Source organism: Streptomyces sp. NPDC007907, assembly GCF_042959365.1.
GTDB classification, from domain to species: domain Bacteria; phylum Actinomycetota; class Actinomycetes; order Streptomycetales; family Streptomycetaceae; genus Streptomyces; species Streptomyces indiaensis.
In genome coordinates, this window is sequence record NZ_JBIBKR010000005.1 from 396,428 (window position 1) to 453,265 (window position 56,838).

Genomic DNA, 56,838 nt, shown 5'->3' on the forward strand with positions numbered 1-56,838 from the left:
GCGCTCTCGCCGGTGGGCGACGCCGAGGCGTTCCGGGAGTACGCCGAGGCGTGCCGGCACTCCGGGGTGGTGCCGGGAGCCTGGTACGCGGAGGTGCGCGTCGCGGCGAACCCGGCGCGCAGCAGGCAGCGTTCACTGTCCGGGTCGGTCAGGAACGCGATCAGCTCGGCGGCCTTCGCGGCGCGCTGCTCGGAGGTGGAGGAGGTGACGGCCAGGTTCTGGCCGCCGAGCACGGCCTTGCCGGGCAGCCGGGTCACCCCGAGGTTCCCCTTGAACGTTTCGTACAGGGCCGGGTAGACGTACGGCCAGTGCCGCAGGAACGTCGTGCGGCCCTCCGCGAAGGCGCTGAGCGACTCGGCCTCGCGCGAGGCCGAGGCCTCCCCGAGCAGGTACGCCGACGCCGTGCGCTCCCGCAGTTCGGTCACGCCGGCCGTCAACTGCTCCTCGTCGGCGGCGTACCGGCCGTCCTCGTCGGTCAGCGCGAAGTCCGGGACGGCCGAGGCGAACGCCTCGATCGCGTTGACCGTGCGGCCCTCGTAGGCGGCGAGCTGCGTGGTCCAGCCGTCCTTGTACCCCGCGGGCTTCGGCCGGTCGTTGACGGTGTCGATGAGGTCCCGGAGGTCGTCCCAGGTCACGCCGCCGCTCAGGTCGGTGCGGGAGGTGCCGATGCTGCGCAGATGGTCCTTGCGGTAGTACAGCAGGCCCACGTCGCTGTTGAAGGGCACCGCGTACCGCTCGCCGTCCCAGAACGCCGTGCGGTCGACGGACGGGATGATGTCGCGGGGCGACTTCACCGCGCTGCCGGTCAGCGGGCGGATCAGCCCGGCGGCGGCGAACTCCGGGATCCAGGTCACGTCCAGGTTCACCACGTCGTACTCGGCGCCGCCCGACTGGAGCGCCCCGAGCAGCTGGCTGCGCTGCTGGTCCGCGGAGCCGGGCAGCTCCACCAGGCGGGCCCGGTAGCCGCGTTCGCCCTCCTTGGCGTTCCAGGCGTCGATGAGCTGCTGGCGGATGCCGTTCTTGCCGGTGACGTCCTGGCCGCTGGCCACCACGATCCGCGGCGGCTCGGCGCCCGGCGGCTGCTGCTCCCGCGCGTCCCCCGGAGTGCAGGAGGCGAGCGCGAGCAGGGCGAGAAGGGACACCAGCGAAACGACGGCGGCCGTCAGGCGGCGGACCATCACTCCACCCCCGATCCGGTGCGGGCGACCTCGTCGTACAGGGCGGGCACCAGGTCGTCCCCGACGTCCAGGCAGCGGCCCCGGCCGGCCGCGGCGATGCGGGTGGCGGGACGGCCCCGGTCGCAGCCCGAGTTGCGCAGGGACACCATGACGACCGGGACCCCCGCGTCGCCGCCGGCCCGGTCGAGGACCTCGTCCAGGGCCTTGCCGGTCAGGCGGCCGTCGTCCTCGCCGTCGGTGAGGTACACGATCAGCTGTGGCTGCTCGTCATCGGTGCCGCGCTCCCGCATGAACGCCAGCGCGTCCAGCAGCGCCCCGTGCGGATCGGCCTCGGCGTCCCGCACCCCGGCTCGGCCCAGGGCGCGTTCGGCGTCGGGGCGCTCGTGCGTGCCGAAGCCCAGCAGCTCGGTGTGGGTGCGGCCGCCCGTGCCGTGCACCGCCCACACCCCGTACTCGTCCTCCCCGCCGAGCCCGGGCAGGGTCTGCTTCAGGATGCCCGGGCCGCCGCTGGAACCGTCCCAGCGCCCGGCCATCGAGCCGGAGCTGTCGAGGAGGAACAGGACCCGGCCGGGGCCGTGCGCGCTGCCGAAGCGCTCCAGGGTCAGGTCCATCTCCGAGGGGTCGGCGGCCTTGGCCGGACGGACCGACCCGGCGAGACCCGCGGGTGGCTCCTGGGCGGCGAGAAGGCCGCGCTCACCGGTCGCCGACCGGAAACCGTGCTCGCCGAGCACCGCACGGCCGCCGTCGCCCGTCAGCCAGGCGCGGAAACGGTCCACGGCGTCGTCCCGCGCGTCTGCGTCCCGGTCGCCGTCCTCCCAGCGCACCCTCACGAACGCCGGCTCCAGACCGGGCACGTCGTCGGGGTAGGCGGCGACGCGCGGGACGCGAGTGACCGAGTGGCAGCCGATGCCGCTCTTCAGCAGGAACTCCGGTACCAGCGCCGCGGCGTGGCGGTCCACGGCGTCCTCGGCGGGCAGCGCGCACAGCAGCCGCGCGGCCGAGGGCTCGGGCCGTCCGGCCCGGGCGAGGCGCCGCTCGGCGGCGCGCGCGTCGGCGTCCTCGCCGTACAGGCCCATGGTGGCCAGGAGCGCCGCGTCGGTCAGTTCCGGCGCGGGGCGGTGCAGTTCGGCCTTGCCGTCGACCCGTTCGAGGTCGGTGCGCAGCTGGGACAGCGACCGCCCGGTGGGTTCGAGGCCCGCGCCGAGTGCCTTCGGTACGGCCAGCACGACCGGCGAGTAGGCGATCGGCTCGGCCTCCGCCTCCAGCCGGGCGAAGAGGCGGTCCTCCCGCGCCGCCGCCATGTTGACCCGGTCGAGGTCGGCGCGGGTGGCGGGGATCCATACGTCAGGCTGCGGGCCGATGTCCCGCTGCGGGTTGTCGTCCTCGCGCGGCTGCTGCCAGGAGTCGGTCCGCTTGCCGAGCGCGGTCACGACGGCCGCGGCACCCGCGCTGTTGACGGTGACGCCGCTGCGCCGGCAGCCGTCGCCCGTGGTGTTGGCGTCCGAGGTGACGTAGGCGTCCGCCGCCGCCCGCACCGGCGGTTCCAGGTCGGGGTCGGTGAGGACGCGCAGTTCCAGGGGCGGTGCGCAGGGACCGGGGTCGCCGGTCAGGGCCAGGATGCCGTAGCCGCCGGCGCCGGTGGCGAGCAGGGCTAGCAGCGCTGCCAGCGTCGTACGGCCGGACCCGGTGACGGCCTTCCGGGCGCGGGTGAGCAGCTCCCACAGCCGGCGCGGCCAGGAGACGCCCGGGGGAGGAGGCGGGAGCACCGCGGGGCCCGCGGCCAGCAGCACGTCGGCCTCCGGGTCCCAAGGGGGAGCCAGGGCCTGCGGCCGCTGCGGATCGTCGTCCTCCGCCTTGTACTTCGCCGCGGCCATCCGCTCCTTCACCGCCGCGTACAGCCGGGACAGCCACACGTCGCCGCCCTCGTCGAGGACGCGGGTGAGTTCGCGGGTGAACGGTGTCGCCGCGTCGGCGTCCCCGCCCAGGATGCAGCGGTTGGGCTGGACGCTCATCAGCAGCTGGATCTTGTGTTTCCTGCGCTTCGGATCGTCGAGGTGGTGCCAGATTCCGGCGGCGTTGCCCGCGTAGCAGCAGTCGAGGATCACCACCACCCGCTCGGCGTGGCTCTCGGCGAGCTCGCCCAGCACCTCGCTGAAACGCACCGAGCCGGGCAGCCCGTGGCCCAGGAGCACCCGCGCGGTGCGCATCTGCAGGTGCAGTTCGCTGCCGGAGGTGGAGGTGACGGCGTGCCCGGCGAAGTAGAGCAGCAGCAGCCCCCTGGCCTCGCGGCAGGCGCGGCGCAGCGCCCCCGTGAAGTCGTCCGGGGTCGGTGAGGCGAGGGCCCTCACCTCACCCGCGCCGAACACGCCGCCCCGGTGCAGCGCGTCCTCCAGGGACGTCCGGTTGTGCCGCACGGCCGGGAGCTGACCGTTCACTCCCTGGGGATCCGGTGCGACGTGGTCGTACTCGGACACACCGGCCAGCAGCGCCCGGTTCGCCTTGCCGCGCGGGTCGAAGCGGCTCACCGCCTACTCCCCGTCGGAATCCAGCGGGCGGATCTGCGGCTCGGGGTCGCCGCCCTGCAGCCGGCGGCGGTTGTTCGTCCAGGTCTTCACCGCGCGGGCGGTGTACTCGGTGAGCGCCGCGACGGTCACGACGTCACCCAGGATCTCCAGCACCAGGTCGAGGTCGGGCCCGAGCCGTCCCGGGGGTCCGTCCGTGCCGGGCTTCGCGTCGATGCGCAGGTGCCGCCGGGAGACCAGGTCCTCCAGCGGTTCGTCGCGCTCCAGCCACGTCTTCAGAGCTCTGACATCGTCCATGGTCGCGCCGGCGCCCAGCCGTACGCGCACGCCTAAGACAGCCACTTCGTCCCCCTCTGTCATGTCCGACATCATGACACCGGGTCAGGCTCCGGCGGCAGTCCCGTGACGTGACCTGCGCGGGCGATTGCACGCCCCCCTCACGCCACGCGCACACGGCACACGCGGCTGAGGGGCCCGTGCACGGTGGGTGCCCGGGTCCCTCGTGGAGCCAGCCGGCCTCTTTGCCGGTGGCGAACACGGGGCGGACTGCTCGAAGCGAGTGCCCGACTGTAGGGGCGTATCCCACGGGCCGGATGCCGGTCGCTCGGGGCGGGAATCAGCCAACCGAGCGATCGCCCCACCACAGTTGTCTCCCTCGTGCTTCACATGCGTCACACAGGTCTCAACTGCCCGGCTGCACAGGAGACATGTCAGCTGAGCGGCTTCCACCCCGATGAAACGTTCAGGCCATTCCTCGAACTGAACGATCTACATGTCGGCACTTCGGCTACGTTCGATGCCTATTGCGCTACTTGCACGGGGCAGCACGACCGAACTGCCCCACCAGGCGACCGCCCGACCAGCGGGAGCTTCACCAGGGGGAAACATCGCTCATGCCTTGTCGCTGCCTTTCGTGCACACCGATGTGACCTGTGGTGGTCCCTCGCCGGTTGCACCTGCGCCCCATCCCCGGCGGAGCGTCTGCGAGATGACGCATATGGTCCTGAATCAGCTCTCCCTCGAACAGGAGCACCTGACTTATGCGCACGCTGATACGTTTCACTGCTCCGGCGGCCGCACTCGTCTCCGTTCTCGCCGTCACCCCGCAGGCCATGGCCGATGACCACGGCCCTTCGGGCAGCAGCATGCGCGTCCCCGGGACCAGTGTCGAGTTCTCCGAGAGCGGAGCCCGTGACGCCCGGACGCGTGCGATCGCGGCGGAGAACCCTGCCGCTGTCAGCGCCACCGCGACACTGTGCGGATCCGAGTACGAACTCGAGGCCGCCGAGCAACTCCCGGACGCGCGCCGATTCGGCACCCTGTTCACCTACACGCGATCCACGACCAGCGTGTCGGGAGCTTGCGCGGTGTTCGACAACAACCTCGGCACGGCGAAACACATGAAGCTGAAGCTGTGCCCGAACAAAGCCGGCGTGGCCTGCAAGGTGGACGAGGGCACCTACTCACAGTACGCAGGGCCGGTCAAAGGCGAGGGCAACCGCGACGCCGGCTGGAACAATTGTTCCCGAGTGACCGCCATCATGTGGTCGAGCGGCGTCGCGATCATCGACCGAGCCAAGTACGTAGCCCCCTGCGACTGACCATTCCGGGCGCCCGCGTACCAGCGTGCGTCTTTCGCGCGGCACCCCCAACTGCGGGCGGGGCCGGGCACGCACGGCCACGGCCCCGGAAGATCACCGACAGTGGCGGTAAGCGCACCCCCTGCTGGTTCACCCTTCGAGTCACGGGGCCAAGGGGTTTGACGTAACAGCAGGCACAACGCAGGAACGCCTGAGCTCGCCCCGTCGGCCTTCGCATCGGCGCCCACCTCGCGACTTGCCGCCCGGCCAGTAGCCGGGCCGGCCAGTGGCCGCAACGCACCCGTCGACGCCCTTCGATCATGACAACGACAGCCCAGGACGCCGCGGGCAGGACGTCTCGTGCCATGGGCCGGCGTCGTCTGCATCCGCGCTCCAACCCGTCAAGCAGTCCAGGAGATCCGGCATGGCCGACGAGAAAGTCCTCGAAGCGCAGAAGTGGGTCAACTCGACCTATGCCAGCGTGCCCGGTTACCAGAAGTGCCCAGAAGACGGCAAGGTCGGCTGGCCCACGATGTACTCCTTCATCATGGGGCTGCAGAAGGAACTGGGCATCAGTCCCGTCGTGGCGAACTTCGGCGACGGCACCGTTTCCAAACTCGCAGCGCTCGGCGAACTCGGAAGCGGCTGGGCAAAGAACAAAAACGTCGTGAAGATCATCCGATACGGATTGTTCTGCAAGGGTTACACCGGCGGGTACTCCGACACCGGCTTCTACGACCCGGACATCGAGCTTGCCGTCAAGAAGATGCAGAGCAACATGGGCCTCTCGCAGAGCGGCAGCCTCCAGGCGAAGGTGTTCAAGGCGCTGCTCAACATGGATGCCTACGTACTCACTGCCGGTGGGTCGGAAGAGGTCCGCTCCATTCAGCAGTGGCTGAACGGCCGCTACTGGAAGAAGAAGACGGTCGACATCGGCCCGGCCGACGGCCACTACTCCCGCAATGTCCAGCAGAACCTGATGAAGGCACTCCAGCTGGAAATCGGCATCGCCGAAGCGGACGCCACCGGCAACTTCGGGGCCGGAACGCAAGCCGGCATCAAGGCCAAGGCCGGCGTGTCGGAAGGCTCGTCCGGAATCTTCGTCCAGCTGTTCTCCGCCGCGTGTGTCTTCAACCAGCCGATCGTCACCGTGAACGCAAACGGCGATACCGTTCAGACGAAGACGGTGTTCAAGACATCGTTCGACAGCAATCTGACCAGCTTCGTCACCACCTTCCAGCGGTTCTCCGAGATATCCGCCAACGGCCGTGGCGACTATGCGACATGGGCTCAACTCCTCGTATCGATGGGAGACCCGGACCGACCGGTCACCGCCTCCGACACCGCCTACACGATCACGGCGTCACGCGCCAAGAGAATGTACAGCGATGGGTACCGCTATGTCGGCAGGTACCTCAACGAAGCGTCTTCCGGCGGCGGTTCGAAGATGCTCGAAGAAGGTGAAATCGCCAACATCTTCAGTGGTGGACTTCGGATATTCCCGATCTTCCAGGACAACGGCAGGTCCCTGTCCGAGTACTACTGGGGGAACGGTTACACCCACGCGAAGAAGGCCCACGACCAGGCCGTGCACTTCGGTTTCAACCGAGGGACGATCATCTACTTCGCCGTCGACTACGACGCCACCGACGCCGATATGCCGGCCATCCTCGAGTACTTCCGAGGCGTCGCGGCCGGACTCGGGAGCAAGGGCAAGCGGTACGTGCACGGTGTGTACGGCTCTCGACACGTATGCGCCGAGGTCACCAAAGAGACCTACGCCCGCTACTCGTTCGTGTCCGGCATGTCCTGGGGATTCTCAGGCAACCTCGGCTATCCCCTGCCGGCGAACTGGTCCTTCAATCAGATCAAGGAATACCAGGTCACCAACGGAACAGACACCTTCTGGCTCGACCGGGACGCTCACCGCATCGGCAGCGACCCCGGCCAGAGCAGCGTCAACAGACCGTCGTCACCCGCGGATGAGTTCGTCAACTACATCAAGTCCCTCTATGACTTGGCCAAGGCATACGGCAAGGGCAACCCGAACCAGCTCGTCATGGAATACCTGCGCAGCGACGCGTACGACGACAACCAGTGGCGGGCTCTGATCGGGAAAGTGGACGGCGGCTTCGTCTCCTATGTGAACAGCCGCAACCTGAGTATCTGGCCGGAGTTCAAGGATCCGTTCACCGGTCAGCACCTCGGAATCGAGCACTTGATGGCCACGGCGAACGGCCAGTTCGTCAAACCCAACCCGGCGGGGGACATCAGTCTCGGTGACGTCGCCGGCTGGGGCGGTGACCTGATGACCCTGTACGGCGAATGGCGGCGGGACCACGACACCTACGCCTCAGGCGCCACCTACATCAACGACAAGATGGGCAAGATCGGCGTCGCGTCCAGCTTCGGCTTCACCGACCTCGTCGAGGACGCCGACGGATACCTGATCGCCCAGGCCGTGCGTGGCGGTAAGAACATCGTCGAGGCGGTCCGTGATCACTACCAGGGCAGCGGCGGTCTCACCCGGTTCAGGGACTACCTGAAGCAACGGTTCGGCGGCACCATCAGCGAGGCAGCCGCTCAGGCGAAGAAGATCCTCACGGACGAGCCCGCCAGCGGGGACGGGGTCATCCTGGTGGGCGGCCGCGCGAGCCTGATCCAGAAGTTCGGCGGCATACCCACCCTGATGCCGCACCTCCTTCCTTCCGACCAGCTCAACGCGTGGTGCAACGCGTTCGGCAACAACCTCGCCCAGCACGCCTCCACGGAAACGCTCCGGCGAGCGCAGTACCAGGCAAACCAGCGGCGTCTCCTCGGAGCGAAGTAGCGTCGGGACGCATGACCCTCTTCGCGCTCTTCGGCCCGCCCGCGATCACGCTCCTCCTCTTCGTCATCGGAGTGTTTCCGTACGCGCTGTGGGTGACCAGGAAGAAGCCCTCGCGGGCGGCCCGTCTGGCCGCGGTCGGGAGCGCGGCGGCTCTCGCCGCCTACGGTGCCGGAACCTTCTACGGTCTCGCCTACACGAACCCACTCGACCTCTGTGCGACGAAGACCGCCAGTGGCGACTACGTGGACTCGGGGCGGGACTACGGCCTGACGTCAGCGACCGTCCACCATTTCCCCCCGTCCGTCACCTGCCACTGGAGCAGCGGATACAGCACCAACGATGTGTCGTTCTGGGTCACGCCTCTGCTTTTCGCGGGGCTGGCCTGCGCCACCGTCTGTTTCACCCTGATACTCATCAACCGCTCTCAGCGCAGAAGGGCCCCCCATGACAACGAGCTTGACGCGTAGACGGGTTCTCGGCCTCGGGGCCGGGGCAGCGATAGCCGTCGCGGCCGCCGGCCCGGCACAGGCCGCCCCTACCGCCGGCGAGCGTGCCTGGACCGAGCGCGAATCGGCAAACGGCTGGCCCGTCCTCGATCACGCCGGAAAGTTCCGGGTCGAAGGCACCGACGTCGACGTTTCCCTGGCGGAGGGGGACGTCGCAACAGTTCTTCTCCACGTGGCCCGCCGGTTCGCCTATGAAGTCGACATGCTTCTGCCCGGTGACCTCCAAGGGCACACGACGGAGCGTGAGATCAGCTCGGCATTCGAGTCGAATCACCTGTCGGGCACGGCCATCGCGATCCGGCCCATGCACTACCCGCTCGGAGCCGATGTCAAGAACACCGGCATGAGCGAAGCCGAGCAGATCATCGTCGCGGACATCCTCGCGGACTGCGAAGGCGTCATTGCCTGGGGCGGGCATCTGCAGCCGGTGAAACAGTCCCACTTCCAGATCGCCGTCGAGCCCGGAAATCCTCGGCTCAAGAAGCTTGCCGACCGCATCCAGGGCTGGAACAGCGCACCGGGCAGGGGCGCGGGAACGATCGATGCCTTCGCGCCGGCGAGGCGTCGCCGGGCAGCTCGTTTCCAGTAAATCCGGTGAACGACGCCCCGCCTGAGATTTCGTGTTCCGGTTCCGGCGGGGCTCGGCGAGCTGCTCACGTGGCTTCGTTCACTTCTTGCGGTTCTGGCTCGCTTTCCGTGAGCTTGCACGCTGGGTGACAGCTGGGGCGGGAACCGTGCTCCGGGAAGGTACCCCAAACCGCGACAGGGGTCTCAGCCCTGGGTCTGCAACTGCCGCATCTGGCGCTGCACATGGTCCAGCGCCCCCTCGCGGCGTCCGGGCACCCGCTCGCGCAACGCGGCGAGGGCGGCGCCCAGTTCGCGGGCGGGGGCGGGGTCGCGGACCTGCCCCCACTGGTGGTGCGCCCGGTCCACTGCCGCCTCGACAGCAGGGGCGTCCGGCGCCTGCCCGGCGTTCAGGCGGGCGCCGGCGATGGTCAGCCAGGTGCGGCAGCTGCGGGCCGCGTCCCCGGCGAACATCGCCAGGTCGGCCCGTACCTCGGCCCAGTGCAGGGCCTCTTCGGACGCGGGTCCGTGCGCGGCGACGGCGGACTGCTCGTGCCGGGCGGCGAGCGCGTCGGCGTCGGTGTGCCGGCCGGACTGGACGGCGGCGGTGATGGCGGCGTGCGGATCCCCGCCCGTGGGACCGGGCGTGCTCAGCACCAGGTCGGTGCCCGCGCTGTCCGGCGCGATCCGGGTGAGGGCCTGCTGGTGCAACTGCTCGGCCGGCGGCCGGAATCCGCTGCGCAGGATCGTCGCGAGGGCCTTCATGTACGTCGGCTGCGCGATGCCGCGTCGGGACGGCGGGGGCGCGATGCGGCCGTGCACGGCGTTGCCGCGGCCCGAGTCCAGCGGGGTGCCGCGCAGCAGTTGCCAGGTCTCGGGGTCGGCGTGCAGGTCGAGCAGGAGGGTGGTGGCGCCGGCGGGTCTGAGGCGCAGCTCCTCACGGAACCAGTGCCAGGGGAAGGCGGTGTAGCGGACGGTGGCGGGGGTGGTGCGGGCCAGCGCGAGGTGGGGCAGGCGCTGTCGGCGGTCGAGCTGGAGCTGGCCGGTGACGTACACGGTGAGGGGTCCGGGGGCCGCGGCGGCGGCGCGCAGCCGGGTCAGGACGGCCTGCGGTTCCAGCGGGTCGGCGAGTTCGACGACGTTGGCGGTGTCGGTGCCGGACAGCACGGCGGGCGGTACGGCGGCGAGGACGGGGAGCACGGAGGCGGCGTCCACGAGGCGCCCCCTGCCCACCGGCGAGGCCGCCAGCAGCAGCACGGTTCCGGGCATGGCCCCACCCCCTGTGTCGATCACGTACGTCAGCACCGTAACCGCTGCGGCTGCAAAGGTGGGCCTCAGGACCGCAAACGTCCGCCTTCGGGGGCATCGCGCCCCGTTCTCCTGCGGACGGCGAACACGGTGGTGTCGTCGGCGAGGCGGCCGCCGCCGTGCCGCAGGGTGCCGTCCCGTACGAAGGCGGCCAGGCGGGCCGGTTCGGCGGTGCCGGGGTCCTCGGCGACGGCCCGGGCCACCTCGTCGGCGAGCGGATAGAACGCCCCGCTGCCGTCCCGGGTCTCGGTCACCCCGTCCGTCACCAGCAGCAGTGTCTCGTCGGCGGCCACCCGCCAGCGCCGCGGGCGTGGGGGCCCGGCTGCGAACTCGCCGAAGCCGAGCGGCAGTCCGGGCCCGGCCGCCAGGGTGCGCACCCCGCCCGGCCCGACGGCGAGCGGCGGCTCGTGCCCGAACAGCATCACGTCCACCGCCTCCTCCTCGTCGTCGGGGAAGGTCAGGAGCACGGCGGTGGCGAACCGGTCGCCGTCCGAGCGGCCCAGGGCGACGGTCTGCCCGCGGTGCCGGATCATCCGTGTCTCCAGCCGCTCGGCGACCGTCGCCAGGTCCGCCTCGTGGTACGCGGCCTCACGGAACGTACCGAGCAGCGCGGCCGCCGCCTCGACCGCGCCCAGGCCCTTGCCCTGCACGTCCCCGACCAGGACACGGGTGCCGTGCGGGCCGGGCTGGATGTCGTAGAAGTCGCCGCCGACGCGGGCGTGGGCGTCGGCGGTGAGGTAGACGCCGGCGTGGTCGAGGCCGCCCCAGCCGGGCGGCAGCGGGCGCAGCACGGTGCGGCGGACGGTCTCGGTGACGTCGCTCAGGTGCAGCGCACGGTTCTCGTCGTGCACCCGGACCGCGCAGGCCAGGGTGGCGAGGATGCCGCCGAGGGCGACGAGGACGAAGTCGGCGCGTCCGGCCCGGTACTCGTGCGGCCAGGCGCTGTCGGCGACGACGTACGTCGCCAGGGAGAGGACCGCGAACAGGGCCGTGCCCCACACCCCGCAGAGCGAGGCGGCGAGGGCCGGCACCAGCACGATCCAGGAGATCATGCGGAACTCGCCGATGGTGTGGTAGTCGGCCACCGCGATGGCGAGGAGCAGCAGCAGCGGCGGCACCCAGGCCACGCTGCGCCCCCGTACCCGCAGCAGCTCCTGCCGCCGCACGGCGTCGGGGCGCCCGGCCCGGGCGTACCGGGCGAGCGGGCCGGGCCGGACGTGCGGGCGGTGCCTCACGGGCGGGCCGTGCCCCTCGCGGTGGCGGCTCACGGCCCCAGCGAAACACGGGGCCGCACCGGCCGCATCCCGTTCCGGGCGCTCGCCGACTTGCCAGGGGCTGTCCCCAGGTGTGCCCTGGATCCAGGGGCAGGGACAGAGAGGAGAGCTGTCATGGCTCATGCGGCACCCGCCTCACCCACGACAAGCATGCCCGGTCGCAGGCCCGACGTGTTCGGCCCGCGGGTCCACCTCGCCGTGAAGATCGGCCTGCCCCTGGTGCTCGGGCTCACCTACGGTTACTGGGCCGCCGCCATCCGGCGCGACGCCGGGCCCATCACCGGCTGGAACCTGCTGTTCGGCTTCGTCACGGCGCTGGTGTTCGCCGCGGTGTTCGCCGCGGTGTGCGCGCTGGCCCCACAGCTGCCCCGCGAACTGCACGCGCTGTGCTGGTTCGTCTTCTCGGGCTGCGCGGCCGGTTTCCTGTACAGCCAGAGCGGCGCGTCGGTGTACAGCTCCGCCGGCCTGGGGCTGGTGGTGGGAGCGAGCGTCCTCGCGATGGTGTTCTATCGCTATTACACGCACGAGGACGCCCAGGGCCGGCGCATCGGCTGAGGGACACCCGTTCGGCGGAGCCCGGCGGCGGGCCCCGGTCAGCGCTTCTCGCAGGTGGAGCGCGCTGCGGCCCGGCGGCCGGGCGGCCGGACGGTGGTGCAGCGTTCGCGGGCCGGGTCCGGGGGCCGTTGCCTGGAAGGGTGTCCGAGCACGCCCGGGCGCCCGTAGCCGGGAAGGCGCCCCCACGAGCGCGGAACGTCCTGTCGGCCGTTTCGCTGGTCCTCGCGTGCCTGCTCGTGCCCGTCGGGGCGCTCGCCTCCTGGGCGGCCCACGGGCTGACCGACACCGGCCGCTACGTGCGGACGATGGCGCCCCTCGCCGACGATCCTGACGTGCGGAGCGCGGTCGCGGACGCCGTCGGCGACGGCGTCCTGCGTGAGACCGGGCGCCGGACGGACAACGGAGCGCTGCCCACGGCGGTCGAGCCCTTCGTGCGCGACGCGGCGCGCTCCTTCACCCGCACCCAGACCTACCGCACGGCCTGGGACGCGGCGAACCGGGCCGTCCACAGGGCCGTGCTGCGGGCCCTGCGCGACGACGGCGCCCGCGGCACCCCGGTCACCGTCGACCCCGCCCCCGTCATCGCCCGGGTCAAGCGGCAGCTCGCCGACGACCACGTGCCGTTCGCCCACCGCATCCCGGTCCCGCACACGCGGATCCCGGTGCTCCCGGCCGACGACACCGACCGACTGCGCAAGGGGTACCACGTGCTCGACACCGCCGCCTTCTGGCTGCCGCTCGCCGCCGCCGTCCTGGCGGTCGCCGGGATCACCGTCGCCGCGTGCCGGCGCCGCGCGCTCACCGCCCTCGGCCTGGGCACGGCCCTGGGCGGCGCGTTGCTGGTCCTCGCCGTCGCGCTCGGCCGCCGCCTGACCCTCGCCGACCTGCCCGACACCCTGCACCGCCCCGCCGCGGGCGCCGTCTACGACGCCCTGACGGTCACCCTGCGCACGGTTTCCTGGCTGCTGTGCGCGCTGGGCCTGGCGGTGGCGGCCGGCGCCTGGGTCACGGGCCGGTACGGTCCCCGGCTCGCCGCGCGGCGACGTGCGCGAGGGTCCGCAGTGCCCGGCGCAGATCCGGTTCCGGAGCCGACGCGAGCCCGAGCCTGACGGCGTCGGGCGTGTGTCCGGGGGCGACGGCGAACGCGGGGCCGGGTGTGACGGCGATGCCGTGCGCCGCGGCGGCGGCCGTGAAGGTGTCCGCGCGCCAGGGGGCGGGCAGCTCCCACCAGGCGAAGGAGGACGCCGGGCCGGACCGTACGGTGAACCCGGCGAGTTCCTCGGCGAGGATCCGCTGCCGCCGTGCCGCGTCCGCCCGCTTGGCCGCCACCAGCCGTGCGACCGTCCCCTCCGCGGCCCACCGCACGGCCGCCTCCAGCGCGAACCGCCCCGCGCTCCAGCCGCCCGAGCGCACGGAGTCGGCCACGGCGGCGACCCGGTGCGGCGGCACGACGAGGAACCCGGCGGTGAGTCCCGGGGCGACCCGTTTGGAGAGCCCGTCGACGACGTGGGTGAGGGCCGGGGCGTGCACGGCGAGCGGATCACCGGGCTCCTGGAGGAAGGACCAGATGCGGTCCTCCACGACCGGCAGGTCAAGGTCGTGGACCAGCTGGGCGAGTTGCAGCAGCCGCGGCCGGCTCGTCGTCAGGGACGTCGGGTTGTGCAGGGTCGGCTGTACGTAGAGGGCGGACAGCGGCGAGGTGCGGTGCGCGGCGGCGACGGCCTCCGGGAGCAGCCCGGCCGGGTCCCCGGCCAGGGGCACCAGGGTGATGCCGAGCCGTACCGCGATCTCCTTGACCAGCGGGTACGTCAGCTGCTCCACCCCGACCCGGCCGCCCGGCCGGACCAGTGAGGCCAGGACGGCGGCGATGGCCTGCCGGGCGTTGCCGGTGAACAGCAGCCGCTCCGGGGCGGGCCGCCAGCCGGGGGTGGTGAGCAGTGCGGCCGCCGCCTCCCGCGCGGCCCGGGTGCCGGTGGCGGCTGCCGGTAACAGCGCCTCGGCCAGCACGTCGGGACGCAGCAGCGGCGCGAGGACGGGGGCGAGCAGCTCCGGCTGGCCGGGCGCGGCGGGGTAGTTGAGTTCGAGGTTGACGGGCGCGGCTCCGGGCAGCCCGGGTTCGACGAGCGCCTGCCCGGCCGGCCCGGCCGGTGCGGCCCGTACGAAGGTCCCGCGCCCCACCTCCCCGACGACCAGTCCGCGCCGCACGAGTTCTCCGTAGACCCGCCCGGCCGTCGACGGGGCGATGCCCCGCCGCCGGGCGAAGGCACGCTGCGGCGGCAGCCGCTGGCCCGGCCGCAGCCGTCCGGTGGCGATGTCGTCGGCGATGCGGTCGGCGATGCGCCGGTAGTCACTCATCGGCCGGTCTCCCCCTTGGATTGCACCGAGAGCAAAGATCTTATTGCACTGAGTAGTTGGGCGGCCCTAGGGTCGACGCCATGGCACCCTTCCTCGCATACGAGGACAAAGGCCCCCAGACGCATCGGGTCCCGCTGGTCCTCGTCCACGGCCATCCCTTCGACCGCACGATGTGGGCACCGCAGCTCGACCGCTTCCCGGGTACCCGCCGGGTCGTCGCCCCCGACCTGCGCGGCTACGGCGCCTCCCCGACGACCCCGGCCGTCGCGGACTTCTCGGCCTTCGCCCGGGACGTCGAGGCGCTGCTGGACGAGCTGGCGGTGGAGTCGTTCGTGCTGGCGGGCCTGTCGATGGGCGGGCAGATCGTCATGGACTGCTACCGGCTGTTCCCCGGGCGCGTGCGGGGCCTGGTCCTCGCGGACACCTTCCCGTCGGCGGAGACCCCCGAGGGCGTGCGCACCCGCGACGCCATGGCGGACCGCCTCCTCGCCGAAGGCATGGGCGGATACGCCGACGAGGTCCTGGAGCGGATGGTCGCCCCGTACGCGTCCGCCGAGGTCAAGGCGCACGTCCACGGCATGATGACCGCCACCGCCCCCGAAGGCGCCGCCGCGGCCCTGCGCGCCCGGGCCCGCCGCCCCGACTACACCGCCCTGCTGCCGCGGGTCTCCGCCCCGGCCCTGGTCGTCGTGGGAGCCGACGACACCTTCACACCGGTCTCCGACGCCCGGGCGATGCACGCGGCCCTCCCGGACGCGCAGCTGCGCGTCATCGAAGGGGCGGCACATCTGCCCAACCTGGAACGCCCGGAGGAGTTCGACCGGGCACTGGAGGAGTTCCTGGCGCGGGTCGACGCCCGGCAACCCTCCCACGCCCCGCCCCGTCTCTGAGGGAGGATGCGAGCACCCCATCCCGAGAACGGAAGGCCGGGCCTTGGACACCTCCGCTGCCGAGTGGACCGCCAGGGACGACGGGCGAGAGCACCACCCGTCGGGACGGCGGTTCGGCGCCGGGTGCGCCGGCCTGCTGTTCGCCGCGGTCAGCGTGGTCGTCGGCTTCAGGATCGCCGACAGCGACGGCATGACCCCCGTCCCCCAGCTGCTCGCCTTCCTTCCCTGGCTGCTCGTCCCCACCGGCGCGGGCCTGCTGCTCGCCCTGCTCGGCCGCTGGTGGACCGGGACGGTCTGGGGCGTGCTCCTGCTCGGCCTGCTGGCCTGGTTCATCGAGCCCTACGGCAAGGTCGGCGACCCCGTCGGCCGCCCCGTCGCCGACCTGCGTGTCCTCACCGCCAACGTCGAGTTCGGCCAGGGCACCGGCTCTCTCGTCACCGCCGTACGCCGGGAGGAACCGGACGTTGTCTTCGTGGAGGAGTGCGACTACGCGTGCGACGCGCTGCTGAAGCGGGACCTCGCCCGGGACTACCCGCACCGCCGGGCCGTGGAGGGCGGCGGATCCGAGGGCTCCGTCATCCTCAGCCGCTACCCGCTCCGGCCCACCGAGGGCGTGCGCGCCACGATGGGCATGCCCGGGGCGGTCGCCGACGTCGACGGGCACGCCGTACGCCTCCAGCTCGCCCACCCCATGCCGCCGCTGCCCGGGCAGGTGGACCTCTGGCGCCGGGAGCTGGGCGCGGTGCGCGAGGCGGCGACCGCCGACCCGGGCACGCCCCTCGTCCTGGCGGGCGACTTCAACGCCTCGCAGGACCACGCGGCCTTCCGCCGCATCCTCGACACCGGCCTGACCGACGCCTCCCGCACGAACGGCGGCGACCGCACCGTTACCTGGCCGGCCCGGACGGCACCCACGTTCGGCGCGCAGATCGACCACGTCCTCGTCTCGCGGGACCTCGGCGCCCGCCGCACCCGCGTCCTCGACCTGGCCGACACCGACCACCGGGCGGTCGTCACGGACCTCACATTGCACCGGCGCCGCTGACCCGCGCCCGGTCCGCACCGCCCGCACACGCGGATACGGCCGCCCCTCGTGGCAGGGCGGCCGCATCCGCATGGGGGTCTCAACGAGCCGACTTCTCCAGGGCCTTGTCCATCGCCGCCGCGAAGCCGTTCGCCCACAGCCGGTTGACCCGGGAGCGCTCGGTCGCGTTCGGGACGGCGTTGGTGCAGGAGGGGCCGGGGCCGCCACCGGACATCAGCTCACTGCACGGACCCGAGTAGTGGTCCGGCAGACCGAGGACGTGCCCGGTCTCGTGGGCGGTGACCCGGGTGGAGTCGTACTGCTGGTTCTGCCGGTAGTCCAGGAAGATGTAGCCGCTGCCGTGGCCGTCGGTGGACGCGTACGAGCCACGGGAGTCGTTGCCCTCCCGGTAGCTGAAGTCGGCCGCCGACGCGGAGCCCGACTGGAGCCGCACGTTCGACACCGAGCTGTTCCATATCTGGGTGCTGCGCGCTATCTGCGCGCTGAACGAGGGCGCCCGGGAGGCGTCGTAGACGACGGTGACGGCCGCGGTGGCACTCGGGTTCGCGGCGCGCTTCTCGGCGACGGACTTCAGGACCGCCTGGAAGAAGGCTCTGCTCGCGTCGGACCCGGCGGACCCGGCGGACCCGGCGACGAACCCGGCGTGCGGCTCGGCGGCCGGGGACGCCGCGGCGGGGGCGGCCGTTCCGAGCCCGGCCATCGTGAGACCGAGGCCGAGAACCGCCAGGGAGGACAGGGACTTTCGCATCGAAGGACTCCTCGGGTGGGGGTTGAGTCTCACCGGTGAGTCTCGATGCCTGTGCGGCGCCTGTGATGATGGCAACCAGGGATAGGACGGGGCTATCGACTGCCCAATTCACCTGGTTTAGCGCTGAATTATGTGGCTGGTTAACGCCGCGATTCCGCTTTAGCCTCACAGAGCATGGAGCTCGAGGTGAGGCACCTCCGCGCGCTGTGCGCCATAGCCGACACCGGCAGTCTGCACCGCGCCGCCCGGCAACTGGGTGTCGCCCAGCCGTCGTTGAGCACACAGCTGCGCCGGATCGAGCAGGAGCTGGGCGGCCCGCTGTTCCTGCGCTCCCACACCGGCTGCCACCCCACCCCGCTGGGACGCCTGGTCCTCAGCCGCGCCCGCCCGCTCATGGCCGAACTGCACCTGCTGGTCACCGAGGCCCGGGCGGCCGCCACCGGCGGCACCGAACTGCGCATCGGCTCCACGGCGAGCAAGGCCCTGGCCGGCTGGCTGCGCCGGCTGCGCGCCCGCGGCCAGAACCCCAGCCTCCACATGAACGTCTCCCCGAACGCCCTGCTCCGCATGGTCGCCGACGGACAGCTCGACGTCGCCTTCGTGCACGAGGTGGAGGGCTGCCCGCTGCGCATCCCCGCCGCACTCCGGCTGCGCGTCCTGGTCGAGCGCGAACCGCAGTGCGTGTCCCTGCCCGTCGACCATCCGGCGGCCGCCAAGCAGGAGGTCGAACTGGCCGACCTGGCCGGCGACCGCTGGATGATCGACCCCACCGTCGACGGCGAATGGGACGCGGTCCAGCGGATGTTCCGCGAGGCCGGCGTCAGCCCGCACGTCCTGCACGGCGACTACCACACGGCCGACGCCCTGGTCGCGACCGGCGAGGTCGTCACCGTCTGCCAGCCGACTCGCACCCCCGGCCCCGACATGGCGGTGCGCCGCCTGAAGGACGACCCGCTCGGCGTACGGCTGCTCGCCGCGGCCCGCACGGAGACCGACCTGGACGGCGTCTACCCCGCGCTGGAGGAGGCGTACCGGGAGGTGGCCCGGCAGGCACCGGCCTACCGGGACTGGCACCCACCGGACTGGCTGGAACCCGGCGGTCCCCTCAGACCCCCGAGCCCGGCCCTTCCCTGACGCGCTCCCGACGCCGCACGACACCGGCTCGGACGCCGATGTCGCACCCGGCGGCCTCAGACGCCGATGTCGCGCCCGTCGGCACGCCACACGGCCACCACCGCCGGCCGGACGTACGACCCGGGCCCGTCGGGCCAGCTGCTCGCGGGCTTCTCCACGGACGCGCCGTCGACCTCCCCCGGGTGCTGCACGGACACCAGCACGCGCCGGTCCTGGACGATCGGACCGCAGGTCTCGGCACCCTTCGGCACGGTCAGGAACTGCTTGAGCTCCCCGCGCCGCTCGCCCCGGGTCGCCACACCGAACAGGCCGTCGTGCGAGCCGAGCTGGGCACCGTCGGTGGAGATCCACAGGTTGCCGTGCGGGTCGAAGGCGACGTTGTCCGGGCAGGAGATCTGGCTGACGGAGTCCTTCGGGAACCCGGCGAAGTAGGTCGCCGGGTCGTCCGGGTCACCGGCGACCAGGAACAGCGACCAGCCGAACCGGGTGCTCTCGGGCCGGTTCCACCGCTCGGTGAGCTCCAGCACGTGCCCGTGCTTGTTGGCGTTGCGCGGGTTGGCCTCGTCCGCCTTGGCGTTGGAGCCGACACCGCGGTTGCTGTTGTTGGTCAGCGCGACATACACCTTGCCGGTCACCGGGTTGGGCTCGATGTCCTCGGGCCGGTCCATCTTGGTGGCGCCCACCTTGTCACCGGCGAGCCGGGTGAAGACGAACACCTCCTCGGCGCTCATCCCGGCCACGTGCGAGACGGCACCCTCCGCGGTGGCGGTCGCCAGCGGGATCCACTCACCGCCCCCGTCGAACTCGCCGTCCTCCGGCAGCCTGCCCGTGCCGTCGATCTCGAGGGCGGGGGAGTCACCGGTGAGCCTGGCGACGTACAGCGTGCCCTCGTCGAGCAGGGAGAGGTTGTGCTCGCGGACGGCGCGGCTGTGCCCGTGCTTCATCCGCTTGCTGCCGACGAACTTGTAGAAGTAGTCGAACCGCTCGTCGTCCCCGGAGTACACGACAGGACGGCCGTCGTGCGTCAGCCGCACGGTCGCCGCCTCGTGCTTGAACCGTCCGAGAGCGGTGTGCTTGCGGGGCGTGGAGGTGGGGTCGTACGGATCGAACTCCACCACGTACCCGAACCGGTGCACCTCGTTCGGCTCCCGGGCGACGTCGAACCGCTTGTCGAACCTCTCCCACTTGCGCTCGCTGGCCCCGGTGCCGATCCCGTACCGCTTGTCGGTCGCGCGGCTGCTGTTGGCGAAGTACTGGTTGAAGTTCTCCTCGCCGTGCAGGGTCGTGCCCCAGGGGGTGACGCCGCCGGAGCAGTTGTTGAGAGTGCCGAGCACCTTGGTGCCGGTCGGGTCCGCGGAGGTCTTCACCAGCTCGGACCCGGCGACGGGCCCGGTCAGGCGGAACGCGGTGGTGGCGGTGACGCGCCGGTTCAGCTGGTGCCGGGGGACGGCGGTGAGCCTGCCGCTCCTGCGGTCCTCCTCCACGACCACGGCGGACAGCCCGTGCGCGGCCCAGGCGACCTCGACCTGCTCCCGCGTGGGGTTCGCCGCGTCGTAGCCGCGGAACATCAGCAGCTCGTCGGTGTACTCGTGGTTGGCGACGAGCAGCTGCCGGCCGCGCTCCCCGGGCAGCGGCAGCAGGGCGAGGAAGTCGCAGTTGTACCCGAACTGTCCGGCCTGTGCCTCGGCGCTCTGCTTCTCCGGGTCGAACGCGGGCGCACCGCGCAGGATGGGCTCGCCCCAGCGGATGACGACGTTCTGCCGGTACCCCTCCGGCACCGTCACCGCGTCGGCGGTGTTGGGCGCGACCGGCGTGAAACGCAGCCCACGCGCGCCCTTGCCCTTGCGCCCGGCGGCCGCGGCGGCGACAGCGGCGGACGGGGCACCGGCGGCCGGGGCGGCCGCGGCCCGCGGGGCCTGGACGACACCGGCGGCACCCGCCCCCGCGGCGGCCACGGTCACCACGGCCGCGGCGCGCATCACCGACCGGCGTCCGATCGCACCGGCGATCACGTCGCCGACGTACTCGTTGGAGCTGGTGTTGGGCACCTCGTGGAAGCAGGCATCACCACAGCGGAAACGACAGGTCATGGCGGACCGGCCGCCGGGGTGCGAACCGGACGGTGTTCCGATCAACGGCAGCAGCTTGCGCACTTTACTCTCCCCATGGATGCCCTTGGTGTCTTCGCGACCGTAGGGGCACGTATGTGCGGTGATCGGGCGCCCGAGTGAACAACGAATGAACCCCCGGCTGCCGTACGGGGGTTGTGGCGATTCAGCCCCGCGCCACCCGCCCGGGCCGGATGTCCCCTTGACAGGGCAGGCCTGGCACAGGCAACCCTGCCCAAGATCACACAGGAGGGCCGCTAACCTTACGTGTCCGTCCTGGCCAGGGATTGACGGGCTTCAACTCACGTGAAGGGTTGCGCGCACATGGGCATTCTCACTCTCTTGCGGAACGCGTTCGGACGGTCACGCAAGTCACGGACCGCCGAGGCGGAGGGTGCGGCGCGTACGGCGACCGCCGGTGAGACCAGCGGGACCGAGGACCGGACCGCCGAGCACACCGGACACGACGGGGCTCTCACGCCGCCCGACACGGCACAGGCGCCGGCACAGGCACCGGGATCGGCACAGGCATCGGCACAGGCCTCCGCCAAGGACCCGAAGGTCCCGTCCCCCTCCCCCGAGCCGAAGCCCACGCCGACGGCCAACGTCCCCGAACCCCGCACGTCCCCCTCCGACGAGCACGACCTCGTCTCGGAGGCCTTCGACAACGTGACGGTCCCCAGGCCGACCCGCTCCGCGGAGGACGACGGGGGCGTGGCGGCGAACCGGGAGCCGGTTGCGGCTGAGGAGCCGACGGCTGCGGAGCCGGCGGTTGCGGAGAAGGCGGTTGCGGAGAAGGCGGCGGCTGAGGAACCGGCGGCTGCGGAGAAGGCCGCGGCTGAGGCTGAGGAGCCGACGGCTGAGAAGGCGGCGGCTGCTCAGGAATCCGATGCTGTCGTGGAGGCGGCGGCTGAGGAGAAGGCAGCGGCCGAGGAGCCGGCGGTTGCCGAGAAGACCGCCGGGGAGGAACCGGCGGCTGTGGAGGAGCCGGAGAAGCCTGCGGCCGCCCCGGCGGAGGAGGCGCAGCCCGAGCCGGAGCCGAAGGCCGAGACCGACGAGACGACGGAGAAGTCGAAGCCGAGGGCAGCCAAGACCTCGAAGGCGAAGGGGTCAACGGTAAAGGCGACGAAGCCCGAGAAGGCCCCCGCCGCAGCCGCCGAGCCCGCGACCGTCGAACCTGCGGCGGCCGAACCGGCCACCCCCGAACCCGCAGCCGCCGAATCCACGACCCCCGAATCCGCTGCCCCGACGCCCTCGGCCGCCCAAGCCGCAGCCGAAGAACCCTCCACCCCCGAGCCCGCGGCCGCCGACGGCGAGGCCGCCCCGCAGGGGCCACCCGCACACGACGACGAAAGCCGCACGGGCGGTGCGGGCGGGAAGACGAAGCCGGCCGAAGCCGAAGGCGAGGACGGCCCCGCCCTCCCCCTCCCCACCCTCAAGAAGCACGCCCCCGACCTCGCCACCGCCTACAAGGCCGCCGCCAACGCCCTCAAGAAGAACGACCTCACCGGCACCCGCGCCAAGGTCTACCTCGTCCTCGACCGCTCCGCCTCCATGCGCCCGTACTACAAGGACGGCTCCGCCCAGGCCCTCGCCGAGCAGACCCTCGCCCTCGCGGCCCACCTCGACCCCGAGGCCACCGTCCCGGTCGTCTTCTTCTCCACCGAACTCGACGGCACCGGCGAGATCACCCTCACCGAGCACGAGAACAAGATCGACGACCTGCACGCGGGCCTCGGCCGCATGGGCCGCACCAGCTACCACGCGGCCGTGGAAGCGGTCCTCGCCCACCACGACAAGACGGCGGACCCGACCGCCCCCGCCCTGGTGGTCTTCCAGACCGACGGCGCCCCGGACGCGAAGACCCCCGCCACCCAGGCCCTCACCGACGCCGCCGAGAGCCACCCGGCCGTCTTCTTCTCCTTCGTCGCCTTCGGGGACCCGGAGAACAAGGCCTTCGACTACCTCCGCAAGCTCAAGACGCCCAACACGTCCCACTTCCTCGCCGGCGAAACCCCCCGCGAGCTCACGGACAAGGAGCTCTACGAGGGCGTACTGGCGAACTGGCGCCCGTAGCCTCCCACCGCTCACGACGCCGCCCGCTTCCCGTCCCGTAAAACGGGAGGCGGGCGGCGTACCCGTGTCAGCTACGATTTCAAGGTTCCGTAGACGACCGAGACCACGAGATCGTCACCCCACGTAGCGACTTGGGAGCAGCCCGCGATGGCTCGACACCTCATCACCAGCGCCCTTCCGTACATCAACGGGATCAAGCACCTGGGCAACATGGTGGGGTCCATGCTCCCGGCGGACGTCTACTCCCGTTACCTGCGCCAGCGGGGCCACGAGGTCCTCTACATCTGCGCGACGGACGAGCACGGCACCCCCGCGGAGCTCGCGGCCAAGGAGCAGGGCATCCCGGTGGACGCGTTCTGCGCCGAGGCGCACGACCAGCAGAAGGCGATCTACGACGGCTTCAGCCTGGCGTTCGACTACTTCGGCCGCAGCTCCTCCCCGCAGAACCACGAGATCACGCAGGAGATCGCCCGCGAGCTGAAGGCGAACGGCTTCATCGAGGAGCGTTCGATCCGCCAGGTGTACTCGAACGCCGACGGCCGCTTCCTGCCCGACCGGTACATCATCGGCACCTGCCCGCACTGCGGCTACGACAAGGCCCGCGGCGACCAGTGCGAGAACTGCACGCGCGTCCTGGACCCGACGGACCTGATCGACGCCCGTTCGGCGATCAGCGGCAGCAGCGACCTGGAGGTGCGCGAGACCAAGCACCTGTTCCTCCTGCAGTCGGTGCTGGCCGGCGAGGTGGAGGCGTGGGTCGACGAGCGCGCCGACGACTGGCCCGTCCTCGCCTCCTCCATCGCCCGCAAGTGGCTCACAGAGGGCCTGCACGACCGCGCGATCACCCGCGACCTGGACTGGGGTGTCCCGGTCCCGGCCGACACGTGGCCGGACCTGGCCGCGGAGGGCAAGGTCTTCTACGTCTGGTTCGACGCCCCGATCGAGTACATCGGTGCCACGAAGGAGTGGGCGGACCAGGACCCGGAGAACCGCGACTGGCGCTCCTGGTGGTGGGAGTCGGACGCGGACGTCCGCTACACGCAGTTCATGGGCAAGGACAACGTCCCCTTCCACAGCGTGATGTTCCCGGCGACCCTGCTGGGCACGCGCGCCCCCTGGAAGAAGGTCGACGTCATCAAGGCCTTCAACTGGCTGAACTACTACGGCGGCAAGTTCTCCACGTCGCAGCGCCGGGGCGTCTTCACGCACGACGCCCTCGACATCCTGCCCGCCGACTACTGGCGCTACTTCATGATGGCGAACGCCCCGGAGTCGGACGACTCGTCGTTCACCTGGGAGCACTTCACCGCCACGGTGAACAAGGACCTGGCCGACACCCTCGGCAACTTCGTCAACCGCGTCCTGTCCTTCTCCAAGAAGCGCTTCGGCGAGGAGGTCCCGGCGGGTGCCGAGCCCGGCGAGGCGGAGACGAAGCTGGGCGAGGAGATCGCCCGCCTCCTCGCGGAGTACGAGTCCCAGATGGAGGCCATCCAGTTCCGCAAGGCGGCGGCCGCGCTGCGCGCCCTGTGGTCGGCGGGCAACTCCTACCTGGAGGAGAAGGCGCCCTGGCTGGAGATCAAGACCAACCCGGAGGGCGCCGCGCTCACCCTGCGCACGGCGATGAACCTGATCCACCTCTACGCCGTGGTCTCCGAGCCGTTCATCCCGACGTCGGCGAAGAAGATGCGCGAGGCGTTCTCCCTGGAGAACGACACGGCGACCTGGGTCACCCAGGAGGAGGCGAAGTCCCTCACCACCCTCCCCGCCGGCACCGCCTTCACCATCCCACCGGTCCTCTTCGCCAAGCTCACGGACGAGGACCTGGAGTCCTACAAGGAACGCTTCGGCGGCGAGTCCGAGTAACCCTCGCCCCGCACCCGCCCCTAGGGGGATCTCCTCCTGGGGGCGGACGTGTTTCCCGATCGGTTCGTCCCCTGGCTCATGTCCTACGAAGGCCTCTGTTCGTAGGATGAACAAGGCATCGGGCCAACCAGACGGTCCGGTCAATCAGCGGGGGGACACTCATGGCACTGTTCGGCAACGCGCACACCGTCAATCCGCAGTCGGCCCAGCAGGACTACGCCCGGCTCCTCGGCCACGGCGAGCAGGTGCACGCCGCGTTCCTTCTCATCCGGGACACCATCCTCTTCACCGACCGCCGCCTGATCCTGGTCGACAAGCAGGGCATCACCGGCAAGAAGGTCGAGTACCACTCGGTCCCCTACCGCAGCATCACCCACTTCTCGGTGGAGACGGCCGGCACGTTCGACCTGGACGCCGAACTGAAAATCTGGATCTCCGGCACCCCGACCCCCATCGAGAAGACCTTCACCAAGGGCGTCGACATCTACGAGGTCCAGGCGATCCTGACGCAGTTCGTGGCGAGGTAGCAGGGGAACGTTTTTCCCGAACTCGAAAGAGTGAACGCAGCGCCATGTGCTGCATATGCCAGGGCCACGGGCCTAGCGTGCGCACATGGTCACATCAACCCATGAGACCTCACACCGGATCTTCCAGGACCATCCGGAGGTTCTCACTCCCGCCTTCAAGGCACTGGGATTACCGCCGCCCGCGAAAGCGATCATCGAGGCGCTCACTCCCGACGCCACGGAGGTCAAGCCGCTGGAACGCCGCGTCGACACGGTGCTCAAAGTCGAACCGTCCGACGGAGACGGTTTCCTGATCGCCATTGAGTCGCAGACCTCTCGATCCCGCGACAAGGGATCGAGCTGGTCCTACTACGTGGCGTACCTGTACGCGAAGTTCCGCCTGCCCGTCCTACTGGTCGCGGTCTGCCGCAACCGGGCGACTGCGGCTTGGGCAGCCGGACCGTTCGAGAGCCGTGTCGGCAGTTGGACGACTCAGGTCACGCGCCCCTTCGTCCTGGGACCGGACAACGTTCCCGAGATCACCGACGAATCCGTCGTGGCCCGGGAACCGGCGTTGGCTGCCTTCTCGGCGATCGTGCATAGCGAGAGTGAAAAGGCCCCCGCCATACTGGAGATGGTGGCGCGCGGCATGCGGTCGTTCGACAAGGCAACAGCGAAATACTGGTGTGAATGGCTTGAAGTCGGACTGGAGAACACTCCGGTCCGGGACACATGGAGAGGGCTGGAGAAGATGGTCGGCACTTACTTTCCGGGCAGGGGAACCCTTTTCGAGGAGTCGTACCTGGAGGGCAAAGCCGCAGGCAGGGCCGAAGGAAGGGCCGAAGACCGAGTCACCATGATCCTGCGCGTGCTGGAGAAGCGGGGCGTCGGCATCCCCCAGGCCACCCGTGACCGCATCTCCTCCTGCACCGACCTCGACACCCTCACCCTGTGGTTCGACCGCTCCCTGACGGCCGCCACGGCAGAGGACCTGTTCGTCGAGAAGTAGAGGGGGAGCCCGGAGGGGTGAAGGTGCCGGGACCGCTACGTCGTCAGCAACGCCGCAAGACGGGTGGCGGTCCGCTCGCCCGCCCGCTGCCGGATCAAGCCCTCCTTTGCCGCGGCACGGAGCCTGACCTCCGAGTCGGACGCCCCGCCGTATGTCACCCGTGCGGTGACGACCACCGGGTTCATGCCGCCGGTGCCACCGCCGACGACGGCACGGATCGTCCGTTGGCCGTCGCCGGGATACGGCACCGGGCCGACCCTTCGCCCTGCTTGTTCGAGCACGGAGGCGACGCGCTCGACGGTGGCTTCGAACGGCAGGGCCACGACCAGATCGATCTCGTGGACGTTCTTCCTCATCAGCTTGGCCACGACGCGCGTCAAGCCGCCCCAAGCCCCCACAGCAGCAGCCAGAGCGGCAAGCTCATCGGCCAGGATCCGGTCCTCGTGGTCGTCCATACGGCCCCCGTTCTCGTTCGGTCGCCCACGCTTACCACGAGCCCTCGCACCTACCGCAGAGCCACCTCCCCCGAACCCCCATGTCCGCGTCAGCTCGCGGTCGCCGAAGCCGACGCGGACGCGCCCGGCTGGACCGAGTCACCCGTGCCGTCGTGTGTCGCCCCGAGGTCGACTCCCATGGTGAGCGTGGCGACGACGCCCTTCTTGTACTTCAGCTTCAGCAGCCCGCCCTCGGTGCCGTTGCCCGGGTAGATGGTGTGGTCGGTCGGGCCGTCTCCTGTCCCGTCATGGGAAGGGAAGCCAGGGAGCACGGCTGGTCAGGAGCCTGGGGAGAGCCCTGGATACGGAAGTGGCCCGGAACCGGCACCGGTTCCGAGCCACTCACGGGCGTTCAGAGAAGGCGATCGCCTACTTGGGCTGCGGCTTGCGCACCGACAGGTGCAGCTCCTTCAGCCGGGCCTCCTCCAGCTCCGTCGGCGCGCCCATCATCAGGTCCTGGGCGTTGCCGTTGAGCGGGAAGGCGATGGTCTCGCGGATGTTGGGTTCGTCGGCGAGCAGCATCACGATGCGGTCGACGCCCGGGGCGATGCCGCCGTGCGGCGGGGCGCCGAAGCGGAAGGCGCGCAGCATGCCCGCGAACTTCTCCTCGACGGTCTCCCGGTCGTAGCCGGCGATCTCGAAGGCCTTGAGCATGATCTCCGGCTCGTGGTTCCGGATCGCGCCGGAGGACAGCTCGACGCCGTTGCAGACGATGTCGTACTGCCAGCCGAGGATGTCCAGCGGGTCCTGGGTCTCCAGGGCCTCCAGGCCGCCCTGCGGCATGGAGAACGGGTTGTGCGAGAAGTCGATCGCGCCGGTCTCCTCGTCCTTCTCGTACATCGGGAAGTCGACGATCCAGCAGAACCGGAAGACGTTCTCCTCGAAGTGCCCGGCGCGCTTGGCGGCTTCGACGCGCACCGCGCCCATGATCTTGGAGACCTCGTCGAACTCGCCCGCGCCGAAGAACACCGCGTGGCCGGCCGCGAGCGACAGGCGCTTGGTCAGCTCGGCGACGTTCTCCTCGGTGAGGAACTTCGCGATCGGGCCGGACAGGGAGCCGTCCTCGCCGACCCGGACCCAGGCCAGGCCCTTGGCGCCCTGCGAGACGGCGTAGTCGCCGAGCTGGTCGAAGAACTTGCGCGGCTGGCCGGAGACGTCCGGCACGGGCAGGGCGCGCACGTGCTTGCCGGCGAAGGCCTTGAACTCCGAGCCCTCGAAGATGTCGGTGATGTCGACGAGTTCGAGCTGGGCGCGCAGGTCGGGCTTGTCGGAGCCGTACTTCAGCATCGCCTCGCGGAACGGGATCCGCGGGAACGGCGAGGTGACGTGGCGGCCGCCGCCGAACTCCTCGAAAAGCTCGGTCATGAGCTTCTCGACCGGCTGGAAGACGTCCTCCTGCTCGACGAAGCTCATCTCGATGTCGAGCTGGTAGAACTCGCCCGGCGAGCGGTCGGCGCGCGCGTCCTCGTCACGGAAGCAGGGCGCGATCTGGAAGTACCGGTCGAAGCCGGAGATCATCAGCAGCTGCTTGAACTGCTGGGGCGCCTGAGGCAGGGCGTAGAACTTGCCCGGGTGCAGGCGGGAGGGGACGACGAAGTCGCGGGCGCCCTCGGGGGAGGTCGCGGACAGGATCGGCGTCGCCATCTCGTTGAAGCCCAGCGCGGTCATCTTGTGGCGGATCGCCGAGATGACCGCGGTGCGCAGCAGGATGTTCTTGTGCATGCGCTCGCGGCGCAGGTCCAGGAAGCGGTACTCCAGACGCCGCTCCTCGTTGACCCCGTCCTCGGTGTTGATCGTGAACGGCAGCGGGGCGGCGGCGCCGAGCAGCTCGACCTCGCCGACCTCGACCTCGATCTCACCGGTCGGCAGCTCGGGGTTGATGTTCTCGGCGCCCCGGGAGACGACCTTGCCGTCGATGCGGACGGTCGACTCCTTGGAGAGCTTGTCGAGGGCCTCGTAGGCGGGGGTGCCGGGACGGGCCACAAGCTGCGTGATGCCGTAGTGATCGCGCAGATCGATGAAGAGGATGCCGCCCAGGTCGCGCCGATTGTGCAGCCAGCCACTCAGCCGGACGTCGCTGCCGACGTCAGAGGAGCGGAGCTCGCCGCAGGTGTGGGACCTGTACCGATGCATCGTCGTTCATCCAGTCTTCGCTGATCGGGGTCTGTGTTTCACGTGAAACGCCTCCCCAGCGTACCGGGCAGGCGAAGATCGGCTCTCCACCGTTATGGATCGAGTACGCGATCACCGCCGCTCGGGCGCCTGTCCGCTATGGGTGGCAGCGTTCGAGCGCGTCTTCTTAAAGTAGGGCAATGCGCACTGGCGAGCCTCTGCCCGCCGTGGGGGAGGCCCTTGCCGCCCTCGCGACCGGCCTGTGGCATTGGGACACCGCCACCGGGCTGGTCACGGTCGACGCCGAGGCCGCCCGGTTGCTCGGGCTGCCCGCCGAGCAGGTCAGCCTCACGGAGGCCCAGGCCCGGGCCCGGCTGCACCCGGTCGACTGGAACGAGATCACCGGCGTGGTCCAGCTGGCGGTGGCCGAGGGCACCCTGGCCGAGGTCCGCGTCCGGATCATGGACGAGCTGGGCCGGGTCGTCCGCATCGTCCGCAGCCGCTCCAAACCGTCCTTCGACCGGGCCCGCAAGGCGTACCGGCTGATCGGCACGCTCCAGGAGGTCACCGAGCCGACGCCGGGCACCCCGGCCGGGCGCAGCGCGGTGACCGGGGACTGGCGGCGCTCCCGGGAGGCGTTCCTGCTGGACGCGGGCCGGGCCCTGGCCGAGGCCCGCTCCACCCAGGAGGTTCTGCGGGTCACCGCGAATCTGTCGATGCCCGGCTTCTCGCCGGACGGTCTCGCGGTGTTCGGGGTGTCGGGCGACCGTCTGACGATCATCGGCCATCACGGGCAGCAGCGGGGCACCGAGAGTCCTTTCTCGGACATGCCGCTGGACACGGACTACCCGGCTGCCGAGGTGGTGCGGACCGGCCGGGCCGTCTACCTGTCGTCGGCCGAGCAGTACAAGGCCCGCTATCCGCTGACCTGGCCGCTCGCCGAGCGCTTCGGCCGCCGTTCCTGGGCGTTCCTGCCGCTGACGGTGGCCGGGCGGACGATGGGCGCGTGGATGGCGGCGTTCACCTACCCGGTGGCGTTCACCCCGGACGAGCGGTCGGTGCTGGCGACGGTGGCGCGGATGCTGGCTCAGGCCCTGACGCGGGCGGGTGTGGCCGAGAGCGAGCGGGCACTGACCGACGGGCTCCAGCGCACGATGCTGCCGAGGCTGGGCCCGCAGCGCATCCCCGGCATGAGCGTCGCGGCCCGTTACGTCCCGACCGGCGGCGGACTCCAGGTCGGCGGTGACTGGTACGACGTGATCCCACTGCCCAGCGGACGGTTCGCGCTGGTCATCGGTGACGTGCAGGGCCATGACGTACGGGCGGCGGGGCTGATGGGCCAGCTGCGGATCGCCCTGCGGGCCTACGCCTCGGAGGGACACCGCCCGGACGCGGTGCTGTCGCGCGCCTCCCGCTTCCTGCACGGCATCAGCGACGAGGACCCGACCGACCCGCGTTTCGCGACCTGTGTGTACGTCGAGGTCGACCCGGCGTCGGGGGTGCTGGACATCGCCCGTGCGGGGCATCCGGACCCGGCGATCCGGATGGCCGACGGCACGGTGCTGACCCGGCCGACGTCGGGCGGTCTGCCCCTGGGCATCGACCCGGACGCCGACTACCCCACCACCCGGCTCACCCTGGAGCCCGGCGAGACCATGCTCATCTGCACGGACGGCCTGCTCGAAACCGGCGGCCACGACCTGGAGACCGGCTGGCGGCGGTTGCGCGTGATCCTGGAGGAGCACAAGGGCGATCTGGAGGAACTCGCCGACACCCTGGTGCAGGCGGTGCACGGGCCGTCCTCGCACCACACCACCGGCCCGCTGGCGGACCGCCGTGAGGACGACATCGCGATGCTGCTGCTGTGCCGGGAGGGCGGGGGCTGCGGCTGCGGTGACGCGATGATCGTGCGGCCTCCGGTGCGGCGCTCGGTGCTGACCGTGGCGCAGGCCGAGCCCGAGCGGGTCGCGGTCGCCCGGCAGCAGCTGCGCGAGCTGCTGCACGACTGGGCCTCGCGCGACCAGGTCGACTCGGCGGTGCTGCTGCTGTCCGAGCTGCTGACGAACGTCCTCGTGCACACCGATTCCGACGCGCTGCTGGTCGCCGAGATGACGGGTGAGGTGGGCGGGCGGCGGCTGCGGATCGAGGTCACGGACGCCGGTGACGACCTGCCGCACCGGCGCAGGCCCGGGGAGCTGGCGTCCTCCGGCCGTGGCCTGGTGCTGATCGAACTGCTGGCACACGCCTGGGGGGTGGAGCCGCGCGGCGAGGGCAAGAGCATCTGGTTCGAGCTCCACGAGTCCATGGACGGCTCGGGCGACGGGTCCTGGTCGCTGTAGCGCTCACGACGCACGAGTCAGCGGTGGCTCCCGGCAGCCGGGACCGGTCACGGTTCCCATGCCGACGACGCTCCTGACAGCCGGGACCGGTCACGGTTCCTGTGCCGACGACGGCTCCTGGTCGCCGTAGCGGGTGCGCAGTTCCTGGACGATGCCGAACGCGGCGGCGGTGAGCGGGACGGCGAGCAGCATGCCGAGGACCCCGGCGACGGACGCCCCGGCCGTGATCGTCACCATCACCAGCGCCGGGTGCATCTGCACGGTCCGGCTCTGGATCATCGGCTGGAGCACGTGTCCCTCCAGCACCTGCACGGCGAGGACTACTCCGAGCACCCACAGCGCGATGACGAACCCCCGGTCGGCGAGCGCGACCAGCACGGCCAGGGCTCCGGAGATGAACGCGCCGAGATAGGGGATGTAGGCGCCGACGAAGACCAGCGCGCCCAGCCCCGCCGCACCGGGCACGTCCAGGACGAGCAGCCCGACGGTGATGCAGAGCGCGTCGATGAGGGCGATGAAGGTGGTGCCGCGCATGAACCCCTCGACGGCACGCAGGGCCCGGCGCGCCATGGCCTCCAGGGTGTCGGCCGAACCGCGGGGTGACAGGGAGCGCAGCGTCCCGGCGGCCTTGTCGGAGTCGCGGAGGAAGAAGAAGACGAGCAGCAGCGCGAGGACGGCCATGGCGATGGACTCGCCGACCACGCTGACGCCGCTGATCACCCCGGAGGCAGCCGTGCCGCCGAACTTGCCCAGCAGCTCGCGGGCGTTGGAGGCGAGGTCGTCCAGCGAGGTGCCGGCCGCCCCGAAGTGCTCGGAGACGCCCCGGGCGGCCTCCTTGAGCGAGGCGACGATCTCGTCGCCGGTGTCGATGAGCGCGGCGACCACGATGTACACGGCTCCGCCGACCACGGCGACCACCGCGACGCAGGTGAGCCCGGCGGCGGCCGACCGGTGCACCCCGGCCTTCACCAGCCGCCGGTGCAGCGGCCCGAGCAGCGCCGTCCCGAGCAGCGCGAGCAGCACGGGCACGACGGCGGTCCGGAACTCCGCGACCAGCCGGATCCCGACGTAGACGACGCCGGCGCCGAGCAACAGCACGGCGCACCAGGCGGCGAAACGCCGGACGGCTTCGGGGAGCAGCGGGGTGGAGGCCTGCACATGCCCACCCGACCACGCCCCGGGCGGGCCGTCCCGTCAGGGAGGCCCGCCCGGGTGACGGGGCGTCAGCCGCCCCGTGCAGGAAGGCCGGCGGTGGGAATCCCACCGCCGGCCTTCCGCGCTACCGGCTGCGTCAGTCCTGCGGGCCGCCCGCGGTCATGCCGTGCACCGCCGGGACCGTGCCCAGGCGACCCTTCTGGAAGTCCTCGAAGGCCTGCATGAGCTCGTCCTTGGTGTTCATGACGAACGGGCCGTAGTGGGCCATGGGCTCACGGATGGGCTGTCCGCCGAGCAGGACGACCTCCAGGTCGGGCGTGTGCGCGTCCTGCTTCTCGTCCGCGCGGACGGTCAGCGAGGAGCCGGCGCCGAAAACGGCCGTCTGGCCCATGTGGATCGGGCGCCGCTCGGCACCGACCGAGCCCTTGCCCGCCAGGACGTACGCCAGCCCGTTGAAGTCCTCGCGCCACGGCAGCGTGACCTCCGCCCCCGGCGCGATGGTCGCGTGGACCATCGTGATCGGGGTGTGCGTGATGCCGGGGCCCGCGTGCCCGTCCAGCTCACCGGCGATGACCCGCAGCAGCGCGCCGCCGTCGGGGGTGCTGAGGAGCTGGACCGTGCCGCCGCGGATGTCCTGGTAGCGCGGGGCCATCATCTTGTCCTTGGCCGGGAGGTTCACCCACAGCTGCAGGCCGTGGAAGAGCCCGCCGGAGACGACGAGGTGCTCGGGTGGGGCCTCGATGTGCAGCAGGCCCGAGCCCGCGGTCATCCACTGGGTGTCCCCGTTGGTGATGGTGCCGCCACCGCCGTTGGAGTCCTGGTGGTCGAAGATGCCGTCGATGATGTAGGTGACGGTCTCGAAGCCGCGGTGCGGGTGCCACGGCGTGCCCTTGGGCTCGCCCGGCGCGTATTCCACCTCGCCCATCTGGTCCATCATGATGAACGGGTCGAGGTGGCGGTAGTTGATCCCCGCGAATGCCCGGCGCACCGGGAAGCCCTCACCCTCGAAACCGCTCGGAGCGGTCGTGACGGCGAGCACGGGACGTGCCACGGCGTCGGCGGGCGCGGTCACGCGGGGCAGCGTCAACGGGTTCTCGACGGTCACTGCAGGCATGTCGGTTCCTCCTCGTGTACGCCCAGTTTAGTTGAGCGTTGAACTTCCTGCCACCCCCAACAGAGAAAACCGGGAGCGCATTCCCGACCCGGGGGACGGCGCAGCGAACCACGGGAGTCCGGCACGACGAAAGGCCGTCACCCCGCTGCGGGGTGACGGCCGTCCGGTTTTCGCGTCAGGCGACCAGCTCGCGCTCCGCGCTCGCGGCGTCGGCCCGAGCGGGCGTCTTGCGGTCCCGCATGACCAGCGTGGCCACGACCGCCGCGGCCAGGACCCCGAGCGCGCTGATCGTGAAGGTCGTCGACATCGAGTCGGTGAAGGCCTCCCGGGCCGCCCGGACCAGACCCGCGTCACCGCCCGCCACCGTCAGCGCCCCGCCGATGGACTCCCGGGCCTGCTCGGGTGCTCCGGCCGGCATCTCGTCGGTGTAGCCGGAGGTGAGCAGGGAGCCGAGGATCGCGATGCCGAGGGCGGTGCCGGACTGCTGGATGGTGTCGTTGAGGGCGGAGCCGACGCCCGCCTTGTCCTCCGGGATGGTGCTCATCAGCGCGGCCACCGCGGCCGGCATCGCCAGACCCGCACCCAGGCCCAGGATCCCCAGCGCCACCGCGGGGACCGTGAACCCGCTGTCGGCGGTGAGCGTGGTCAGCAGCCCGAAGGAGGCGACCATCAGCAGCATCCCGCCGAGGATGACGAACCGGTTGCCGAACCTCACGGCGAGCTGCGCCCCGGCCGTGTTGCCGGCCAGCGCGGCGACGGCCAGCGGCAGGAAGGCGAGTCCGGCCTTGACGGCGGACCAGCCGAGCACGAACTGGAGGTACTGGGTCAGCACCAGCAGCAGGCCGGCGTTGCCGATCTGGACGAGCGCCAGGGAGAGCGAACCGCCGCTGAAGTTGCGGTGCTTGAACAGGACCAGCGGGACCATCGGCGCGGGGGTCACGTTCTGCCAGGTCACGAAGCCGGCCAGGGCGAGGACCGCGACGGCCAGGACGACGAGGGAGCGGCCTTCGAACGCACCGTGCTGCGGGATCTCGATGATCCACCACACCAGGGCCGTCATGCCCACCGCCGACAGCACCGCGCCCAGCGGGTCAGGCTTCTGCCACGGCGCCCTGGACTCCGGCATCAGCAGCACACCGGCCAGCAGCGCGAGAGCGACGATCGGCACGTTGATCAGGAAGATCGCCTGCCAGGCGAAGTGGTCGATCAGGACACCGCCCAGCACCGGGCTGCCGACCAGCCCGAGCATCGACACCGAACCCCACGCGGCCATCGCCCTGGGACGCTCGGCCTCGTCGAAGACGGTGATCAGTATCGACAGGGTCGACGGCATGATCAGCGCCCCGCCGACGCCCATCGCGATCCGCACCGCGATCAGCTCACCGGGAGTGGAGCTGAACACCGCCCCCAGTGAAGCCGCCCCGAACAGCAGCAGCCCGATGAGCATCACCCTCCGGCGCCCGAACCGGTCGCCCAGACTGCCGGAGGTCAGCAGCAGCCCGGCGAAGACCAGGGTGTAGGAGTCGAGGATCCACTGCATGGCCTGGGCACTCGCGCCGAGGTCCTCGGTCAGAGCGGGCACCGCGACCGTCAGCGCCATGTTGTCGACGACCAGGACCAACGTGCTGAGGCACAGCACGATCAGGATCCACCAGCGCCGTGGATTGCGAGCGTCCATTTCCTCTTCCCCTCCTGCGAAACACCGTTCGTGCGAACACCGTTCCTTCGATGCGCACACTGTATGCAGCGCGGAACAGTGTGCGCAACCCTTGAGTTCTGTACGCTGCTTGCGCACGCTGTTCGCACGCAGAGGTTCACCAGGAGGGACTCCGATGAGCAGGACGAAGGACACGAACCCGATCCCGTCCGTATGGACCCGCGAGCAGCGCCGCACCGACCAGCCCGCGCTCAGCCGGGACGCGATCGTCCGCGAGGCGATCGCGATGCTCGACGCGGACGGCGTCGAGGCGCTCTCCATGCGCAAGCTCGGCGCACGCCTGAACGCGGGCGCGACCTCGCTGTACCGGCACGTGGCGACGAAGGACGAGCTGATGGAGCTCGCGGTGGACGAGGTCGCCGCCGAGATCCACGTCCCGCCGGCCGGCGGCCCCGACTGGCGCGCGGCGGTGACCGAGGCGGCCGGGTCCTTCCGCACGACGGCGCTGCGGCACCCATGGCTGACGCTGGTCCTGGGGCAGGCCGGGCTCGCCTACCTCGGGCCGAACTACATGAACTTCTCGGAGCGGCTGGCGGCCCTGTTCACCGCCGCGGGATTCCCCGAGCCGAACCGGGCGATCGACGCCGTCTTCTCGTACGTCATCGGCATGAGCACCACGGAGGCCGCCTGGCTCACCACGGTCGCCCGCTCCGGCGAGAGCGAGTCGGAGTTCGTGGCCCGGCTGCTGCCCGCGGCCCGGCAGGCCTCGGCCGGCTACGACCACCTGGCGGCAGCCGAGCCGGAGACCAGCGCGCAGGCCGGCGACCCGGCGAAGCTGCGCGACGACAAGTTCGCCTACGGCCTGGAGGTCGTCCTGGACGGCCTGGCGCTGCGCCTGCCGAAGTGAGCACGGACGGGCCTCTGCCGCCGTCCGCGCGGCAAGGGCGTCAGCCGTACATGCGGCGCATGGCGAACTCGACCATCTGCTCCACGGCCTTGGCGTCGAACACCATGCGGTGCTCGCCCTCCATGTCGAGGACGAAGCCGTAGCCGGTCGGCAGCAGGTCCAGGACCTCGGCGCCGGTGATCACGAAGTACTTGGACTCCTTGCCCGCGTACCGGCGCAGCTCCTTGAGCGTGCTGAACATCGGGATCACCGGCTGCTGGGTGTTGTGCAGGGCGAGGAACCCGGGGTTGTCGCCGCGCGGGCAGTAGACCTTCGACGTGGCGAAGACCTGCTGGAAGTCCTCGGCGGCCATCTGCCCGGTGGTGAAGGCGCGCACCGCGTCCGTGAGGGAGGGCGGGGACGGCTCGGGGTACAGCGGCGGCTGCTGCCCGTACCCGCCGGACATCGGCTGCTGCGGAGGGGCGTACTGCCCTTGCGGGCCCGCTGTCTGGTCGTAGCCGTACATGAGCGCAAGCGTACCGAGAGCGGACGGGCGCTCGGGCCGGTACGTCCGGTCCGGACGACCGCAGGGACGGCCGCGCCGCGGAACTGACCGTTCCGGTGTGACCTGTCACAGATGACGGGATCGGGGTTGCTTCTTATTACCGACGGGTAGCATCATCGTAGCTACTTGTTGGTACGTGAACTAGCGCGAGGATCCAGTGCCTCGCCGATCTCTCTACGGAGCCGGGAGCCGTCGCCATGGGGCACTACAAGTCGAATCTCCGCGACATCGAGTTCAACCTCTTCGAGGTACTCGGGCGGGACAAGGTGTACGGCACCGGTCCGTTCGAGGAGATGGACGTCGAGACCGCGAAGAGCATCCTGGAGGAGCTGACCCGTCTCGCGGAGAACGAGCTGGCCGAGTCCTTCATCGACGCCGACCGCAACCCGCCGGTCTTCGACCCGGAGACCAACACCGCACCGGTCCCCGCCTCCTTCAAGAAGAGCTACCAGGCCTTCATGGACTCCGAGTACTGGCGCCTCGGCCTGCCCGAGGAGATCGGCGGCACCACCTCGCCCCGCTCCCTGATCTGGGCCTACGCCGAGCTGATCCTGGGCGCCAACCCGGCCGTGTGGATGTACTCCTCGGGCCCGGCCTTCGCCGGCATCCTCTTCGAGGAGGGCAACGAGGTCCAGAAGCACATAGCCAAGGTCGCCACGGAGAAGCAGTGGGGCTCCACGATGGTCCTCACCGAGCCCGACGCGGGCTCCGACGTGGGCGCCGGCCGCACCAAGGCCGTGCAGCAGGAGGACGGCTCCTGGCACATCGAGGGCGTGAAGCGCTTCATCACCTCCGGTGAGCACGACATGTCGGAGAACATCCTCCACTACGTGCTCGCCCGCCCCGAGGGCGCCGGCCCCGGCACCAAGGGCCTGTCCCTCTTCCTCGTCCCGAAGTACCTCTTCGACTTCGAGACCGGCGAGCTGGGCGAGCGCAACGGCGTCTACGCCACCAACGTCGAGCACAAGATGGGCCTGAAGGCCTCCAACACCTGCGAGATGACCTTCGGCGACCAGCACCCCGCCAAGGGCTGGCTGATCGGCGACAAGCACGACGGCATCCGCCAGATGTTCCGCATCATCGAGTTCGCCCGCATGATGGTCGGCACGAAGGCGATCTCCACGCTCTCCACGGGCTACCTCAACGCCCTGGAGTACGCCAAGGAGCGCGTCCAGGGCCCCGACCTGGCGAACTTCATGGACAAGACCGCGCCCAAGGTCACCATCACGCACCACCCGGACGTGCGCCGCTCGCTCATGACGCAGAAGGCGTACGCGGAGGGCATGCGCGCCCTGGTGCTCCACACGGCCTCCATCCAGGACGAGATCCAGGTCAAGGAGGCCGCCGGCGAGGACGTCTCCGCCCTGGAGGCCCTGAACGACCTGCTCCTGCCCATCGTCAAGGGCTACGGCTCCGAGAAGGGCTACGAGCAGCTCGCCCAGTCGCTGCAGACCTTCGGCGGCTCCGGCTTCCTCCAGGAGTACCCGATCGAGCAGTACATCCGGGACTCCAAGATCGACACCCTCTACGAGGGCACCACGGCCATCCAGGGCCAGGACTTCTTCTTCCGGAAGATCGTCCGCAACCAGGGCGCCGCGCTGAACTCCCTCGCCGAGGACATCAAGAAGTTCCTCGCCCTCGGCACGGGCGGCGAGGAGCTGGCCGGTGCCCGCGAGCACCTCGCGAAGGCCGCCGTCGAGCTGGAGGCCATCGTCGGCCTGATGCTCACCGACCTCGCCGCCACCGAGCAGGACGTCAAGAACATCTACAAGGTGGGCCTCAACAGCACCCGCCTGCTGATGGCCTCCGGTGACGTCGTCGTCGGCTACCTCCTGCTCAGGGGTGCCGCGGTCGCCGCCGAGAAGCTGCAGACGGCCACCGCCAAGGAAAAGGCCTTCTACACCGGCAAGATCGCCGCCGCGAAGTTCTTCGCCGCCAACGTCCTGCCGGGCGTCACTCTGGCCCGCAAGGTCGCCGAGGGCGTCGAGCTGGACCTGATGGAGCTGGACGAGGCCGCGTTCTGATCCTTCACGTCCTCTGTGCGAGGGCCCGTTCCCTTACCCGGGGAACGGGCCCTCGTCCGTCGTTAAAGTGAACCCATGACCGAACGAGCCCGCTTCGACCGCGGCCACACCGACGACCTCATGACCTTCCTGGCGGCGAGCCCTTCGCCGTACCACGCCGTGGCCACGGCCGCCGAGCGGCTGGAGAAGGCGGGCTTCAGGCAGGTCGCCGAGACGGACGCCTGGGACGGGACGAGCGGCGGCAAGTACGTCCTGCGCGGCGGCGCGATCGTCGCCTGGTACGTGCCGGAGGGCGCCGCGCCCCACACGCCGTTCCGGATCGTCGGCGCCCACACCGACTCCCCCAACCTGCGCGTCAAGCCGCTCCCCGACAGCGGGGCGCACGGCTGGCGCCAGGTGGCCGTGGAGATCTATGGCGGACCGCTGCTCAACTCCTGGCTCGACCGCGACCTCGGCATCGCCGGCCGGCTGACCCTGCGCGACGGCTCGACGCGCCTGGTGAACGTGGACCGGCCGCTGCTGCGCGTCCCGCAGCTCGCCATCCACCTGGACCGCTCGGTCACCGCCGACGGTCTCAAGCTCGACAAGCAGCGGCACATGCAGCCGGTGTGGGGCCTCGGCCGCGACGTGCGCGACGGCGATCTGATCGCCTTCCTGGAGGAGACGGCCGGCATCCCGGCGGGCGAGGTCACCGGCTGGGACCTGATGACGCACTCCGTGGAACCGCCCGCCTACCTGGGCCGCGACCGGGAGCTGCTGGCCGGCCCGCGCATGGACAACCTCCTGTCGGTGCACGCCGGCACCGCCGCCCTCGCGGCCGTCGCCTCGTCCTCGGCGCAGCCGGCGTCCATCCCGGTCCTGGCCGCCTTCGACCACGAGGAGAACGGCTCGCAGTCGGACACCGGCGCGGACGGGCCGCTGCTCGGCAACGTGCTGGAACGCTCGGTGTTCGCCCGCGGCGGCTCCTACGAGGACCGGGCCCGCGCCTTCGCCGGCACGGTCTGTCTGTCCTCCGACACGGGCCACGCGGTTCACCCCAACTACGCGGAGCGGCACGACCCGACGCACCACCCGCGCGTCAACGGCGGCCCGATCCTCAAGGTCAACGTCAACAACCGCTACGCCACGGACGGTTCGGGCCGCGCGGAGTTCACGGCGGCCTGCGAGGCGGCCGACGTGCCCTTCCAGTCCTTCGTCTCCAACAACTCCATGCCCTGCGGCACCACGATCGGTCCGATCACCGCCGCCCGGCACGGCATCCGGACCGTCGACATCGGCGTGGCCATCCTGTCGATGCACAGTGTCCGCGAACTGTGCGGTGCCGACGACCCGTTCCTGCTCGCCAACGCGCTGACGGCGTTCCTGGAGAGGTAGAACGAGCCGTCACCGCATGGGTGTTCGCCTCGGGGGTACCCGGTGTTCCGGGACCGGAACGACCGGACCGTACAGGGAGGCGACACACATGGGCCTCGGCGGATGCATCATCCTCATCGCCGTGGGAGCCATCCTCACGTTCGCGACCGACTGGGACATGCAGGGGGTCAACCTCGACCTGGTCGGCATCATTCTGATGATCGTCGGACTGATCGGCGTCACCACGTTCAGCAGCATCGCCAGGCGCCGGCGCGTGGTGGTGCCCCCGACGACGCCCGGCGTCGTCGAAGACCCGGCGGTCCACCCCCGCCGCGACGGCTACAGCGACGGCTACGGGGTCTGACGCGTCAGGCTCTCGGACGACTGTCACGAAGAGGCGGCACACCCGCGGGGCGGGCGGCGCACTCGCGCCCTCGCCGCCGTCCGCCGGGTGCGCCGGCCTCCGGCCGGGGTGGGCGTCGGCTGCGATGGGCGGCCGTCCTCAGCCCGTCGGCCTATCGGCGGCGTTTCGGGAGCGGCCGCGGGGAAGCCCTGGTCTCATGAGATTCCTCGTGTACGACCGGCTCCTCGGCTTCGGTGACGACTACTGGATCGAGGACGACCACGGCAGCAAGGTGTTCCTCGTCGACGGCAAGGCCCTGCGGCTGCGGGACACCTGGGAGTTGAAGGACACCCAGGGGCGCGTCCTCGTCGACCTCCACCAGAAGATGCTCGCCCTGCGCGACACCATGGTGCTCCAGCGCGGCGGGGAGCCGCTGGCGACCATTCGCAGGAAACGGCTGTCCCTGCTGCGCAACCACTACCGGGTGTCCCTGGCCGACGGCAACGAGCTGGACGTCAGCGGCAAGATCCTCGACCGGGAGTTCGCCGTCGAGTACGACGGGGAGCTGCTGGCGGTGATCTCCCGGCGGTGGCTGACCGTACGGGACACCTACGGCGTGGACGTCGTCCGCGAGGACGCCGACCCGGCCCTGCTGATCGCGGTGGCCGTGTGTGTCATCCACCTCGCGGAGAAGGAACGGGAGGACTGAGAGCGCCGGTCAGGGCCTGCGCGGCGGCTGGAGTCCCAGCATCCGGTCCTTCAGCGCCGGGAACTGCTCCCGGGTCGCCGCCACCTTCCCCGGGTCGAACTCCACCGTGAGGACCTCCTCGCCGGCACCGGCCTGTGCCAGCACCTCGCCCCACGGGTCGACCACGATCGAGTGACCGGCCTGGGGAACTCCGGCGTGCGTCCCGGCCGTTGCGCAGGCGAGGAGGAACGACTGGTTCTCCACGGCCCGCGCCTGGGCCAGCAGCGTCCAGTGGGAGCGGCGGCGCTCCGGCCAGCCCGCCGACACCACGAGCGTCTCGGCACCGGCGTCGACCAGACCGCGGAAGAGCTCGGGGAAGCGGAGGTCGTAGCAGGTGGACAGGCCCAGGGTCGTCTCCGGCAGACGCACCGTCACCAGCTCGCTGCCCGCCCCCATCAGCACGGCCTCGCCCTTGTCGAAGCCGAAGCGGTGGATCTTGCGGTAGGCGGCGGCCAGGTCGCCGGCGGGGGAGAAGACCAGGGAGGTGTTGTAGAGCGGTCCGTCGGGGTCCCGCTCCGGGACGGAGCCGGCGTGCAGCCACACGCCCGCGTCGCTCGCGGCCTTCGCCATCGCCTCGTACGTCGGCCCTTCGAGCGGCTCGGCCTCGCGCCCGAACTCCTCGTAGGCGAAGGCACCCGTGGTCCACAGCTCCGGCAGGACGACGAGATCGGCTCCGGCCTGCTCCCGGACCAGCGCCGCCACGCGCCGACGGCGCGCTTCGACCGATTCGTCCTCGTTAACGGCGATCTGGATCACAGAGGCGCGCACACTACCACCGTCCTGGCATTCGAGCCGTCCACACGGGCCTACGATCGTCACACGAAAGCACTGCCGGGGTGCCTCACAGCAGCGTAACTTAGCTCGCAAGACGCCCGCCGACAGCCGCCACCTCCCACTGGCAACGCCGCCACCACCTGCCCGTGACCGAACCGCCGAGGGGTCCCGTTCCGTGAGTCTGCATCCCACCCTCCAGCCCTACGCCGATGCCTGGACCCACTCCGTCGAAGCGATATCCGAGCTGCTCCAGCCGCTCGCGGAGGCCGAGTGGAACCGGCGGACGCCATGCCCCGGCTGGTCGGTGCGGGACGTGGTCTCCCACGTGATCGGGCTGGACTGCGAGATGCTCGGCGACCCGCGCCCCATCCACAGCCTGCCGCGCGACCTCTTCCACGTGACCAACGAGCACCAGCGCTACATGGAGATGCAGGTCGACGTCCGCCGCCACCACACGGCGCCGGAGATGACCTCCGAGCTGGAGTACGTGATCATCCGCCGCAACCGGCAGCTGCGGAACGAGTCGCGCGACCCGGGCACGAAGGTGCGGGGGCCGCTCGGCAGCGAGCTCACCCTGGAGGAGTCCATGCGGCGGCACGCGTTCGACGTGTGGGTGCACGAGCAGGACCTGCGTACGGCCCTCGGCCGGCCCGGCAACCTCGACTCCCCCGGCGCGCTGATCGCCCGTGACGTGCTCCTCGGTGAACTTCCGCGCGTGGTCGCCGAGAAGGCGCAGGCACCACGCAGCTCGGCGATCGTCCTCGACGTGCACGGGCCCGTGGAGTTCCTGCGCACGATCCGCGTCGACATCCAGGGCCGCGGCACCCTGGAAACGGCCCCGGCCCTCGGCCCCGCCGCCACCCTCACCCTCGACTGGGAGACGTACGTCCGCCTGGCCTGCGGCCGCGTGACGCCGGAGTCGGTCTCCGACAGGCTGAAAACAGAGGGCGACCCGGAACTGACGGCGGCGATCCTGCGCAACTTCACGGTGACGCAGTAGGGACGCCCCCGGCCGCGGCGACGCATGCCGCTCGGCTGCGGGCAGGCGCCCCCTGCGGGCATGCATACCGCCCGAGCTGCGGGCATGCGTGCCGCTGGGGGCGGCACGGGTGGGCATGGGGGTCCCCCCTGCTCGAGCGAAGCCGAGAGCTTGCGGGAGGCACCCCGCTCCGCCGGTGTGCGGACCCACCGCCCCCAGCACGAACGCCGGCACCGAAAAACCCCGTGCCGCAGCCCGACAAACCCCCGTAGCGTCCCCCCGCATGACCCCACCCCGCCGCACCCGCCTCACCTTCCACGGCCCCCTCTCCGCACCCCGCGCCGACGCCCTCGTGCAGCGCCTCACCCGCCACCACCCCACCACGGTCCTGGACATCGGCTGCGGCTCGGGCGAACTGATGCTCCGCGTCCTGGCCGCCACCCCGGAGGCGACCGGCACCGGCATCGACCTGGACACCGACGACCTGGCGCGAGGACGCACGGCCGCCGCGGACCGCGGCCTCGCGTCCCGGGCCCGGTTCCTGGAGGAGTCCGCCACCGGCACCACCCACGGCCCCGCCGACCTCGTCCTGTGTGTGGGATCGAGCCAGGCCCTCGGCGACCGGCTCCCCGACGCCCTGGCCGAGCTCCGCCGTCTCGTCACCGCCCACGGCCGCGTCCTGCTCGGCGAGGGCTTCTGGGAACGCACCCCGGCCCCCGGCGAACTGACCCGCATGTGGCCGGACGCGGCCGTCACCGACCACCCCGACCTCGCGACGCTCATCGGGATGACCGTCGACGCCGGTTTCCGGCCCGAGTGGACCGAGACCGCGAGCCTCGACGAATGGGAGGCGTTCGAGTCGGGGTACCTCGCGGACACCGAGGTATGGCTCGCCGAGCACCCCTGTCACCCCCTGGCGGAGGAGACCCGGCAGCGCGTCGACCGGCACCGCGCCCGGTGGCTCACCTACCGCGGCGTCCTCGGCCTCGCGTACCTCACCCTCGTACCGACCGCCTGACGGACGTCATGCCGGCACGTGCACCGTCTCCACCCGGCTGGCCACCAGCCGCTCCCGCTCCCGCCGCTGCGCCCGCTTGCGCAGCCGCAGGATCTGGGAGACCCCGAGCGCCTGGAGCACGAACACCGCCGAGAAGGCCAGGGACCAGTCGTCGCCGGTGGCGTCCAGGAGCACGCCGATCGCGAACAGCGTCGTCATGGAGGCGATGAAGCCGCCCATGTTGGTGATGCCGGAGGCGGTGCCCTGCCGCTCGGGCGGGTTGGCCGGGCGGGCGAAGTCGAAGCCGATCATCGACGCCGGCCCGCACGCCCCGAGCACCGTGCACAGCACGATCAGCAGCCACATCGGGGCGTGCGGGCCCGGGTAGGCGAGCGTCGCCGCCCACAGGGCGGCCGTCGTGCCGACCGTGCCGAGCGCGAGCGGCAGCCGGGCCCCGTGGTGCCGGGCGACGATCTGGCCGTAGACCAGGCCGACCACCATGTTCGACAGGACGACGAGGGTGAGGAGTTCACCGGCGACCGCCCGGGACAGCCCCTGCGCCTCGACGAGGAACGGCAGGCCCCACAGCAGCAGGAACACCATCGCCGGGAACTGGGTGGTGAAGTGCACCCAGAGGCCCAGCCGGGTCCCGGGCTCCCGCCAGGAGGCTGCGATCTGCCGCCGTACATAGGCCGCGCCCTGGTGCGGCAGGGGCTCCGGCTCGTGGCCCTCCGGGTGGTCCTTGAGGAACAGCAGCACCAGGACCAGCACCACGGCCCCGGCCGCCGCGCTGCCCGCGAACGCCGCCGTCCAGCCGACGCCGTGCAGCAGCCGGGCCAGGACGAGCGTGGAGACGAGGTTGCCCGCCATGCCGATCAGTCCCGCGAACTGGGCGACCAGCGGCCCGCGCCGCGCCGGGAACCAGCGGCTGCCCAGGCGCAGCACGCTGATGAACGTCAGCGCGTCACCGCAGCCCAGCAGCGCCCGGGAGGCGAGCGCCATGCCGTACGACGGGGAGAAGGCGAAGCCCAGCTGCCCGGCGGTGAACAGCACCGCGCCGAGCGTCAGCACCTTCTTGGTGCCGAGCCGGTCGACCAGCAGGCCGACGGGGATCTGCATGCCCGCGTAGACCAGCAGCTGGAGGATGGAGAAGGTGGACAGGGCCGAGGCGTTGACGTGGAAGCGGTCGGCGGCGTCGAGGCCGGCCACGCCCAGGGACGTGCGGAAGATGACCGCGACGAAGTAGACCGAGACGCCCGTGCCCCACACGGCCAGGGCGCGGCGGCCGCCCGGCGGGTCGCCGGGTATCGAGACGGCGCTCATCGAACCTCCCCCCGGGCCAGGTGAGAGAACCAGCCGATGTGGCGGTGGACGAGGCCGACGGCCGTCTCCGCGTCACCGGAGCGCAGCGCGTCGAGGATCTCCTCGTGCTCGGCGAGGGTCTTGGCGATGCGGTCGGGGTGGGAGTGCATGACGGCGACGCCCATGCGCAGCTGGCGGTCGCGCAGCTGGTCGTAGAGGCGGGAGAGGATCTCGTTGCCGCCGCTGCGGACGATCTCGGCGTGGAAGCAGCGGTCGGTGACGGCGGCCCCGGCGAGGTCCCCGGCGGCGGCCTGCTTCTTCTGCCGGGCCAGCAGCTCCTCCAGGCGCTCGATGAGCCCGGCCGGCGCGGGCACGGCCTTGCGCGCCGCGTGCTCCTCGACGAGCAGCCGCGTCTCGACGACGTCGGCGATCTCCTGCGCGGAGACGGGCAGGACGAGGGCGCCCTTCTTCGGGTAGAGCCGGATGAGCCCCTCGGCCTCCAGCCGGAGCAGCGCCTCGCGGACCGGTGTGCGCGACACTCCGACGGCCTCGGCGAGCTCGCCCTCGGTGAGGAGGGTGCCGCCTTCGTAGCGGCGCTCCAGGACGCCCTGTTTGACGTGGGTGTAGACACGGTCGGCGGCGGGCGGTTGCTTCACGGCCAGGGTCATGCGGACAGCATAGATACAACAGGTACGCATGAAGAGATACGTCCAGTATGCGGACTTGTATGTCACACATCCGTGGCAAAGCGGGGGTCCCCCTCGGCAACAGCACAACCACGTGTGCTAGTTACGAGTCAGACACATGCGGCCTGCTTCCCCTCGTCCTCAACTCGGCCGCATCGTTGGGGCATTCGACGCAATCGGGGTACTTGACTTGATAACCGGCATTAAGGGCACCCGTCTCCGCAGAGCCGCGGCCGTCGCCGTGACCACCGGCGCCATGCTCGCGACCGGTGCCCTCACCGTCGCGCCGGCGCAGGCCGCCTCGGCGCCCTCCATCGCCGCCAAGGGCGGCTACGTGATGAACAACGCGACCGGCAAGTCGCTGTACACCAAGGCGGCCGACACCCGGCGCTCGACGGGCTCGACCACCAAGATCATGACCGCCCTGGTGGTGCTGAAGCAGTCGAACCTGAACATGGACAGCAAGGTCACGATCCAGAAGGCGTACAGCGACTACATCGTCGACAACAACTACGCGTCCAACGCGAAGCTGATCGTCGGCGACAAGGTCACCGTCCGCCAGCTGCTGTACGGGCTGATGCTGCCGTCCGGCTGCGACGCGGCGTACGCGCTCGCCGACAAGTTCGGTTCGGGCTCGACCCGTTCGGCGCGCGTGAAGTCGTTCATCGGCAAGATGAACACCACCGCCAAGAACCTGGGCCTGAAGAACACCCACTTCGACTCGTTCGACGGCATCGGCCACGGCGCCAACTACTCCACGCCGCGCGACCTGACCAAGCTCGCCAGCGCGGCGATGAAGAACTCCACGTTCCGCACGGTCGTCAAGACCAAGAAGTACACGGCGAAGACGACCACCAAGTCCGGCGGCACGCGGACGATGGCGCCGTGGGAGAACACCAACCCGCTGCTCGGCAGCTACTCCGGCGCGATCGGCGTGAAGACCGGTTCCGGCCCGGAGGCGAAGTACTGCCTGGTCTTCGCCGCCACCCGCAGCGGCAAGACCGTCATCGGCACCGTCCTCGCCTCGACCGGCCTGGACGCCCGCAAGGCGGACGCCACGAAGCTGCTCAACTACGGCTTCACCCAGTAGGGACCACGCCGAGGGGGCCCTGTCGCACACCGCGGCGGGGCCCCCTCGGCCGTGTGCGTCCCGCTCGGGCGGGTCCGACGCGCTTCCTGTGCTCTGCCGTGCCCGCCGGCCCCCCGGCCGGCCTCCGGAAAGCGCCGGCGGCCCCCCGCCCGGGTGGGCAGGGGGCCGCCGCAGTCGGCTCACGCCCAGGTGATCAGGCGCTTCGGCTGCTCCAGGATCGCCGCCACGTCGGCCAGCACCTTCGAGCCCAGCTCGCCGTCGACCAGACGGTGGTCGAAGGACAGGGCCAGGGTGGTGACCTGACGGGGCTTCACCTTGCCCTTGTGGACCCACGGCTGAAGCTTGATCGCACCGACCGCCAGGATCGCGGACTCGCCCGGGTTGAGGATCGGCGTGCCCGTGTCGACGCCGAAGACGCCGACGTTGGTGATCGTCACCGTGCCGCCCTGCATCGCCGCCGGAGACGTCTTGCCGTCCCGGGCCGTCGACACCAGCTCGCCCAGCGACTCGGCCAGCTGCGGCAGCGTCTTCGCGTGCGCGTCCTTGATGTTCGGCACGATCAGACCGCGCGGGGTCGCGGCCGCGATGCCCAGGTTCACGTAGTGCTTGACCACGATCTCCTGGGCGGCCTCGTCCCAGGACGCGTTGACGTCCGGGTTGCGCTTGATGGCGACCAGCAACGCCTTGGCGATCAGCAGCAGGGGGTTCACCCGCAGGCCGGCGAACTCCTTGTCGGCCTTCAGCTCCTCGACCAGCTTCATCGTGCGCGTGACGTCGACCGTCACGAACTCGGTGACGTGCGGCGCGGTGAACGCCGAGCCGACCATCGCCGCCGCCGTCGCCTTGCGCACACCCTTGACCGGGATGCGGGTCTCCCGCGCGGTGTCGTACGACACCGCGGCCGGGGCAGCGGCGGCCGGGGCGGGCGCGACCTGCGGCTCGGGCGCCGCCGGTACGGCCGCGGCGACCGCGGCGTGCACGTCCTCGCGGGTGATGATGCCGTCCGGGCCCGTCGGGACGACCGTCGTCAGGTCGACGCCCAGGTCCTTGGCGAGCTTGCGGACGGGCGGCTTGGCCAGCGGGCGCTCCCCGCCGGCCGGGGCAGCCGGAGCCGCCGGGGCCGGGGCGCTCGCCGCCGGGGCCGTCGGCGCGTGGCCGTTCAGCTCCGTCTGGATCGCGGTCGAGGCCTGCTGGACCGGGACCTCGGGGCCCTTGCGGGGGCGGCGGCGGGTGGACGAGGTCGCCACCCCGTAGCCCACCAGAACCGGCTGGCGACCCGGAGCCGCGGCCTTCGGCTCCTCGGCGGGCGCGGCTGCCTCCGGCTGCGCGGCGGTGGGCTGCTCGGCGGCGGGCGCGGGCGCGGCACTGCCGCCGCCGACGTCCACCGCGATGATCGCCGTGCCCACGTCGACCGTGGTGCCCTCCGGGAAGTGCAGGTCCCGGACCACGCCGTCGTAGGGGATGGGCAGCTCCACGGCCGCCTTCGCCGTCTCGACCTCGCAGACCACCTGCCCGTCGGTGACCGTGTCGCCGGGCTGGACGTACCACTTGAGGATCTCGGCCTCGGTGAGTCCCTCGCCCACGTCGGGCATCTTGAACTCGCGCACGGACGCTTCCGTCATCGTCGTCACGACCCTCTCCTCAGTACGCCAGCGAGCGGTCGACGGCGTCCAGTACCCGGTCCAGGTTCGGCAGGTACTCCTCCTCCAGGCGGGCCGGCGGGTACGGCGCGTGGTAGCCGCCGACCCGGAGCACCGGGGCCTCCAGGTGGTAGAAGCAGCGCTCCGTGATCCGCGCGGCGATCTCCGCGCCGGAGCCGAAGAACACCGGGGCCTCGTGGACCACGACCAGACGGCGGGTCTTCTCCACCGACGCCTGGATCGAGTCGAAGTCGAGCGGGGAGACCGAGCGCAGGTCCAGGACCTCCAGGCTCTTGCCCTCCTCGGCGGCCGCGTCGGCGACCTCCTGGCAGAGCTTCACCATCGGGCCGTAGGCGGCCAGGGTGAGATCGGTGCCCTCGCGGACCACCTGGGCCTTGTGCAGCGGGCCCGGGATCGCCTCCGTGTTGACCTCGCCCTTGTCCCAGTAGCGGCGCTTGGGCTCGAAGAAGATCACCGGGTCGTCGCTCTGGATGGCCTGCTGCATCATCCAGTACGCGTCCGACGCGTTCGACGGGCTGACGATCTTCAGACCGGCGACGTGCGCGAAGAGCGCCTCGGGCGACTCGGAGTGGTGCTCCACCGCGCCGATGCCGCCGCCGTAGGGGATGCGGACGACGACCGGGAGCTTGACCTTGCCCAGCGAGCGGGCGTGCATCTTCGCGAGCTGCGTGACGATCTGGTCGTACGCGGGGAAGACGAAGCCGTCGAACTGGATCTCCACCACCGGGCGGTAGCCGCGCAGGGCCAGGCCGATCGCCGTGCCGACGATGCCCGACTCGGCGAGCGGGGTGTCGATGACGCGGCTCTCGCCGAAGTCCTTCTGCAGCCCGTCCGTCACGCGGAAGACGCCGCCGAGCTTGCCGACGTCCTCACCCATGATCAGGACCTTGGGGTCGGATTCCAGGGCGCGGCGCAGCGACTCGTTGATCGCCTTCGCGAGTGCCATCTTGTCGGCCATCTCAGTTACCCCCCTCATCGGCGAACGACGCCTGGTACGCGGCGAACTGGGCGCGCTCCTCGTCGACGAGCGCGTGCCCGTCCGCGTAGGCGTTCTCGAAGATCGCGAAGTGGTCCGGATCCGGCATGGCACGGACCGCCTCGCGCACTCGTCTGCCCAACGCCTCGGACTCGGTCTCCAGTTCCGCGAAGAATCCCTCGTCCGCGTGGTGTGAGGCCTCCAGATAGCGGCGCAGGCGCAGGATCGGGTCCTTGGCCTCCCAGGCCTGGCGCTCCTCGTCGCCCCGGTAGCGGGTCGGGTCGTCGGAGGTGGTGTGGGCGCCCATGCGGTAGGTGAACGCCTCGACGAGGGTCGGGCCCTCGCCGCTGCGGGCCCGCTCCAGGGCCCACCGGGTGACCGCGAGGACGCCGAGCACGTCGTTGCCGTCGACCCGCACGCCCGGGAAGCCGAAGCCCTGGGCGCGCTGGTAGATCGGCACGCGGGACTGCTTCTCGGTGGGCTCGGAGATGGCCCACTGGTTGTTCTGGCAGAAGAACACGACCGGGGCGTTGTAGACCGCGGAGAAGGTGAAGGACTCGGCCACGTCACCCTGGCTGGAGGCGCCGTCGCCGAAGTACGCGATCACCGCGCTGTCGGCGCCGTCCTTGGCGACGCCCATCGCGTAGCCGGTGGCGTGCAGCGTCTGGGAGCCGATGACGATCGTGTACAGCTGGAAGTTGTTGCTGTTGGGGTCCCAGCCGCCGTTGTTCACCCCGCGGAACATCCCGAGCAGGTTGGCCGGGTCGACCCCGCGGCACCAGGCGACGCCGTGCTCGCGGTAGGTCGGGAAGACGTAGTCGTCCTCGCGGGTGGCCCGGCCGGATCCGATCTGGGCGGCCTCCTGGCCGAGCAGCGACGCCCACAGGCCCAGCTCGCCCTGGCGCTGCAGGGAGGTGGCCTCGGCGTCGAAGCGGCGGGTGAGCACCATGTCGCGGTAGAGGCCGCGGAGCTCTTCCGGGGTGATGCCGGCGACGTACTTGTCGTACTCGGCGTTCTTGACGCGCTTGCCCTCAGGCGTCAGCAGCTGCACGAGCTGGGGCTCGGTGCCGGCGTCCTTCTTGGCGGTGGTGCGGGTGCGCTTGGTGCCGGTGGTGCCGGCCTTGCTTCCGGCGCTGCGTCGCGGTGTGCGCGCGGCAGTGCTCTCCACGGTCACGTGTGCTCCTCCGTCGGTCCGGGCCACGGGGTTGCCGGTAGGCCTGGGGGTCCCCCCTTGCTCTTTTGAGCTCGGGGGAGCGGCTCACCTGTTCTCGACCACGGGGCACGGGGTGGGTGCCGCTCGGCCGGGAACGGGCGTGACAGGTGCCCCGGCGAGCGCCCTGCAGAAAGCACGTTACCCAGTGCGCCACATTTCTGTGTAACCCCACCTGACCTGCGATTTTGCTTGGATATCCAAGTAAATCGGGAAGGCGTGGAAGGGCCCTGGTCACAGCCTTGCAGGAGGCCGGAGCTACCGCACGTTAACCCGGTGACCCAGGTCACGGGAAGAGTCCTCTTTTCGGCGTACCCCGAACGGCACGCGCGCGTGGGCCCCGTTCCCGGGTCCCACGCGCGCGTGGATCATGCCGCTGAGCTGTGGGGTCAGCCTTCGCCGCCGCCCGCGCCGCCCACGATGCCCTCCGTGGCGCCGCCGTCCGTACCGCCGGTGTCGTCGGTCGGGGTGCCCGGATCGGTGGGCTCCTCGTCCGTCGGCTCACCGGTCGGCTCCGCGCTCGTCGGGTCGCCCGTCGGCTCGCCGGTGGGCGAGGCGGGAGCGCTCTGCGACGGCGTGGCGGACGGCTTGTAGGTCGGCGTCCAGTTGCCGCTGCCCGAGCCGGTGCCGGTGCCGTCGTCCGTCGTGGTGTCCGTCGGCCGGCCGGTGTCCTCGTCGCTCGGCGTCTCGCTGGGCGTCTTCTTCTCGGTCGTCTGCGAGGTGGTCGGCTTCTGCTCCTTGCTCGGGCCGTCCTTGTCGCCGCCGGTGTTCTGCAGCGCCAGCGCGACACCCGCGACGACGGCGATCACCGCGAGCACGGCGAGGATCCACAGCTTGCCGCGGCCGCTGCCCTTGTTGCCCTGGCCCTCGAAGCCGCCGTCGTCCCCGCCGCCGTAGCCGCTGGGCAGGATCGGCGAGGGGATCTGCGTGGTACCGGAGACGTCCCCGGGATGGCCCATCACGGCCGTCGCTCCGGCGAAGCCGCCCGACGGGGTGTTGCGGCCCTCGTGCATGTCGACCGGGCCGGTGTTCCAGGTGCCGGTGTGGCCGCCCTGGTCGTAGAGCATCTGCAGCGCGTACTGGACCAGCCCGCGCATCTCCTCCGCCGTCTGGAACCGGTCGTCGGGCTCCTTGGCGAGGGAGCGCATGACCAGGCCGTCCAGCTCCGGCGGGCAGGCGTCGGAGGCCTCGGACGGCGGCGTAGGGATGTCCTGGACGTGCTGGTAGACCACCGACAGCGGGGTCTCGCCGGTGAACGGCGGGCGCAGCGCGAGGAGTTCGTAGAGCAGGCAGCCCGTCGCGTACAGGTCGGAGCGGTGGTCGACGGCCTTGCCGAGGGCCTGCTCGGGGGAGAGGTACTGCGGGGTGCCCATGACCATGCCGGTCTGCGTCATCGTCGTGGACGCGCCGTGCAGGGCGCGGGCGATGCCGAAGTCCATCACCTTCACGGCGCCGTTGTGCGTGATGATGACGTTGGCGGGCTTGATGTCGCGGTGCACGATGCCGTGCTGGTGCGAGTAGGCGAGCGCCTCCAGAACACCGGAGACGATGATCAGCGCCTGCTCGGGGCCGGGCGCCTCCGCGTTCAGCAGGAGGTCGCGGATGGTGCGGCCCTCGACGATCTCCATGACGATGTACGGCACGGACTGGCCGCCGACGAAGTCCTCGCCGGAGTCGTACACGGCGACGATCGCGTGGTGGTTGAGGCCGGCCACCGACTGGGCCTCGCGCGTGAAGCGCGCCTTGGACACGGGGTCCTCGGCGAGGTCGGAGCGGAGCAGCTTGACCGCGACGGTGCGTCCGAGACGGACGTCCTCGGCTGCGAACACCTCGGCCATGCCGCCCCGGCCGAGTCTGCGGGTCAGCCGGTACCGGCCGTCCCCGACCAGTCCGCCGTTCCCCCAGGACTCCGGCGCCTCCGACATGCCGCCGCCAGTCGCCTCGGGGTCGGACGGGCCCTGAGCGCGCTGCTGCTGTGCCATCAGTCCTCGCCGTCGTTTCTGCCCGCGGTGCGCGCGGTGTTGTTACGGTCTCCGTCGGCCACGCTACAGCCTCCGCGCAAGCCTCCGGCCCGAGAAGGGGCACCGGGACCGGCACGAGACGGACCGGTCATGAAACCTTCACTCCTTACTGTCGTGCAAATCCCGTGTCCCGGCCGTACGCCCCCGGTAACGCTTCCGCGACGCTTCTTTCGCGTACGGTCACGGAACGGGCACCGAGCTTGACGTGTCAGTGCCCTGGGGCAGACTTGGCCGGGAATGGCGGTTTGGATCAACGACGGATCCACGACGGATCCACGGTGATCCGCGTAAGTCGGCGGCGCCTCAAGGGCTACGGGGGAAACGGGACATGAGCCAGGACGGCGCACAGGGCCAGTACGCGGGGCGGGCGCTCGCCGGCGGCCGCTATCAACTGCGTGACCTCCTCGGCCAGGGCGGCATGGCCTCGGTGCACCTCGCCTACGACAGCGTGCTCGACCGGCAGGTCGCCATCAAGACACTTCACACGGATCTCGGACGGGAACAGGCCTTCCGCGAGCGGTTCCGCCGCGAGGCCCAGTCCGTGGCCAAGCTCACGCACACCAACATCGTGTCGGTCTTCGACACCGGCGAGGACACCCTCGACGGCTTGACGACGCCGTACATCGTCATGGAATACGTCGAGGGCCGCCCGCTCGGCTCGGTCCTCGACGAGGACGTGCGGCAGCAGGGCGCGATGCCCGCGGACAAGGCGCTGAAGATCACCGCGGACGTGCTGGCCGCGCTGGAGATCAGCCACGAGATGGGCCTGGTCCACCGCGACATCAAGCCGGGCAACGTGATGATGACCAAGCGCGGCGTGGTCAAGGTGATGGACTTCGGCATCGCCCGCGCCATGCAGTCCGGTGTGACGTCGATGACGCAGACCGGCATGGTCGTCGGCACCCCCCAGTACCTCTCGCCCGAACAGGCCCTCGGCCGCGGGGTGGACGCCCGCTCCGACCTGTACTCGGTCGGCATCATGCTGTTCCAACTGGTCACCGGGCGGCTTCCGTTCGAGGCGGACTCGCCGCTGGCGATCGCGTACGCGCACGTGCAGGAGGAGCCGCCGGTCCCGTCCTCGGTCAACCGCGCGCTGCCCCCGGCCGTGGACGCGCTGATCGCCCGCGCGCTGAAGAAGAACCCGAACGAGCGCTTCCCCAGCGCCGAGGCCATGCGGGACGAGTGCCTGCGGGTGGCGGCGTCCTTCCAGGCCGCGCCGCCGAGCATCGTCCCGGGCACCCCGGCCCCGAGCGGCGCGGGCGTCGGCTCGGCCGTGTTCCCGCCGGTCGACCAGGCGACCCCGGCGCCCTCGGGCCAGGTCCAGACGCCGTACCAGCCGACCCCGCCCCCGAACCCGTACGGCACGCCCGCACCGACGGGGCCGACCCCGGCGTACGGATACCCCCAGGCGGGCGGCTACCAGACGCCGACCCCGGCGGGGTACTCCCCGCAGCCGGGCCCGTCGACGCCGCCGCCGTACAACCTGTCGCCGCAGGCTCCGGCGGCCTCCTCCGGCGGCAGGAACAAGCCGGTGATCATCGGCTCGATCATCGTGTCCGTCGTCGCGGTCGGCGGCCTCGTCACGGCGCTGCTGCTGAACGGCGGCGGCGAGGACGACAAGGGCGGCGGCGGCAGCCCGAGCGCCTCGGCCTCCGCGGAGAAGAAGCCCGGCTACCGCGGCCCGGACACCACGAAGACGATCGACACCGAGGAGTGCACGGAGCCGCGGGAGTCGTACAACGACCCGGACAAGATCCAGATCCCGGACTTCAAGTTCAAGAACATCAAGTCGGTCAAGGCCTGCCTCCAGGCGGCCGGCTGGGAAGTGGACGAGAAGAAGGTCGACGAGAACACCTACGGCGACGGCACGGTGATGAACCAGTTCCCGTCCGCCGACACCGACGTCGACCCGGAGGACATGCCCGAGATCGAGCTGAGTGTCTCGACGGGCAACCCGCCCTCCTGAGGTCCCCTGACGCGCGGAAGGGCCCGGCGGCTTCGGCCGCCGGGCCCTTCGTCCACTCCGTGATGCCCGGGGCCCTCTACAGGTAGGGGCCGCCGGACCGGCCGCCGGGGTGCTGCTCGTCGAGGCCGTCACCGACCCCGGGCGGGAGGGCACGGCGCATGGACTCCAGCTGGGCGCGGGCCGCCATCTGCTGGGCGAACAGCGTCGTCTGGATCCCGTGGAAGAGCCCCTCCAGCCATCCGACCAGCTGGGCCTGCGCGATGCGCAGCTCCGAGTCACTGGGGGTCGCCTCGTCCGTGAAGGGCAGGGAGAGCCGCTCCAGTTCCTCGACCAGCTCCGGCGCGAGGCCGTCCTCCAGCTCCTTCACGGAGCTGGCGTGGATGTCCTTCAGCCGCACCCGGCTGGCCTCGTCCAGGGGAGCCGCCCGCACTTCCTCCAGCAGCTGCTTGATCATGCTGCCGATCCGCATGACCTTCGCGGGCTGCTCCACCTGCTCCGTGATCGGGGTCTCGCGGGAGTCATCGTCTGCGCCGCCGTCACCGAGCGCCATGCCGTCCTGGCCCACGACCAGGATCTGCGGGTTCTCCGACGACCGTTCGTTCCTCGGCATCTCCATGTCGCCATTCTGTCGCACGCCTGCACCTCACCTCCGTGGTGCCCCCACAGAGGGCTGATCCACCGTGCTGGAGGAGACGAGTCGCTCACGCCCCGGGTTGCTCCGGCGGGAGCGGCTCCTCCCCGCGGGTGAAACGGAGCAGGCGGGCCTCACAGTGGTCCAGCCAGCGCACCTCGGCCTCGGCGTGGAGGACGAGCTGCTCCAGGACGAGCAGCCGGGCCAGCTCCCCGGGGTGCTCCGGCGCGCGGGCCAGCGCCTCGGCCCGCTGCCGCACCTGGTCGTGCAGCGCCCGCGTCACATGCCGCCGCTGAGCCTCAACGACCTCCCGCACGTCGACGCCGTCCGTGCCGAGCGCCATCACCAGCTTGATCGCCAGCTCGTCGCGGGGCGGGCCGGCCCGTTCCACCGGGCGGTCGTACCAGGAGCCCAGCTCGGCCCGGCCGGCCTCGGTGAGCGCGTACAGCGTCCGTCCGGCCGCGTCGACGCCGTCCCGGGCGACCATGCCGTCCCGTTCCAGGCGGCCCAGCGTCGTGTAGACCTGCCCGATGTTCAGCGGCCAGGTGCCGCCTGTGCGCGCCTCGAAGTCGGTGCGCAGGCGGGAGCCGTAGCGGGGGCCGGCCGCCAGCAGGGCCAGCAGCCCGTGACGTATCGACATAACCGGATTGTGCGCGATTCCGTCCGTCGGCCGAACCCGGCGTGCCGGGCGCGCGGGGTGGTGTGAGGCTGTTTGTCTGATGATGACCGAACTTGCCGTTCTGTCCTACCGGGCACGGCGGGAGGGGGTCACCCCCGTGACTCCATGGCTACGCGCGCTGCGGGCGGCAGGACTGGTGCTCGCCCTGGGGGCGGGCGCGGTCGTCTCACCCATCGCATCCGTCCCGTCGTACGGGGCCGTCCTCACGCACGACGAGGAGAGGGACCGGGAGGAGGCGGAGGGGCCGCGGTCCGGGCCGCCCAGCGCCCGGTCCCCGAGGCCCGCCGCATCGGCCTCGTCGGCCGGACCGGCCGGGCATGCCCGGCCGGGCGACTCACCCCGGGCTGCTTCCCCGTCCCGGTCCGCCCCGTCACCCCTGGCGGCTCCGTCGGCCCTGGCGGCTCCGTCGACGCGGGCGGCCTCGCCGACGCGGGCGGTCCCGCCGACGCCCTCCGCCACCGGTGAACCCTCCCGGGCCGGGAGCAGGGCCGGAGAGGGCCGGGCGCGGCCGGGACGGCCGGAGCAGCGGCCGGACCTCCCCGACACCACGGCCCTCCCCGAGGAGCCCCGCGAGACCACCCCGGCGCCCACCGCGGCGACGGAGCAGCCCGTACGCGAGGCCGCCACCGCACAACGCCCCGTCGGCCCGGTCCTGCGGATCCTGCCCCTGGGCAGCGGCCTGGTCCTGATCGGCCTGGGCCTGGCCCTGGCGTTCGTCGCCCTGCGACTGCGCCGGGTCTAGGGTCTGTCGTTCGGATCATGGCGCAGGGCATAGGCAGCACCTGTGAACGCCGGTGAGCCCCGCGTCTGCGTCATGAGCCATACGACAGACCCTGGGTCGGCCGGGCTCAGGCGGCCCGTGGGGTGATCAGCAGGACCTTGCCGATGTGGCCGCTCTCCTCCACCACCCGGTGCGCGGCGGCGGCGTCCGGCATGGGGATTTCGCGGTCGACGACCGGGCGCAGATGGCCCCCCGCGAGCAGGGGCCAGACGTGTTCGCGTACGGCCGCGACGATGGCGGCCTT

General features: G+C 71.2%; 48 protein-coding genes and 1 pseudogene (2 of these 49 only partly in view). 24 read left to right on the forward strand and 25 right to left on the reverse strand.

What is annotated here, in order from left to right; all coding sequences use genetic code 11:
- The 3 genes in view from ACFZDI_RS22575 to ACFZDI_RS22585 are tightly spaced (at most 3 nt apart) and all read right to left on the reverse strand, a layout consistent with a single transcriptional unit that may run on beyond the window.
- On the reverse strand, window positions 1-1,178 hold the 5' portion of the coding sequence (locus ACFZDI_RS22575) for an extracellular solute-binding protein (protein ID WP_391252747.1). 241 nt of this gene lie to the left of the window's left edge; 1,178 of the gene's 1,419 nt are visible here — the first part of the coding sequence; the start codon lies at window positions 1,176-1,178; its stop codon lies beyond the left edge, outside the window.
- Window positions 1,178-3,703 (reverse strand): substrate-binding domain-containing protein, encoded by a 2,526-nt coding sequence (locus tag ACFZDI_RS22580; RefSeq protein WP_391252748.1) that lies wholly within the window; start codon window positions 3,701-3,703, stop codon window positions 1,178-1,180. The genes ACFZDI_RS22575 and ACFZDI_RS22580 overlap by 1 nt, the downstream gene beginning before the upstream one ends.
- Before the next feature lie 3 nt (window positions 3,704-3,706).
- Complete coding sequence (locus ACFZDI_RS22585; RefSeq protein WP_234847589.1) at window positions 3,707-4,042, reverse strand: hypothetical protein; 336 nt, start codon at window positions 4,040-4,042, stop codon at window positions 3,707-3,709.
- A 698-nt stretch (window positions 4,043-4,740) separates the two neighbouring features.
- Here ACFZDI_RS22585 and ACFZDI_RS22590 point away from each other — a divergent pair.
- The 4 genes from ACFZDI_RS22590 (at window position 4,741) to ACFZDI_RS22605 (ending at window position 9,205) form a co-directional block, all read left to right on the forward strand.
- Window positions 4,741-5,301 carry a hypothetical protein gene (locus ACFZDI_RS22590; RefSeq protein ID WP_391252751.1) on the forward strand — a complete coding sequence of 187 codons (561 nt, stop codon included), beginning with the start codon at window positions 4,741-4,743 and terminating at the stop codon, window positions 5,299-5,301.
- A 403-nt stretch (window positions 5,302-5,704) separates the two neighbouring features.
- Window positions 5,705-8,110 (forward strand): glycoside hydrolase domain-containing protein, encoded by a 2,406-nt coding sequence (locus tag ACFZDI_RS22595; RefSeq protein ID WP_391252753.1) that lies wholly within the window; start codon window positions 5,705-5,707, stop codon window positions 8,108-8,110.
- Window positions 8,111-8,121: 11 nt separating this feature from the next.
- Complete coding sequence (locus ACFZDI_RS22600; protein ID WP_391252755.1) at window positions 8,122-8,577, forward strand: hypothetical protein; 456 nt, start codon at window positions 8,122-8,124, stop codon at window positions 8,575-8,577.
- Entirely contained in the window at window positions 8,555-9,205 is a 651-nt protein-coding gene (locus ACFZDI_RS22605) for a hypothetical protein (protein ID WP_391252757.1), read from the forward strand. Before ACFZDI_RS22600 ends, ACFZDI_RS22605 begins: the two co-directional genes overlap by 23 nt.
- Before the next feature lie 182 nt (window positions 9,206-9,387).
- Here the strand turns inward: ACFZDI_RS22605 and ACFZDI_RS22610 are convergent, their stop codons facing one another.
- Entirely contained in the window at window positions 9,388-10,449 is a 1,062-nt protein-coding gene (locus tag ACFZDI_RS22610; RefSeq protein WP_234847584.1) for a hypothetical protein, read from the reverse strand.
- Window positions 10,450-10,514: 65 nt separating this feature from the next.
- Entirely contained in the window at window positions 10,515-11,654 is a 1,140-nt protein-coding gene (locus ACFZDI_RS22615) for a SpoIIE family protein phosphatase (protein ID WP_391253228.1), read from the reverse strand.
- A gap of 222 nt (window positions 11,655-11,876) precedes the next feature.
- On the opposite strand from ACFZDI_RS22615, the gene ACFZDI_RS22620 reads away from it, so the two are divergent.
- Window positions 11,877-12,317, forward strand: coding sequence for a hypothetical protein (locus ACFZDI_RS22620; protein WP_234847583.1), 441 nt, complete (start codon window positions 11,877-11,879; stop codon window positions 12,315-12,317).
- Between the two features lie 140 nt (window positions 12,318-12,457).
- The gene (locus tag ACFZDI_RS22625; protein ID WP_234847582.1) at window positions 12,458-13,426 is read left to right on the forward strand and encodes a hypothetical protein; all 969 of its coding nucleotides are present in this window, start codon (window positions 12,458-12,460) and stop codon (window positions 13,424-13,426) included.
- Here the strand turns inward: ACFZDI_RS22625 and ACFZDI_RS22630 are convergent.
- Window positions 13,323-14,672 (reverse strand): aminotransferase class I/II-fold pyridoxal phosphate-dependent enzyme, encoded by a 1,350-nt coding sequence (locus ACFZDI_RS22630; protein ID WP_391252760.1) that lies wholly within the window; start codon window positions 14,670-14,672, stop codon window positions 13,323-13,325. The genes ACFZDI_RS22625 and ACFZDI_RS22630 overlap by 104 nt on opposite strands.
- 80 nt (window positions 14,673-14,752) lie before the next feature.
- Between ACFZDI_RS22630 and ACFZDI_RS22635 the strand changes: the two genes are divergently transcribed.
- A complete protein-coding gene (locus ACFZDI_RS22635) occupies window positions 14,753-15,562 on the forward strand; it encodes an alpha/beta fold hydrolase (RefSeq protein ID WP_391252762.1) in 810 nt (269 codons plus the stop codon).
- 43 nt (window positions 15,563-15,605) lie between these two features.
- Window positions 15,606-16,607 carry an endonuclease/exonuclease/phosphatase family protein gene (locus ACFZDI_RS22640; RefSeq protein ID WP_391252764.1) on the forward strand — a complete coding sequence of 334 codons (1,002 nt, stop codon included), beginning with the start codon at window positions 15,606-15,608 and terminating at the stop codon, window positions 16,605-16,607.
- Window positions 16,608-16,686: 79 nt separating this feature from the next.
- Here ACFZDI_RS22640 and snpA read toward each other — a convergent pair whose 3' ends face one another.
- Window positions 16,687-17,355 (reverse strand): snapalysin, encoded by a 669-nt coding sequence (snpA, locus tag ACFZDI_RS22645; RefSeq protein ID WP_234847578.1) that lies wholly within the window; start codon window positions 17,353-17,355, stop codon window positions 16,687-16,689.
- A gap of 174 nt (window positions 17,356-17,529) precedes the next feature.
- On the opposite strand from snpA, the gene ACFZDI_RS22650 reads away from it, so the two are divergent.
- Complete coding sequence (locus tag ACFZDI_RS22650; RefSeq protein ID WP_234847577.1) at window positions 17,530-18,489, forward strand: LysR family transcriptional regulator; 960 nt, start codon at window positions 17,530-17,532, stop codon at window positions 18,487-18,489.
- Between the two features lie 56 nt (window positions 18,490-18,545).
- Here the strand turns inward: ACFZDI_RS22650 and ACFZDI_RS22655 are convergent, their stop codons facing one another.
- Window positions 18,546-20,642: an alkaline phosphatase PhoX gene (locus ACFZDI_RS22655; protein ID WP_391252767.1), complete on the reverse strand. Its 2,097-nt coding sequence runs from the start codon at window positions 20,640-20,642 to the stop codon at window positions 18,546-18,548.
- A gap of 279 nt (window positions 20,643-20,921) precedes the next feature.
- Between ACFZDI_RS22655 and ACFZDI_RS22660 the strand changes: the two genes are divergently transcribed.
- The 4 genes from ACFZDI_RS22660 (at window position 20,922) to ACFZDI_RS22675 (ending at window position 26,051) form a co-directional block, all read left to right on the forward strand.
- A complete protein-coding gene (locus ACFZDI_RS22660; RefSeq protein ID WP_391252769.1) occupies window positions 20,922-22,673 on the forward strand; it encodes a VWA domain-containing protein in 1,752 nt (583 codons plus the stop codon).
- 147 nt (window positions 22,674-22,820) lie between these two features.
- A complete protein-coding gene (gene metG / locus ACFZDI_RS22665; RefSeq protein WP_391252771.1) occupies window positions 22,821-24,536 on the forward strand; it encodes a methionine--tRNA ligase in 1,716 nt (571 codons plus the stop codon).
- Between the two features lie 161 nt (window positions 24,537-24,697).
- Window positions 24,698-25,063 (forward strand): PH domain-containing protein, encoded by a 366-nt coding sequence (locus ACFZDI_RS22670; RefSeq protein ID WP_234849892.1) that lies wholly within the window; start codon window positions 24,698-24,700, stop codon window positions 25,061-25,063.
- Between the two features lie 85 nt (window positions 25,064-25,148).
- Complete coding sequence (locus ACFZDI_RS22675; RefSeq protein WP_391252773.1) at window positions 25,149-26,051, forward strand: hypothetical protein; 903 nt, start codon at window positions 25,149-25,151, stop codon at window positions 26,049-26,051.
- A 35-nt stretch (window positions 26,052-26,086) separates the two neighbouring features.
- Here ACFZDI_RS22675 and ACFZDI_RS22680 read toward each other — a convergent pair whose 3' ends face one another.
- The 3 genes and pseudogenes from ACFZDI_RS22680 to aspS all read right to left on the reverse strand — a co-directional run bounded on the left by ACFZDI_RS22680 (window position 26,087) and on the right by aspS (window position 28,678).
- Window positions 26,087-26,506 (reverse strand): hypothetical protein, encoded by a 420-nt coding sequence (locus ACFZDI_RS22680; RefSeq protein ID WP_391252775.1) that lies wholly within the window; start codon window positions 26,504-26,506, stop codon window positions 26,087-26,089.
- Window positions 26,507-26,595: 89 nt separating this feature from the next.
- Window positions 26,596-26,769, reverse strand: a pseudogene (locus ACFZDI_RS22685) (dioxygenase); the annotation flags it as partial.
- 145 nt (window positions 26,770-26,914) lie between these two features.
- Window positions 26,915-28,678, reverse strand: coding sequence for an aspartate--tRNA ligase (aspS, locus tag ACFZDI_RS22690; protein WP_391252777.1), 1,764 nt, complete (start codon window positions 28,676-28,678; stop codon window positions 26,915-26,917).
- A gap of 179 nt (window positions 28,679-28,857) precedes the next feature.
- On the opposite strand from aspS, the gene ACFZDI_RS22695 reads away from it, so the two are divergent.
- Window positions 28,858-30,996, forward strand: coding sequence for a SpoIIE family protein phosphatase (locus ACFZDI_RS22695; RefSeq protein WP_234849896.1), 2,139 nt, complete (start codon window positions 28,858-28,860; stop codon window positions 30,994-30,996).
- A gap of 90 nt (window positions 30,997-31,086) precedes the next feature.
- Here the strand turns inward: ACFZDI_RS22695 and ACFZDI_RS22700 are convergent, their stop codons facing one another.
- The 3 genes from ACFZDI_RS22700 to ACFZDI_RS22710 all read right to left on the reverse strand — a co-directional run bounded on the left by ACFZDI_RS22700 (window position 31,087) and on the right by ACFZDI_RS22710 (window position 34,943).
- The gene (locus ACFZDI_RS22700) at window positions 31,087-32,154 is read right to left on the reverse strand and encodes an AI-2E family transporter (protein ID WP_391252780.1); all 1,068 of its coding nucleotides are present in this window, start codon (window positions 32,152-32,154) and stop codon (window positions 31,087-31,089) included.
- 133 nt (window positions 32,155-32,287) lie between these two features.
- The gene (locus ACFZDI_RS22705) at window positions 32,288-33,265 is read right to left on the reverse strand and encodes a pirin family protein (protein WP_391252782.1); all 978 of its coding nucleotides are present in this window, start codon (window positions 33,263-33,265) and stop codon (window positions 32,288-32,290) included.
- 175 nt (window positions 33,266-33,440) lie between these two features.
- Complete coding sequence (locus ACFZDI_RS22710) at window positions 33,441-34,943, reverse strand: MFS transporter (protein ID WP_391252784.1); 1,503 nt, start codon at window positions 34,941-34,943, stop codon at window positions 33,441-33,443.
- A 154-nt stretch (window positions 34,944-35,097) separates the two neighbouring features.
- On the opposite strand from ACFZDI_RS22710, the gene ACFZDI_RS22715 reads away from it, so the two are divergent.
- Window positions 35,098-35,829 carry a TetR/AcrR family transcriptional regulator C-terminal domain-containing protein gene (locus ACFZDI_RS22715; RefSeq protein ID WP_391252786.1) on the forward strand — a complete coding sequence of 244 codons (732 nt, stop codon included), beginning with the start codon at window positions 35,098-35,100 and terminating at the stop codon, window positions 35,827-35,829.
- Between the two features lie 40 nt (window positions 35,830-35,869).
- On the opposite strand, the gene ACFZDI_RS22720 is transcribed toward ACFZDI_RS22715, so the two are convergent.
- Window positions 35,870-36,334 carry an SseB family protein gene (locus tag ACFZDI_RS22720; protein WP_030846788.1) on the reverse strand — a complete coding sequence of 155 codons (465 nt, stop codon included), beginning with the start codon at window positions 36,332-36,334 and terminating at the stop codon, window positions 35,870-35,872.
- Window positions 36,335-36,570: 236 nt separating this feature from the next.
- Here ACFZDI_RS22720 and ACFZDI_RS22725 point away from each other — a divergent pair, with 236 nt between their 5' ends.
- The 4 genes from ACFZDI_RS22725 to ACFZDI_RS22740 all read left to right on the forward strand — a co-directional run bounded on the left by ACFZDI_RS22725 (window position 36,571) and on the right by ACFZDI_RS22740 (window position 40,802).
- Complete coding sequence (locus tag ACFZDI_RS22725; protein WP_391252788.1) at window positions 36,571-38,397, forward strand: acyl-CoA dehydrogenase C-terminal domain-containing protein; 1,827 nt, start codon at window positions 36,571-36,573, stop codon at window positions 38,395-38,397.
- 75 nt (window positions 38,398-38,472) lie between these two features.
- Window positions 38,473-39,771 carry a M18 family aminopeptidase gene (locus ACFZDI_RS22730; RefSeq protein WP_234849902.1) on the forward strand — a complete coding sequence of 433 codons (1,299 nt, stop codon included), beginning with the start codon at window positions 38,473-38,475 and terminating at the stop codon, window positions 39,769-39,771.
- 88 nt (window positions 39,772-39,859) lie between these two features.
- The gene (locus ACFZDI_RS22735) at window positions 39,860-40,114 is read left to right on the forward strand and encodes a DUF6458 family protein (protein ID WP_190900965.1); all 255 of its coding nucleotides are present in this window, start codon (window positions 39,860-39,862) and stop codon (window positions 40,112-40,114) included.
- Between the two features lie 196 nt (window positions 40,115-40,310).
- Complete coding sequence (locus tag ACFZDI_RS22740; protein WP_234849903.1) at window positions 40,311-40,802, forward strand: LURP-one-related/scramblase family protein; 492 nt, start codon at window positions 40,311-40,313, stop codon at window positions 40,800-40,802.
- Between the two features lie 9 nt (window positions 40,803-40,811).
- Here the strand turns inward: ACFZDI_RS22740 and ACFZDI_RS22745 are convergent, their stop codons facing one another.
- Window positions 40,812-41,609 (reverse strand): nitrilase-related carbon-nitrogen hydrolase, encoded by a 798-nt coding sequence (locus tag ACFZDI_RS22745; protein ID WP_391252791.1) that lies wholly within the window; start codon window positions 41,607-41,609, stop codon window positions 40,812-40,814.
- A gap of 181 nt (window positions 41,610-41,790) precedes the next feature.
- Here ACFZDI_RS22745 and ACFZDI_RS22750 point away from each other — a divergent pair, with 181 nt between their 5' ends.
- Together ACFZDI_RS22750 and ACFZDI_RS22755 are read left to right on the forward strand one after the other, a co-directional pair.
- On the forward strand, window positions 41,791-42,615 hold the full coding sequence (locus tag ACFZDI_RS22750) for a maleylpyruvate isomerase family mycothiol-dependent enzyme (RefSeq protein ID WP_234849905.1): 825 nt from the start codon (window positions 41,791-41,793) through the stop codon (window positions 42,613-42,615).
- 262 nt (window positions 42,616-42,877) lie between these two features.
- Window positions 42,878-43,612 carry a methyltransferase gene (locus tag ACFZDI_RS22755; protein WP_391252793.1) on the forward strand — a complete coding sequence of 245 codons (735 nt, stop codon included), beginning with the start codon at window positions 42,878-42,880 and terminating at the stop codon, window positions 43,610-43,612.
- A gap of 6 nt (window positions 43,613-43,618) precedes the next feature.
- On the opposite strand, the gene ACFZDI_RS22760 is transcribed toward ACFZDI_RS22755, so the two are convergent.
- Complete coding sequence (locus ACFZDI_RS22760) at window positions 43,619-44,914, reverse strand: nitrate/nitrite transporter (RefSeq protein WP_234847371.1); 1,296 nt, start codon at window positions 44,912-44,914, stop codon at window positions 43,619-43,621.
- Entirely contained in the window at window positions 44,911-45,561 is a 651-nt protein-coding gene (locus ACFZDI_RS22765; protein WP_391252795.1) for an FCD domain-containing protein, read from the reverse strand. The genes ACFZDI_RS22760 and ACFZDI_RS22765 overlap by 4 nt, the downstream gene beginning before the upstream one ends.
- A gap of 208 nt (window positions 45,562-45,769) precedes the next feature.
- Between ACFZDI_RS22765 and ACFZDI_RS22770 the strand changes: the two genes are divergently transcribed.
- Complete coding sequence (locus tag ACFZDI_RS22770; protein ID WP_234847373.1) at window positions 45,770-46,669, forward strand: D-alanyl-D-alanine carboxypeptidase family protein; 900 nt, start codon at window positions 45,770-45,772, stop codon at window positions 46,667-46,669.
- Window positions 46,670-46,848: 179 nt separating this feature from the next.
- Here ACFZDI_RS22770 and ACFZDI_RS22775 read toward each other — a convergent pair whose 3' ends face one another.
- The 4 genes from ACFZDI_RS22775 to ACFZDI_RS22790 form a co-directional block, all read right to left on the reverse strand.
- A complete protein-coding gene (locus tag ACFZDI_RS22775; protein ID WP_391252798.1) occupies window positions 46,849-48,300 on the reverse strand; it encodes a 2-oxo acid dehydrogenase subunit E2 in 1,452 nt (483 codons plus the stop codon).
- A gap of 10 nt (window positions 48,301-48,310) precedes the next feature.
- Window positions 48,311-49,288, reverse strand: a complete 978-nt coding sequence (locus ACFZDI_RS22780; RefSeq protein ID WP_234847374.1) for an alpha-ketoacid dehydrogenase subunit beta — start codon at window positions 49,286-49,288, stop codon at window positions 48,311-48,313.
- 1 nt (window position 49,289) lies between these two features.
- Complete coding sequence (pdhA, locus tag ACFZDI_RS22785) at window positions 49,290-50,480, reverse strand: pyruvate dehydrogenase (acetyl-transferring) E1 component subunit alpha (protein ID WP_391252800.1); 1,191 nt, start codon at window positions 50,478-50,480, stop codon at window positions 49,290-49,292.
- 425 nt (window positions 50,481-50,905) lie between these two features.
- Entirely contained in the window at window positions 50,906-52,498 is a 1,593-nt protein-coding gene (locus tag ACFZDI_RS22790; RefSeq protein ID WP_391252802.1) for a protein kinase, read from the reverse strand.
- A 367-nt stretch (window positions 52,499-52,865) separates the two neighbouring features.
- Here ACFZDI_RS22790 and ACFZDI_RS22795 point away from each other — a divergent pair, with 367 nt between their 5' ends.
- The gene (locus ACFZDI_RS22795) at window positions 52,866-54,503 is read left to right on the forward strand and encodes a protein kinase (RefSeq protein WP_234847377.1); all 1,638 of its coding nucleotides are present in this window, start codon (window positions 52,866-52,868) and stop codon (window positions 54,501-54,503) included.
- A 76-nt stretch (window positions 54,504-54,579) separates the two neighbouring features.
- Here the strand turns inward: ACFZDI_RS22795 and ACFZDI_RS22800 are convergent, their stop codons facing one another.
- On the reverse strand, window positions 54,580-55,119 hold the full coding sequence (locus ACFZDI_RS22800; protein ID WP_391253229.1) for a proteasome activator: 540 nt from the start codon (window positions 55,117-55,119) through the stop codon (window positions 54,580-54,582).
- Between the two features lie 85 nt (window positions 55,120-55,204).
- On the reverse strand, window positions 55,205-55,774 hold the full coding sequence (locus ACFZDI_RS22805) for a helix-turn-helix transcriptional regulator (protein ID WP_391252804.1): 570 nt from the start codon (window positions 55,772-55,774) through the stop codon (window positions 55,205-55,207).
- A gap of 136 nt (window positions 55,775-55,910) precedes the next feature.
- On the opposite strand from ACFZDI_RS22805, the gene ACFZDI_RS22810 reads away from it, so the two are divergent.
- Window positions 55,911-56,555 carry a hypothetical protein gene (locus tag ACFZDI_RS22810; protein WP_391252806.1) on the forward strand — a complete coding sequence of 215 codons (645 nt, stop codon included), beginning with the start codon at window positions 55,911-55,913 and terminating at the stop codon, window positions 56,553-56,555.
- Between the two features lie 106 nt (window positions 56,556-56,661).
- On the opposite strand, the gene ACFZDI_RS22815 is transcribed toward ACFZDI_RS22810, so the two are convergent.
- On the reverse strand, window positions 56,662-56,838 hold the end of the coding sequence (locus tag ACFZDI_RS22815) for an NAD(P)H-quinone oxidoreductase (protein WP_234847380.1). It continues 813 nt past the right edge of the window; 177 of the gene's 990 nt are visible here — the last part of the coding sequence; its start codon lies beyond the right edge, outside the window — the gene reads right to left on this strand; it ends in the stop codon at window positions 56,662-56,664.

Excerpts from the sequence above, each read along its gene's own strand:
- ACFZDI_RS22590 (WP_391252751.1), top strand. The coding sequence starts at position 4,741 with ATGCGCACGCTGATACGTTTCACTGCTCCGGCGGCCGCACTCGTCTCC.
- ACFZDI_RS22595 (WP_391252753.1), top strand. The coding sequence starts at position 5,705 with ATGGCCGACGAGAAAGTCCTCGAAGCGCAGAAGTGGGTCAACTCGACC.
- ACFZDI_RS22600 (WP_391252755.1), top strand. The coding sequence starts at position 8,122 with ATGACCCTCTTCGCGCTCTTCGGCCCGCCCGCGATCACGCTCCTCCTC.
- ACFZDI_RS22605 (WP_391252757.1), top strand. The coding sequence starts at position 8,555 with ATGACAACGAGCTTGACGCGTAGACGGGTTCTCGGCCTCGGGGCCGGG.
- ACFZDI_RS22610 (WP_234847584.1), bottom strand. The coding sequence starts at position 10,449 with ATGCCCGGAACCGTGCTGCTGCTGGCGGCCTCGCCGGTGGGCAGGGGG.
- ACFZDI_RS22620 (WP_234847583.1), top strand. The coding sequence starts at position 11,877 with ATGGCTCATGCGGCACCCGCCTCACCCACGACAAGCATGCCCGGTCGC.
- ACFZDI_RS22630 (WP_391252760.1), bottom strand. The coding sequence starts at position 14,672 with ATGAGTGACTACCGGCGCATCGCCGACCGCATCGCCGACGACATCGCC.
- ACFZDI_RS22635 (WP_391252762.1), top strand. The coding sequence starts at position 14,753 with ATGGCACCCTTCCTCGCATACGAGGACAAAGGCCCCCAGACGCATCGG.
- snpA (WP_234847578.1), bottom strand. The coding sequence starts at position 17,355 with ATGCGAAAGTCCCTGTCCTCCCTGGCGGTTCTCGGCCTCGGTCTCACG.
- ACFZDI_RS22650 (WP_234847577.1), top strand. The coding sequence starts at position 17,530 with ATGGAGCTCGAGGTGAGGCACCTCCGCGCGCTGTGCGCCATAGCCGAC.
- ACFZDI_RS22660 (WP_391252769.1), top strand. The coding sequence starts at position 20,922 with ATGGGCATTCTCACTCTCTTGCGGAACGCGTTCGGACGGTCACGCAAG.
- metG (WP_391252771.1), top strand. The coding sequence starts at position 22,821 with ATGGCTCGACACCTCATCACCAGCGCCCTTCCGTACATCAACGGGATC.
- ACFZDI_RS22670 (WP_234849892.1), top strand. The coding sequence starts at position 24,698 with ATGGCACTGTTCGGCAACGCGCACACCGTCAATCCGCAGTCGGCCCAG.
- ACFZDI_RS22675 (WP_391252773.1), top strand. The coding sequence starts at position 25,149 with ATGGTCACATCAACCCATGAGACCTCACACCGGATCTTCCAGGACCAT.
- ACFZDI_RS22680 (WP_391252775.1), bottom strand. The coding sequence starts at position 26,506 with ATGGACGACCACGAGGACCGGATCCTGGCCGATGAGCTTGCCGCTCTG.
- aspS (WP_391252777.1), bottom strand. The coding sequence starts at position 28,678 with ATGCATCGGTACAGGTCCCACACCTGCGGCGAGCTCCGCTCCTCTGAC.
- ACFZDI_RS22695 (WP_234849896.1), top strand. The coding sequence starts at position 28,858 with ATGCGCACTGGCGAGCCTCTGCCCGCCGTGGGGGAGGCCCTTGCCGCC.
- ACFZDI_RS22705 (WP_391252782.1), bottom strand. The coding sequence starts at position 33,265 with ATGCCTGCAGTGACCGTCGAGAACCCGTTGACGCTGCCCCGCGTGACC.
- ACFZDI_RS22710 (WP_391252784.1), bottom strand. The coding sequence starts at position 34,943 with ATGGACGCTCGCAATCCACGGCGCTGGTGGATCCTGATCGTGCTGTGC.
- ACFZDI_RS22715 (WP_391252786.1), top strand. The coding sequence starts at position 35,098 with ATGAGCAGGACGAAGGACACGAACCCGATCCCGTCCGTATGGACCCGC.
- ACFZDI_RS22720 (WP_030846788.1), bottom strand. The coding sequence starts at position 36,334 with ATGTACGGCTACGACCAGACAGCGGGCCCGCAAGGGCAGTACGCCCCT.
- ACFZDI_RS22725 (WP_391252788.1), top strand. The coding sequence starts at position 36,571 with ATGGGGCACTACAAGTCGAATCTCCGCGACATCGAGTTCAACCTCTTC.
- ACFZDI_RS22730 (WP_234849902.1), top strand. The coding sequence starts at position 38,473 with ATGACCGAACGAGCCCGCTTCGACCGCGGCCACACCGACGACCTCATG.
- ACFZDI_RS22735 (WP_190900965.1), top strand. The coding sequence starts at position 39,860 with ATGGGCCTCGGCGGATGCATCATCCTCATCGCCGTGGGAGCCATCCTC.
- ACFZDI_RS22740 (WP_234849903.1), top strand. The coding sequence starts at position 40,311 with ATGAGATTCCTCGTGTACGACCGGCTCCTCGGCTTCGGTGACGACTAC.
- ACFZDI_RS22755 (WP_391252793.1), top strand. The coding sequence starts at position 42,878 with ATGACCCCACCCCGCCGCACCCGCCTCACCTTCCACGGCCCCCTCTCC.
- ACFZDI_RS22760 (WP_234847371.1), bottom strand. The coding sequence starts at position 44,914 with ATGAGCGCCGTCTCGATACCCGGCGACCCGCCGGGCGGCCGCCGCGCC.
- ACFZDI_RS22765 (WP_391252795.1), bottom strand. The coding sequence starts at position 45,561 with ATGACCCTGGCCGTGAAGCAACCGCCCGCCGCCGACCGTGTCTACACC.
- ACFZDI_RS22780 (WP_234847374.1), bottom strand. The coding sequence starts at position 49,288 with ATGGCCGACAAGATGGCACTCGCGAAGGCGATCAACGAGTCGCTGCGC.
- ACFZDI_RS22790 (WP_391252802.1), bottom strand. The coding sequence starts at position 52,498 with ATGGCACAGCAGCAGCGCGCTCAGGGCCCGTCCGACCCCGAGGCGACT.
- ACFZDI_RS22795 (WP_234847377.1), top strand. The coding sequence starts at position 52,866 with ATGAGCCAGGACGGCGCACAGGGCCAGTACGCGGGGCGGGCGCTCGCC.
- ACFZDI_RS22800 (WP_391253229.1), bottom strand. The coding sequence starts at position 55,119 with ATGGAGATGCCGAGGAACGAACGGTCGTCGGAGAACCCGCAGATCCTG.
- ACFZDI_RS22805 (WP_391252804.1), bottom strand. The coding sequence starts at position 55,774 with ATGTCGATACGTCACGGGCTGCTGGCCCTGCTGGCGGCCGGCCCCCGC.